This window comes from Rahnella sp. PAMC25617 (assembly GCF_050606005.1).
GTDB classification, from domain to species: domain Bacteria; phylum Pseudomonadota; class Gammaproteobacteria; order Enterobacterales; family Enterobacteriaceae; genus Rahnella; species Rahnella variigena.
This window is the reverse complement of record NZ_JBOCUM010000006.1, coordinates 992,558-1,046,062: the sequence shown is the minus strand read 5'-3', so window position 1 is coordinate 1,046,062 and position 53,505 is coordinate 992,558. Positions and strand designations below refer to the sequence as shown.

Below are 53,505 nucleotides of genomic sequence, written 5' to 3'. Positions count from 1 at the left end.
AATATGGTGCCCGGACTCGGAATCGAACCAAGGACACAGGGATTTTCAATCCCTTGCTCTACCGACTGAGCTATCCGGGCAACGGGGCGCATTAAACCGTATTGGGCATGTGTCGTCAACGGCTTTTTGTGACAACGGTGGTGTTCGTCACCTGAATGATGCTTTTTACGACGATTTGTCGATTTAACTGCCAGAATCTGCGGTTTGCCTGACATTCCCGTGAAAAATCCCATGCCGGGCGGTGTCGTATTTTGTAAGAAATTCGCGCAATTTACAGGGTTGAACGGGGGTCTAAAAGATGCCATTATTGCGCCGATTTATTAAACAACTCTGTTCCCGTTTTCACGCGACAGCTCAAGAGGGTTGCGGCATGGCTGGTTTATCACATCGCGCTTTTTATAAGTGCATAAAAAATCTGATGATGATCTCCGGGTGCTGTAAACACCACGATTTCAGCTTTTCTCCTTTTGCAGTCTCTTTCATGCGGTAAGGCTACCGTTTGTCCGTTGTTAGGCATTATTAAAAACAGAGCGTCATCCACAGGGCAATTCTCTGATTTTACTGTTGTCTATCAGACGTGGCCGGGCCTGAAACTCGATTTGTCACCACTTTGCCTCACCGGCATTGTCCTGTCGCACTCGATATCTCGCTTAGCTAACGTCATTTGCCGGGCCGGACTCTGCGCGCAATTGCTTTATGACGTAAGAACCTGCTCATTGCCGTGCCATCTGGCACACCCTCTTACTTAACCGTTTGAGAGTCTGAATGAAACACTTAAAACTTGCAGCAAGCGCTTCTGTCGCCCCTTATCTCCAGACTGCTCGTCTGGTCGTTGACCTGCGCCGCGCCGATTACGCGGACGTAGCGGCCATCATCATTTCCGTGGGTGACCTGAACCACGGCAGGCTGGCGGAGATTGAAACGCTGGGATTCGGTATTCCCGCGTTTGTTGCAGTGCAGGGAACGGAGCAGGTGTCGCCGGAATTTTTGCCTTTGCTGAAAGGCGTGATCACGCTGTCGGACGCCAACCAGGCGTTTTACGCGGCACAAATCGAATCTGCCGCACAGGCCTATGAAGAGGCGCTCTTCCCGCCGTTTTTCGACACGCTGAAAAAGTATGTCGAGATGGAGAACGCCACGTTCGCTTGTCCGGGCCATCAGGGCGGCGAGTTTTTCCGTCGTCATCCGGCAGGGCGTCAGTTTTATGATTTCTACGGCCCGAATATCTTCCGCTCTGACATGTGTAATGCGGACGTCAAACTTGGCGATTTGCTGATCCACGAAGGCTCGGCGAAAGATGCTCAAAAGTATGCCGCTAAAGTCTTCAGTGCAGATAAAACCTATTTCGTGCTTAACGGGACATCTGCCGCCAATAAAGTCGTGACTAACGCGCTGCTGACCCGTGACGATCTGGTGCTGTTCGACCGTAATAACCACAAATCAAATCATCATGGCGCGCTGTTGCAAGCGGGTGCGACGCCGGTGTATCTCGAAACAGCACGTAACCCGTTTGGGTTTATTGGCGGCATCGATGCGGCCTGTTTCGACGAAACTTATCTGCGTAAACAGATCAAAGAAGTGGCACCGGTTCGCGCTAACGAGAAACGCCCGTTCCGCCTGGCCATCATCCAGCTCGGCACCTACGACGGCACAGTTTATAACGCGCGCCAGGTGGTCGATAAAATCGGTCATCTGTGCGATTACATTCTGTTTGATTCCGCATGGGTCGGTTACGAGCAATTCATCCCGATGATGAAAGAATGTTCGCCGTTGCTGCTGGAGCTTAACGAAAACGATCCGGGGATTATCGTCACACAGTCGGTGCATAAGCAGCAGGCCGGATTCTCGCAAACTTCGCAGATCCATAAGAAAGACAATCACATTAAGGGCCAGAAGCGCCATTGCAGCCATAAAAAGCTCAACAATGCCTTTATGATGCACGCCTCAACCAGCCCGTTTTATCCGCTGTTTGCCGCACTGGACGTGAATGCGCGTATTCATGCCGGTGGCAGCGGAAAACACATGTGGATGGAGTGCGTGAAGCTGGGCATCGAAACCCGCAAAATGCTGCTGGATCAATGCTCGATGATTTTGCCGTTTGTGCCGCCAGTGGTCGGCGGAAAGCGCTGGCAGGATCACGAAACCAATGAGATGGCTAACGACGTTCGCTTCTTTGATTTTGTGCCGGGAGAACGCTGGCATGCCTTCGAGGGTTATGCCGAAAAGCAGTATTTCGTTGATCCGTGCAAGCTGCTGCTGACTACGCCGGGCATTGATGCGTCCAGCGGTAAATACACTGAGTTCGGCATTCCGGCGACCATTCTGGCCAACTATCTGCGCGAGAACGGCATCGTGCCGGAGAAATGCGACCTGAACTCGATCCTGTTCCTGCTGACGCCTGCCGAAACGCCGGCCAAAATGCAGTTGCTGGTGGAAGAACTGGTGCGTTTTGAGCAGTACATCGAAGAAGATGCGCCGCTCAGCGAAGTGCTGCCGACGGTGTATCGTAAAAACGAAGACCGTTACCGCAATTACACCATCCGGCAGCTGTGTCAGGAAATGCATAACCTGTACGTCAGTTTTGATGTGAAAGAGCTGCAAAAAGAGATGTTCCGCGAGAAGAGCTTCCCGAAAGTGGTGATGAATCCACAGGACGCGCATAACGAGTTTATCCGCGATAACATCGAGCTGGTGGCGATTGGTGATGCGGAAGGGCGCATCGCCGCAGAAGGCGCGCTGCCGTATCCTCCGGGCGTGCTGTGCGTGGTGCCCGGCGAATTGTGGGGCGGGGCAGTTCAGCGTTACTTTATGGCGCTGGAAGAAGGGATCAATCTGTTACCGGGCTTCTCGCCGGAATTGCAGGGCGTATATATCGAGAAAAAACCGGTCGGCTGGAAACGCGTGATGGGGTATGTTCTCGCGCAATAGCCCGCATAAAAACCCATCTCCGGATGGGTTTTTTATTGGATCGTTTTATTGATCAATCGCGACAATCACCCTGCATTCGGATATGTGATGCAGGTCGAAAATAATCCTCTTATTCAGCCAGGGTATAGATACCTGCGTCACAGTTGATTAAAAGCATAAAACGTAAATGAGAAATCACAATACTCAGAGTGATTTTCTGGAATTATAACTAATGCAGAATTCCATCTTAATAAAGGTGACTGCATGTCAGCATTAACTGAAAGGATCAGTGCGAAAGAAAAGCTGGGTTTTGGATTAGGTGATGCGGCAAGCCACATTGTTTTTGATTCCTCTATCGCTATTCTTGCCTATTTCTATACGAATATTTATGGTTTGCCGCCAGCGGTAATGGGAACCCTATTCTTAGTGGTCAGGGTACTTGATGCGATCACTGATCCTATTATGGGCGCGATTGCCGATCAGACCAAAAGTCGCTGGGGAAGATTTCGGCCCTGGCTACTGATTATTTGTGTTCCCTTTGCCGTTAGTTGTGTTCTGGTTTATTCCACGCCAGATTTTGAACAGACCGGTAAAATTGTTTATGCGGTTTTCGCTTATATATTTATGACCTTAATGTACACGGCGATTAATATTCCTTACTGTTCTTTAGGTGCCGCAATTACTGCCGACCCGCAGGATAATCTTTCCCTGCAATCGTGGCGTTTCGCTATTGCGCCCGTCGGGGGGGCGATGGGGACGGCGCTAATCCTGCCGTTAGCTGATTTTATCTCACCGGGAGACCGCGCAACTGGTATGCAGTGGGCGATGGGCATCTTTGGTGTCATTGGCTGCGTAATGTTCTTTGTCTGTTTCCTCACCACGCGTGAACGCATTACACCGGTAAAAGAAGAAAACATGAATATCCTTCGCGATGTGCGTGTGCTTATGCAAAACGATCAGTGGCGGATCCTCTCAGTTTATAACCTTGCCATGTTATGTGGCGTGGTGGTTCGCGGCAGTTTGCTGGTGTATTTCGTGCAATATGTTCTGCATCAGGGAAGCGGCATTATTTCCATTTTCATGATGGCGACTACCGTTGCGGCTGTTATCGGCAGTTTATTTGCGAAAAAACTGGGCTCGTGGATGTGTAAAATCCGCGCGTCCATCTGGGTTAATATATTAAGTGCATTCGCAGGATTACTTTTCTTTGTGTTGCCAACCGATTACTGGATCCCTGCCTTTATTGTTCATATTGCCCTTAATTTATTACAGGGGATAAATGCCCCGCTGCAATGGTCAATGATCACGGATGCCAATAATTATGGGGAGTGGAAAACCCAGCGCCGAATTACTGGGATGAACATCGCGGCGAATATCTTTGTGATTAAACTCGGCGTGGCGATTGGTGGCGCGCTGACAGGCTGGGGGCTGGCGTGGTTTGGTTATCAGGCGGGCGTGGAACAACAATCGGCGGAAGCGGTACGCGGTGTCCTGATTTTATTCACCGTCTTACCGGCTATTTTCTATCTGATTACGGCTTTCTCTATCCGTTACTATCAGCTGACGGAAGAGCGTATGAATCATATTGTCAGTGATCTGGGTGACGGAAAATTTCAGACACAAAGTCTGCAGACAGAGGGTTTACAGACTCACAGTTAAGATATTCGTCCCGGCGCCTCACGCCTGAGAAGCCGGGACGATAAACGTTAATCTACGCGGCGGTAACTGCGCTGAGTATTGTTCACTTTGTACAGATAGCGGCGGGATTCTGCCGACGGATGTTTGGTCGTCAGAGTGGTGTACACATCGCCCGGCGCCATATTGTTGATGATGTTAAACGCCTGTGTTTTGTTCTGTGAGAACACGCGCAGAACACTGCCTGCACCGCCGTTATAAGCAGTAATCACAGCATAGCGACGTGATGTCGGGTTGTTGATGTTCCCCAGATACACGTTTTGCAGCATCGCAAGATAAGCCGTGCCGGTATTGATATTATTCTGCGGATCAAACAGATAGCTGCGGCTTGGCTTGCCCCATTTTCCTTCAGATTTAAACACATCGACACCCGCGGTATGCTGCACAACCTGCATCAGGCCCAGCGCATCGGCATTACTCACCGCATACGGGTTAAAGGCTGATTCGGTTTGCATGATCGCCAGGATCAGAGACTGATCGACGCCATATTTAGCTGATGCTTCACGGATCATCGGCAGATATTTATGCGCACGTTTGTTCAGGTGGTTCGGCACCATCTGGATCGTCACGGAATAAATCACGTGCAGACCGGACTGACGGCGCATCAGTTTGTTCTGAATCAGATAATCAGCAAAGCTGGCTGCACGGCCTTCCCAGCGGATTGGCTGGCCGGTATTGTCGAGAACCTGACCGTACAACATCGGTTCACGGCTGATCTGGATATCATTGGCGTCGGAATAAAGGTCAACATTGCCCGGATCGTCGCCCACCAGCAAGGTACTGATAATGGCCTGACGCAGGCTGGCCGCCGGATCCGTGCCAGAAATAGTCTCAAGGGTGATGGTACCCGCATCAAAGTTGATGTGGCTGCGGGTGTAATACTGATCGCTATATTTCACGTAGTCTTTCGGACCCGCGATCAGCACTTCGTTCATACCCCAGATATTTTCGATGTTATGGGCGAACTGCCCCATCAAAATATCGAATCCGTTGGTGTCTTTCACATAAGCTTCGTTGAACTGGTCTTTCTTGCTGCCGGAGCAGGAGATCAACATGGGCGCGATAACCAGCAAAGCTAAAATTTTCTTCATCTTACAAACCGTTTCTGATGAAAGAAGCAGGCACCCGGAGTACCTGCCTTATGTTTTAACCATTGTTATAAATGATTATTTTGACGGCGGGGTATAGCCTTCGATATGCACGTCCTGACCTTCGAACAGGAAGTTGACCATTTCCTGTTCCAGCAGTTTGCGGTCTTCCGGATTCATCATGCTGAGTTTCTTTTCGTTGATCAGCATGGTTTGTTTGGCCATCCACTGCGACCAGGCTTCTTTCGAAATCTCATTGAAGATACGTTTGCCAATCTCGCCAGGGTACAGCTGGAAGTCTTGTCCTTCAGCATCGCGCTTGAGAAAAGTACAAAAAATCGTTCTGCTCATGCTAATTCCTTATCGATCGTTCTTTTGGGTCGGTTCTTTAGCCAGTTGCGTCAACAGACGCTCTACCGGCGCGGCCAGCCCGACGGATTGTGGTTGCGCTAAGTTATACCAGAGACCCGCACCTTCATCCATGCAACCCGCGGAAGAACGCAGATTTAACCACATCGGGACGATATCCAGATGGAAATGGCTGAAAGTGTGACGAAAAGCGGTCTGCTGCTGCAACTGATTTTGCGTAACACCGTATTTTTTCAGACCAATAGCCAGTTCATCTTCGGTGGTAAATTGCGGGAAGCAGAACAATCCGCCCCACAAGCCGACCGGCGGACGCTGTTCCAGCCAGACTTTATCTTCCTGCTGGATCATCAGCATAAACGCGGTCTTTTCCGGCAGGGTTTTCTTAGGTTTTTTACCGGGATAATTCGCCCAGCTGTGATGCGCATAAGCTTCACAGCCGGATTTCACCGGGCACAGCTCGCATTTTGGCTTACTGCGGGTGCACACCATCGCGCCTAAATCCATCATTGCCTGATTAAACTGAGCAACACCTTCGGCGGGCGTGACGTCTTCGCTTATCGTCCACAGTTTGTTTTCGGTTTTCTTCTCGCCCGGCCAGCCGTTAACAGCATAGCAGCGGGCCAGCACGCGCTTCACATTCCCGTCTAAAATAGGGAAGTGCTGATTCAATGCCAGCGACAAAACCGCGCCGGCGGTGGAACGGCCAATGCCCGGCAACGCGAGAATTTCATCAAAGGTAGTCGGAAATACGCCGCCGTGCTGGCTGGCGATGGTCTGCGCCGCTTTATGCAGGTTACGCGCACGGGCGTAATAACCCAGCCCGGTCCACAGATGAAGAACTTCATCGAGCGGCGCAGCAGCGAGATCAGACACCGTCGGGAAGCGTTGCATAAAACGTTCAAAATACGGGATAACAGTCGTTACCTGCGTTTGCTGCAACATCACTTCTGAAAGCCAGACTTTATAAGGTGTTTTTGCGATTTGCCACGGCAGCGTTTTGCGGCCATAGCGCTGATACCAGTCGAGCACCAGAGGTGAGAAACGTTGGGCTTCCATCATGGGTGAATTACAGTCCGGCAGGGTTAAAAGACGGGGCTGATCACATCACAGTTCCCGTCTGGCTGTAAACCGGAACTTTCCGCACTGTATTGACGGATTTCCTGCCCGCAAGCCTTGCTAATCGGGAGTAAGTTTGGATAATGCGCCTTTCCTTATATTTAGTGACCAAAGCACAGGCATCCGCGCGCGGGTACCGCGTCTTGCCAATCGGAGTGGAAACACCATGAAAAACGACGTCATTTCACCGGAGTTCGACGAGAACGGTCGCGCAATGCGCCGTATCCGTAGTTTTGTCCGCCGTCAGGGCCGTCTGACTAAAGGTCAGCAATTCGCGCTGGACAACTTCTGGCCGGTGATGGGCGTGGAGTTTCAGGCCGAATCCCTGGATATTGATGCCTTATTTGGTCGCTCTACACCTGTGGTACTGGAAATCGGTTTCGGCATGGGCACATCGCTCGTCACCATGGCGCAACAGAATCCTGACCAGAACTTTATCGGGATTGAAGTACACTCACCGGGTGTTGGCGCGTGTCTGGCAACGGCGCACGAAGAGGGCGTCAGCAACCTGCGCGTGATGTGTCACGATGCGGTTGAAGTGCTGGAAAAAATGATTCCGGATGGCTCGCTCGATATGGTGCAGCTATTCTTTCCTGACCCGTGGCACAAAGCGCGCCATAATAAGCGCCGTATCGTGCAGCCTGAGTTCGTCGAGAAGCTGCGCAAGAAACTAAAAGTGGGCGGTGTATTCCACATGGCAACCGACTGGGAGCCGTATGCGGAGCACATGCTCGAAGTGATGACCCGTTTAGAAAGCTGGGCGAATCTGTCGCAGGAAGGTAATTATGTCCCGCGTCCTGAATCGCGCCCGGTGACCAAGTTCGAAATGCGTGGCCAGCGTTTAGGCCACGGCGTGTGGGATCTGATGTTTGAGAGGAAGCAATAATGGCTACAAATCGCAGTCGTCGTTTACGTAAGAAGTTACACATTGCCGAGTTCCAGGAACTGGGCTTCTCTGTAAAATGGCGTTTCCCGGAAGGTACCGCGGTAGAAACCATTGATGAATCCCTGGATAAATTCATCGACGGTGTGATCGAGCCAAACAAACTGGCTTTCGATGGCAGTGGCTATCTGCAATGGGAAGGTCTGGTTTGCCGTCAGGACATCGGTCACTGCACTGATGAACAGCGCGCGCAGGTCAAAAAATGGTTAGAAGACCAGAAAATGGAAGACGTGGAAGTTTCTGAGTTATTCGATATCTGGTGGGACTGATTCCACCGGTCAGATAAATTCTGAATCTTTGAAAGGTGCCTTCCGGCACCTTTGTTACATCTGGAGGCAGGACGTTGGGTACCGAACTCGATAACAGTTTGCTGGAAGATATTCTGGCGCAGGTCAGGCCGCTGATTGGCCGTGGCAACGTTGCCGATTATATTCCTGCGCTGGCGGAAGTCAGCCCCGATCATTTAGGGATTGCCGTGTGTACCACGAAAGGGGAGATCTTTCGTGCCGGTGATGCCGATATGCGTTTCTCGATCCAGTCGATCTCAAAAGTGCTCAGCCTGACGCTGGCGCTGACCCGTTATCAGGAAAGCGAAATCTGGCAGCGCGTCGGCAAAGAGCCGTCCGGTCAGCCGTTCAATTCGCTGGTTCAGCTTGAGCTTGAACAGGGAAAACCGCGTAATCCGTTCATCAATCCGGGCGCGCTGGTGGTCTGCGATATGCTGCAAACCCGGCTCTCCGCACCGAAACAGAGAATGCTCGAAGTGGTGCGTCAGCTGGCCGGATCGGCAGATCTCAACTACGATCGGCACGTTGCCCGTTCAGAGTTCGAGCATTCTGACCGCAACGCGGCGATTGCTTATCTGATGAAGTCTTTCGGTAATTTCGACAACGACGTCATCACCGTTTTGCATACCTACTTTCACTACTGTGCATTGCGCATGAGCTGTGAAGAACTGGCACGGACGTTTGTTTATCTTGCCAATAAAGGGCATCCGCTGGGCAGCGAGACACCGCTCATCGATGCCCGTCAGGCGCGGCAGATTAATGCGATGATGGTCACCAGCGGCATGTACGACGGCGCGGGTGAATTCGCTTACCGCGTCGGTATGCCGGGTAAATCTGGCGTCGGCGGCGGCATCATTGCCGTGGTGCCTGGCGAGATGTGCATTGCGGTTTGGTCACCGGAACTTGATGCGGCAGGGAACTCTTTGGCAGGTATTGCTGCCTTAGAATTACTGGCGCAACGTATTGGCCGTTCAATTTTTTGAGTTTGCTGTCTTAAGGGAGAGTACATGTTAGTAAAAAGTGGAGTGGTAAAAACCGGACTTGCTGCGTTACTGGCGCTGAGCGCGTGGAGCGCACAGGCTGATTATCAGTGTGCCGTCCAGCCTAAGGATGACGTGATCATCAAGCCGCAGACCGTTCAGGTTGTCGGTAACAGCGGTGATCTGCTGATCACACCAAACGGTAACGTGACCCTCAACGGAAAAGACATGACCCTGAGCGCCAGACAGCGTCAGGAAGCCATCGACTATCAGGCCGGTTTACGCCGCGACCTGCCGTGGATTGACCAGGGCGCGACGGCGCATCTTGAAAAAGGCCGGGTTGCGGTTGACCGTGTGATCGTCGAAAAACTGGGCAGTGACAGCAACGTGCGTAACCGCCTGGTTAAGCTCGATAAGCAGCTGAAAGAGCAGATGAACCTGATTATCGAACACCGCACTGATGGCCTGACTTTCCATCATAAAGCAGTGGATCAGGTGAAGCAAAATGGCCAGAAGCTGATGGAACAAACCATGGGCGGCGTCATGCAGGACAGCATCAACGAGATGGGACTCAAACAGGCTGCGAGTGGCGGAAATCCACTGCAGGCGATGATGGGTAATCTCGGCGGGTTACAACAGGCAGTTCAGGAAGAGTGGAACAAGCAGGAAAAAGAGTTTAAAGCTTTTGGCGATGACGTCTGTAAGCGCGTGACCAATCTGGATACTCAGCACAAAACCTTGCTGGCAGATTTGAAACAGTAAGCTGCCAAATGACAGATACAAAAAAACCGCGATTACGCGGTTTTTTTTTGCCCCTAAACCTTACTCCGCCAAAAACAGCTCCAGCAGCGAATTCAGGAACAGCTTTCCTTTGCTGGTGATCTGCCAGTGCGTGTCGGTTTCGACCAGATATTCTTTGGCGATCGCTTCGTCTAACTGTGCGCGGATCACCGATTCATCCAGCCCGGTATACAGACCAAACTCTTCACGCGGCGCGGCTTCCAGCAGGCGGAAGCGGTTCATGAAGAATTCAAACGGCAAATCTTCGGTTTCCACCGGATGCTGTTTATCCATATAACGACCCTGCATGTAACCGCGGGGGTGTTTGGTTTTGACGGTACGCAGGATTTGCCCGTCGGGCTGCGTCAGTTTGCCGTGCGCGCCACAACCGATGCCGAGGTAATCCCCGAAGCGCCAGTAGTTCAGGTTGTGCTGACACTGGTAGCCCGGTTTGGCATACGCCGAGGTTTCGTATTGCTGGTATCCGGCTGCGGTCAGCAACTGATCGCCTTGCTCGAAAATATCCCACAGCGCGTCATCATCCGGCAGTTTAGGCGGACGCGAGGCATACATCGTATTTGGTTCGATAGTCAGCTGATACCAGGACAAATGCGGCGGATTGAGTGCGATTGCCTGACGCAAATCGTCCAGTGCTTCTTCCAGTGTCTGATCCGGCAAACCATGCATCAGATCCAGATTGAAGCTGCGCAGGTTCAGGCCAGTCGCCAGATGTGCCGCACGTTTGGCTTCGTCAGGGCCGTGAATACGCCCCAGACGCTCCAGTTTCTGTGCATCAAAACTTTGCACGCCGATGGAAATACGGTTTACCCCCGCGCGCTGGTAGCCGCTGAAGCGGTCTGCTTCGACGGTACCGGGGTTGGCTTCCATGGTAATTTCAGCGTGAGCATCGAGCGGCAACCGCGCACGCACGCCATCGAGCAGATTCTGCATTGCGTCGCTGCTCAGCAGGCTTGGGGTTCCGCCGCCGATAAAAATGGTCCCTACGCTGCGTCCGCCCACCAGATGCAGATCCGCATCTAAATCTGCCAGCAGATGTGCGACATAATCGTCATGCGGCACTTCGCCCTTTAACGCGTGCGAGTTGAAATCGCAGTAAGGGCATTTTTGCACGCACCACGGAATATGAATGTAGAGACTCAGCGGCGGTAACTTACGCATTCTTCTGTACTGCCTCTTTCATCGCGGCAAACAACAGTTTCAATGCCTGACCCCGGTGCGACACCGCACTTTTTTCTTCACGGCTCAGTTCTGCGGCGGTTTTACTCAGCTCAGGAACATAGAAAATCGGGTCATAACCAAAGCCGCCTTCACCTGCCTGGGCAAAGGTGATTTCACCCGCCCAGCTGCCGTGGCACACCAGCGGCGTCGGGTCTTCAGCATGGCGCATATAGACCAGCACGCAGTGGAACTGTGCATTACGCTGGCCCTGTGGAACGTCTTTCAGCGCGACCAGAAGTTTATCGAGATTCTGCTGATCAGAGGCATCAACGCCTGCGTAGCGCGCGGAGTAAATCCCCGGCGCACCCCCGAGGAAATCAACCGCCAGACCGGAGTCATCTGCCACAGCAGGTAAACCGGTGACAGCCGCCGCGTGGCGGGCTTTAAGGATGGCATTCTCAATGAACGTCAGGCCGGTTTCTTCGGCGGATTCAACGCCGAGTTCGGTTTGTGCCACCACGTCCAGCCCGAATTCGGCCAGAAGATGTGCGAGTTCACGCACTTTACCGGCGTTGCCGGTAGCTAATACGACTTTCTGCATGGGAGAGTCCTGACTTAACGTTATTCTGCGAGCAGTACCGCGACCTCAGTCGGGATATTTTGCGGATGGATAATGCGGACTTGTTTATGGCGGCCCAGCTCGCCCTTTTCGATGCTTATCTGACTTTTGGCGACTTTAAACTGTTTTGAGAGAAATTTCACCAGATGTGTGTTGGCCTGTCCGTCTACCGGCGGGGCGGTGATGGCGACTTTCAGTTCGTCGCCATGCAAACCGACAAGGCTGTCACGGCTGGCTTTGGGCTGGATAACCAGCCGCAAAACCAGCGCGTCAGATTGCCAGTACGCCGGGCTTAAAGCTGGAACCACAGCGCACCCAACAGATCCATTCCGAGATAATTCAGCATATACAGGATCAGGATTACGACCATCGCTGAGAAATCAATGCCGCCCATTGCCGGGAGTATGCGGCGGATTGGCGCCATCAGCGGCTCAGTCAGCTGCATCAGCAGATAATCCATTGGTCCGCGGCCCTGACTCACCCAACTCATCAGCGAGCGGATAATGACCAGCCAGAACACCAGATAACCCGCGGCTTTGACCAGCCCTATCAGGCCTATCAGCAGACTGCTCAGACCAAAGAAGATAGCGCCGCTTTGGATAAGTAACAGCAGCGGGAATTTAATGGTGCAAAGAATGAAAGCCAGCAGCAGGCTTGCGCTGTCAATCGGGCCCAGCGGCGGAATAATCCGGCGAAGTGGTCCGATAATCGGCTGAGTAATCTTCACCACGAACTGTGAAAACGGGTTATAAAAATCTGTACGTGCCCATTGCATCCAGATGCGCAGCAGCAGAACCATCACGTAGAGATCTATGAGGGTTTTAACCAGAAAAGTCAGCGTTAACATAATTCTCCTATGCCCTTCATCCTTCGCGCTGCTTCTGCGTTGGCTGCCTTCGCAAACCCCGGTCACATACTGATGTATGCTCCCGGCGATTTGACTCAGTTGCCGCCTTGACGCAACACGAATGATTTTGGGCAGTGTTATTTTATTATTTGCTCTTATTAGAACAGTTTTTCCATTTCCTGCGCGCGGGTAATGGCGGCCTGCATGGCCTCGGAAACGATCTCCGGTAATTGTCGGTCGGTGAACACTTTCAGAGCTTCAAAGGTCGTGCCGCCTTTGGACGTCACATTCTCACGAAGTTGTGACAATGGCGTGTCCGGGCTGGCCGCAACCAGTGCGCTGGCACCGCTGGCGGCTTGTTCAACCAGCATCCGCGCGGTTTCAGCACTGAAACCCAGACGCTGCGCTTCGGCCTGCATTGCTTCCATAAACAGGAAGAAATACGCCGGTGCGCTGCCTGCGGCGGCAATCACGTGGTTGATACCTTCTTCGGTATCAACCCAGCAGATTTTGCCCACGGCAGTCATCAGTTTGCCGCTGTAATCACGATCTGTCTGCGAAACCTGATCAGGTGCATACAAGCCGCTCATGCCCTGGCCGACCAGCGAAGGCGTGTTAGGCATGATGCGCACGATGTTGAGATTATCGCCCAGCAACTCGCAGAAGCGCGCCACGCTGACGCCTGCGGCAATCGACAGTACCAGCTTGTCGCTAAAATCCACGTCTTTTTGCAGTGCTTTACATACATCCGCCATCATCTGCGGTTTTACAGACAATACAACGACATCTGCCGCTTTCGCACAGGCGTTGTTATCACTGCTGCTCTGTACGCCATATTTTGCGGCCAGCGCATCGCGATGGGTGGTGGAAGGGGCACAAACGCTGATCATATTGGCCGGATAACCACTTTCAACCAGGCCTGAAATGATGGCGCCCGCCATGTTACCGGCACCGATAAAACATATTTTGCGATGTTGCATTCATGCTCCTTGCTTTTAATGGGGGCTGAACTGAGCCAATCAATAGTAAAACAGTATACCGGCAGAGAGCGGTTACTGTTTTGCGCTGTAATCACGGGCACCGAAAATAGCGGTACCGATACGAACCATGGTGCTTCCGGCGGCAATCGCAGCGGGCATATCATCGGTCATGCCCATCGATAACGTATCTGCCTGCGGACAAATGCTCTGTAAAGCTTTCAGGGCTTCACGCATCTGACCGAAGACTTCCAGCTGGCGCGCATAGTCGGTTTCTGCGGCCGGAATGGCCATCAGACCGCGCAGCGTCAGGTTAGACATCGCCATAATCTGCGTCGCCAGTTCGTTAACTTCAGCCACAGCAATGCCGGATTTACTGGCTTCATCGCTGATATTCACCTGAATCAGCACCTGCAACGGCGCTAAACCCGCCGGACGTTGCTCGTTCAGGCGCTGGGCGATTTTCAGGCGGTCAATGGTATGACACCAGTCGAAGTTCTCCGCCACCAGACGGCTTTTATTCGACTGCAACGGCCCGATGAAATGCCAGGTCAGCGCAGGCTGATGTCCGGCAAAGTGGGCAATTTTATCCACGCCTTCCTGCACGTAGTTTTCGCCAAATGCTAATTGCCCGGCGGCAATCGCTTCTTCGACAGCGCTCGCAGGTTTAGTTTTACTCACTGCAAGCAAGGTAATTTCTTCTGAATGCCTGCCGCAAAGGTGTGCAGCGGCTGCGATTTTCTCGCGGACATTGTGTAAGTTCTGCTCAATAGCGTTTTGCTGACTAATGCTCATAGGGACTCAGGAGGATTTCAACATGGATATTGATGGATTAGTGGGGCGTAGTGTAAAGCAAAATGCCTCCGATCTGCACCTTTGTACCGGCAATCGACCTGTGCTGCGTATCGGAGGGGAATTATGCCGCTGTGAGGACCTGCCGCTGATCGACGCATCGCAGATGCAAAAGCTCGTCAGCCAGTGGCTGAATGTCGCAGAACAGACGACTTTGCAACTGGCCGGGCAATTCGATAAAGCGCTGACGCTGGCGGAAGGCGTGCGGATGCGCCTTAACGTGTTTCAGCAACTGCATGGTTTGTCTGCGGCGCTGAGGCCAGTTCCCGCCCGTTGTCCTGAACTGGCAACGCTGCTGGCACCGGATATCTTGCAGCAAATCATTACGCTGGAAGACGGCCTGATCCTGGTCACCGGAGCAACGGGGAGCGGGAAGTCCACCACGCTGGCGGCAATGATTGATTACCTCAACCGCCATACGACGCGGCACATTATTACGCTGGAAGATCCGATTGAGCTTATCCACATCAGCAGGCATTGCCTTATCCAGCAGCGAGAACTGGGGCTGCATACCCGTTCATTCAGTGAAGCGGTACGCGGCGCGTTGCGTGAGGATCCTGACGTGTTACTGCTGGGAGAATTGCGCGACACCGATAGTATCAGGCTGGCGCTGACGGCGGCAGAAACCGGGCATCTGGTGCTGGCGACGCTGCATACGCGCAATGCCACACAGGCTATCGACCGGCTGATTGATGTCTTTCCGGCAGAAGAAAAAGCCTTTGTACGGGCACAGCTGGCGGGCAGTCTCAGGGCTGTCGTCGCGCAGAAACTGGTGGCGCAAAAACCGAAAGGAGGGGAGGAAAAGGATGATGACAAAGCGGTAAGAGTGGCGCTGTTCGAAGTGCTGACGTCAACACCGGCGGTGTGCAATATGATCCGCGAAGGAAAAACGCATCAGCTGGTGGATATCCTGCAAACCGGCGCACAGGCCGGAATGCAGACGTTTGCCCAAAGTCGCCAGCAGCGGCAAAGCGCAGGATTACTGGCGGCAGATCAGGACTGACTCCATTGCTTTTCAAACCAGCTTTCCAGAATGATCACCGCAGAAGCGGCATCCACGCTGCCTTTGTCCAGCGCGCGGAAGCCGCCGCGATCGAACAAATCAGCACGGGCTTCAACGGTGCTCAGACGTTCGTCGTGCAGTTCAACCTGCACGCCAAAACGGCCATGCAGACGGTTGGCAAATTTGCGCGCACGGGCGGTCAGCGGTTGCTCTGTGCCGTCCATGTTCAGCGGCAGACCTACAACCACCAGATCCGGCAGCCATTCTTTCAGCAGCTTTTCGATTTTCTGCCAGTCCGGCGTCCCGTCCTGCGCTTTAAACGACGTCAGCGGGCGGGCGGTGCCGGTGACTTCCTGACCGATGGCCAGACCGATGCTTTTGGTACCGAAATCGAAAGCAAAAACCGTGCGGTTAGCCATTATGCATGCCCTGCATGGGTGGCAAGCTGGCCGACGTCAACGCCGATCATTTTCGCAGCTTCACGCCAGCGGTCAGCAATCGGGGTGCGGAATAAAATGTCATTGCTGGCTTCAATGGTCAACCAGGAATTTTCCAGCAGCTCTTTTTCCAGCTGGCCTTGTTCCCATGCGGCGTACCCGAGCGCCACCAGCACATCTTTCGGCTGGTCGGGTGTGCCCAGCGTTTCCAGCACGTCTTTAGACGTGGTGATCATGGTGCTGTCCGAAATACGGATACTGGAGCCAAACCCTTCACGCGGCGTGTGGAGAATAAAACCACGGTCGTCAGCCAGCGGACCACCTGAAAACACCGGGCGGTCGAGGCGGATGTTCGGGTCGCGAGGCTCGGGTGTGATGTCCAGTTTGTCGAGGACGTTTTCAACGGTGAAATCTTCGACCAGTTTGTTGATCACCAGACCCATAGCGCCGTCTTCATTGTGTTCGCAGATATAGACGACCGAACGTTTGAACTGGGGTTCATCCAGGCCAGGCATCGCAATTAGAAAGTGATGTTGTAGATTCATGGTAAGCAGGATGTTTAACCTCAGAAAATTGAAATGCAGCTAAGAGGGCAGTGTAGTACGTCATCCGCAGCAAAAAAAGTGGGTTATCCAGCATTGCTGAACAACCCATCAGATTATGCGGCCAGGTAGTTTATCGGGCAGCCAGACGCTTTTCGATAGCATCCATCAGCATGCCGGTGACGGAAATCGGGAATGCTGCTTCGATTTCACGCGCACAGGTCGGGCTGGTGACGTTAATTTCAGTCAGGCGGTCGCCGATAATATCCAGACCGACAAAAATCAGGCCTTTTTGCTTCAGGATTGGCGCGACAGTGCGGGCAATCGCCCAGTCGCTTTCGCTCAGCGGACGGGCTTCGCCACGGCCACCGGCGGCCAGATTACCACGGGTTTCGCCCTGCGCCGGAATACGCGCCAGGCAGTAAGGCACAGGCTCGCCGTCGACCACCAGAACGCGTTTGTCGCCGTCCTTAATGGCGGGCAGATAATTTTGCGCCATACAGAAACGGCTGCCGTGTTCGGTCAGGGTTTCAATCACCACCGAAACGTTCGCGTCTTCTGGTTTCAGACGGAAGATTGAAGCGCCACCCATGCCGTCGAGCGGCTTGAGGATCACGTCAGTGTGTTCTTTATGGAACGCTTTCAGCTGAGCCGCATTGCGGGTCACCAGCGTATCCGGCGTCAGTTCCGGGAACCACGCGGTGAAAAGCTTTTCGTTACAGTCGCGCAGGCTCTGCGGTTTGTTAACGATCAGCGTGCCTTTTTCTTCCGCGCGTTCAAGGATGTAAGTGGCGTAAATGAATTCGGTATCGAACGGAGGATCCTTACGCATCAGGATGACATCCAGTTCCTGCAGGGCGATATCCTGCTCAGTGCCGAACTCATACCAGCCGTCGTAATCCTGCTTCACGCTGAGTTTTTTGGTGGTCGCACGGCCTTCGCCGCCGCGCAGATACAGGGAATTCATTTCCATGTAGTGCAGCTCGTAGCCACGACTCTGCGCTTCCAGCAGCATAGCGAAACTGGTGTCTTTTTTGATGTTGATGGAAGAAATCGGGTCCATCACGATGCCAAGCTTGATCATTTGGTCTCCTCTTAACCCAGATCGCCGAAACGAACCTGTAAGGCCGTTATCGCGGTGAGTGCTGTGGTTTCTGTACGCAGAACACGGGGTCCCAGCAGGATATCAGTAAATCCGTAGCCGGAGGTCATTGCAATTTCATCAGCGGATAAACCGCCTTCCGGGCCGATCAGTAAGCGGACGTGGCTCACCGGTAGCGGCAGGGTGTTAATACTGTGGCTGGCGCGCGGATGCAGGTTCAGCTTCAGGCTGTCATCCTGTTCGGCACACCAGGCTTCGAGCTGCATCACCGGGCGAATTTCAGGAATGCGGTTACGTCCGCACTGTTCGCAGGCTGCGATGGCAATTTTCTGCCATTGCTGCAATTTTTTCTCCAGGCGTTCGCCGTCAAGTTTGACGCCGCAACGCTCAGAGAACAGCGGAGTAATGGTGTTCACGCCCAGTTCGATAGATTTCTGAATGGTGAATTCCATCTTCTCGCCGCGTGAAATCACCTGGCCGAGATGCAGATTCAGCGGGGATTCGTTGTCTGACAGCACGCCTTCGCTCAGGCTGACACGCACACTTTTCTTATCAACCTGCGTGATGCTGGCGTCGAAAACCTGATTGCTGCCATCAAATAACTGGATCGCCTGACCGGGCTGCATCCGCAGAACGCGTCCGACATGGTTGGCGGCATCTTCGCTCAGCGCAATTTCGCTGTGAGCGGTCAGGGTTTCCGGATGATAAATGCGGGGTATGCGCATGTGTGGCTGCTGTCCTTAAAGTCTTTTCTGGAGGGCTATTTTGGCGTGATTAGCCCGCGTTGTCGCGAGCTAATGTGCTCTGATGACATGCTAATACTAAGTTAGCTTTTTCGTTGCGCGCAAGCTTGCTGAACGTAAGGGTTGTGATTGCCCTGTACGCTGGCGATGCGGTTATCACGCTCACATTCCCATGAAGTGACCGGATACTGGCGATCCCAGGCGGTAAAGAGCTGGGTTTGCTGACGGGACAGATTCAGTTTGTACTGATCGCGCATGTAGAAATAGGTGCGTGCGATGGCACCGCGGGCACGGGCTGGCGGCTCAGCGGCCTTGGCCTTGAAGTCGACTTTCATTTCGCAGCGGCCATACTGGCCTTCACCACCATTCCATTGGCTGTACATAAAATTATTACGGTCGCCATTCACTTCGCCAATCGCGGGCTGCAGGTTGTGCAGGTCGGTTTCTACCTGACGATAATCCGCGTTTTTCGCACAATTTTTACGTCCGCCATCCTGCCAGCACTGCATCTGATGACCAAACTGCCACGCAGGAACCACATGTTCCCACTCAATCCGGCTGGCGCGCTGTTCACTTTTACGAACCTGATAGCCGCAGGATTGCAGATCCGGCTTGCCTTTCTTGCCCTGCCAGCTGATGTTACAGCCGCAATAGAAGGTCGGCGCACCCTGATTAATTTTTACCGCTGCGGCTTTGGCCTGAGAGAAATTATTGATGGCATGACCAGACTGGCTCAAGGCGCTCAGCGGTGCCAGCGCACCGATAAACAGAAAAGATAAGAACGTTTTACGAAACATGTTTCTGAAAGACCTGAGACTAAAAGGCCGGAAGGGTAACGGATACCACGGGCTGTGACAATGAGACTTTGCCGTGATGAGTGATTGAAAAATCAGCAGTTAGTGGTGCCTTTAGCATTGAACCGTAACAGCTCGCCACAATGGCGGCAGCGGTATTCTGACTCTTTGCGCATCACTTTATTATGACGACGCACGGTCAGCTGATGGTCACGGCAGGCGCATAAATACGGATAGGTTTTGCTTTGCACGGAGGCGACTTCGAACTTGTGCGTTCTGCTCGCTGAAACGCCCAGAACATGTTCCATCATCCAGCGCCACTCTTTGCCGTGCGGCGCAGGTGCCCGGCCAAACCTGCGATATACCAGCAGGTGCGCCAGTTCGTGCGGTACCACTTCATCGATAAACGGCTGCTGGTTTTCCATCAGCAATACCGGGTTCAGCCGGATTTGCCAGTGTTGCAGGTACGCGCTGCCCGCGCTGGTGCCGCGTTGCTGATAAGTGATTTCCGGCTCCGTGTAATCGGTGCCAAAAAACTGATTTGCCATCCGGAGTTTTTCCCGCAGACAGCGCATAACGGCTTGTTGCAGGGCGATGGGGAGACGTGAGGTTTTCATCTGGCGAAGGATAAATCTGGTGGGGGAGAGATGCAATATGGAATTCCTCCCCTTTGCAGGGGAGGAATGGCGAACTTATTTATTGCTAACTTACTTACCGATGTCGCGCAGGGCTTCGCCTTTCATCAGATTGCGTTCGATGTGTTCCAGAGAGACGTTTTTAGTCTCAGGGATCAGCGCAATGGTGATGAAGATGAACACCACGTTCAGCGCGGCGTACACCCAGAAGGTGTTGGCGTTGCCGAGGCTGTCGAGCATGGTCAGGAAGGTCGCACCGACGATCATGTTAGCGATCCAGTTGGTCGCAGTGGACACAGTGATACCAAAATCGCGGCCTTTCAGCGGCTGAATTTCAGAACACAGTACCCAGATCAGCGGACCGGCACTCATGGCAAAACCGACGATAAACATCAGCAGCATAGCGATAGAGAAGTATTTCGCTGCATCGGATTCAACACCGATATGCAGCATGGTACCCAGCACGCCCATACCCACGGCCATCACCAGGAAGCCCAGTTTCAGCGTTGGTTTACGGCCCCAGCGGTCAACCAGACCGATGGCAATGAAGGTCGCCAGAACGTTGACCAGACCGACAATAACCGTGCCCCACATCTGCTGAGAGGTGCTGGCGAAACCGGCGATACCGAAGATTTTTGGTGCGTAATACATGATGACGTTCATACCGGTGAACTGCTGCATCACCTGCAACAGAATGCCGAGGTAAACCGCACGACGGAAGTTTTTGTTGTTAACAAACAGTCCCCAGCCGCTTTGTTTAACTTTCAGGCTTTCACGGATTTCATCCAGTTCATGTTTTGCCTGCTCGCTGGAATCACGCAGTTTTTCCAGGACGCGGCGCGCTTTGCCATCATCGCCACGTGCGGCCAGCCAGCGCGGGCTGTCCGGCAGGAAGAAGACACCAATCAGCAGCAGCAGCGCAGGAATGGTGATGATACCCAGCATCCAGCGCCATGCGCCGGTATAGCTGAACGCGGTATCAGACAGATACGCCGCCAGAATACCGATGGTGATCATCAGCTGATACATGGAAATCATGCTGCCACGAATTTTTTCCGGTGCGATTTCTGACAGGTAAATCGGTGCGGTGTAAGACGCGATACCGACTGCCAGACCCAGCAAAACGCGGGCAACAATCAGGATTTCTGCATTGGGTGCAAAGGCGGAACACAGGGAACCGATAACGAACAAAACCGCGCCGATCATCAGGCTGTATTTACGTCCCAGGCGGAAGTTCAGCCAGCCACTGCCGACAGCACCGACGGCGGCACCAAACATCATGGAACTGACAACCCATTCCTGTTGATGGTTTGTGATCTGGAAGTCATGGCTGATAAAGGGCAGGGCACCAGCGATAACGCCGATATCTAAGCCGAACAGCAGTCCGGCAAGTGCAGCGAGAAAACAGACAAAGAAAGTGACGCTTTTATTCGAGCGTTTTCCTTTGGTCGAAGTTGAGTTGTTCATCCGGTCTCCAAAATAATGCAATCGTTTTGAGTTTGTAATAATGCTTAGGCTGTTATGTTATTTACCCTGCGCACAGCTTAACGTGAACCCGCTCACAGTGTTGTAATCGTTTACACTTATAGGTGTGATTGGGTGTCTTGTTTTTGAAGGGTTTCAAACGGATAGCGTAACAGGAAGGGGATGTGCCGCAGAGTAATAGCCCGAAAATTGATTTATATCAATCAATACAGTGTTTCAAACTTTTACATATACAAATAACCAATTAATTTATAACAAGTTATGTCCTGTAACCGTTTTCATTATGGCAATTACTTAAACGGAAAATTCTCCACTTCCTGCTTTTGAGTGTAATCGTTGAAATACTCGATTCGAACTTTTTCAGACGATGCTGAAGCAGAAAATGTTAAGGCCGGAGGGTATGGCTTGCCCGGATAGACGTTTTTTTTCAGGGTTTTCCACTGACAGCTCGCCGCCGGTTTGTCGCTGTCACACAGTCCGATACGATTCACTAACAGATGAATATTTCCCGTATTGGTGATTTGCTGAGCGGAAGCATCCCAGCCCAATCTGGCGACCGGTTTTGCGGGCGGCACCATCACTACCACGCCCCAGACAATGGTCAGGCTCAGTTCGCTGGTGAAGTTTTTATTACTCTCCGTATTTTTAAATTCTTCCGGTGTCATCGACTGAAAATGAACGCGATAGATTTTTTCTTCATTGCTTTCACCCAGACCGACGATCCTCACCTGCTGGCTGTTACCGGCAGGCAAGCCAAACTTCAGCGGTGAAACCACCAGGCTATTTTGCGCGCCTTGCGGTGCGGGCGTTTCGTTTTCTTCAGCAGTGCCCGGATTGTGAACTTCGGTGATTTTTCCCTGAATATATTGCGTCGTTTCGCTTTTCGAACTGATGACCAGCGTCGTTGCATGTCTCTCATTAAGCGTCACTTTCATCGGTGAAACGGTGATATTGGCAAAACACAAGGCAGGCATCGCCAGCATCATTAGCGGGAGTATTTTCAGACCGGAGACCGGCCATTGTGTCTGTGACCTGCGCATAAAAATCCTTACGTGGAGACGTTGATGAGGTGCAATCCGTTGTCCTGAGAATCGTCTAAAGTTGCGGAGTAAAGTTCACGATCAGGTGTCCGGTATAATGCCCTGCTTGTTTGCTGTTGATATCAATGGTTTTGGTGCTGAGTTCCAGCGGCGCCGGGATACATAAAACCGCCTGCGGGATCCCGGGCAGATGCACCGGCCTGATGTGTGCTGTCTGAATATCCGGTATCACCACATCCTCACCGCGTATCATACTCATGTATTTACCGTCGGGTGCCTGCATCCGCACATAATAATCAATCCTGCCTGAGTCCTGATTGACGTCACCGTGGTCAGAATAAATGGAAAAATAGGCGTTATTGCGTTCCTTCGTACCCTGCTGTTGATCGTCAAATTTCAGGGTGAAACTGGTACTGTTCGAACCATAACCGTCGTATAAACACATATCTATCGTTACCGCGCCATTCATTTGCGTCTGATTACCGCCAGTGCCGGGCAGCGGACGCATGTTAAGGTCCACGCGCGGTGCGGCTTCGCCAAATTCTGGTAAGTAGATTTGCTGATTATTGGTATCGGTGACATTGAGGGTGATATGGGCGTTCCAGTCTGCGAGCTTAATCGTCGGGCTCCATTGCATCAGGCTCATTTTTAAATCCGCTTTCCATATGCCCCCGAAAGGGAGTTTTTGCATCTCCTGACTGGTCACGTAAACGGTTAATAACGATTCATCGTTATGAACGGTGCTGTAACAATTTTTCTCCATGGCCGCATAAACCTGGTAAGGGCCACCGATCACACCTGTTCCCCAACAGCCGTTTGAGACTGACACACTGATATTGTGATATCCCGTGAGGTTAATGACTTGTGTCAGATGACTCCTTTGCTCAGTAAAGACAATAGGGATAGTAGTATTGCCATCTTGCACCCCTGTGACCGATGTCCTGCACTGCCCGGTGGCAGGGTCTGAGGAGGACAAACATACCCAGGTGTTCCTGCCCCATAACGAATCATTATCAGAATCGATGCCCCCACTTTCATCTTTCCAGATGTCAATTTGCGAAGGCGCGCTGGATTTATCAAATGTAGCCGTAACCGGAGTTTCACGACCAGTGGGTTCAATCCGTTGAGCCTTCGCTGACGTTATTGTCAGGGCGCTAAACAGGAGTAACAGGATGACGAAAAAGAACGTTTCTTTTCTATCCATTTAGAGAGCGCTCTAAAGTTGCGGAGTAAAGTTCACGATCAGGTGTCCGGTATAATGTCCGGCTTGTTTGCTGTTGATATCCATAGTTTTAGTACTTAACTGCAACGGTGCCGGGACGCACAATACGGCCTGCGGGATCCCAGGCAGATGGACCGGCCGGATGTGCGCTGTCTGAATATCCGGTATCACCACATCCTCACCGCGTATCATACTCATGTATTTACCGTCGGGTGCCTGCATTCGTACATAATAATCAATCCTGCCTGAGTCCTGATTGACGTCACCCTGGTCAGAATAAATGGAAAAATAGGCGTTATTGCGTTCCTTCGTACCCTGTTGTTGATCGTCAAATTTCAGGGTGAAACTGGTACTGTTCGAGCCATAACCGTCGTATAAACACATATCTATAGTAGCAGCCCCATTCATTTGCGTCTGATTACCGCCAGTGCCGGGCAGCGGACGCATGTTAAGGTCAACGCGTGGTGCGGCTTCGCCAAATTCAGGTAAATAGATTTGCTGGTTATTCGGATCGTTGACGTCAACGGTAATATTTGAATCCCAGTGATAGACCTCGGTTCCGCTGCTGTTATGCAGGAGGATTTTGAGTTGGGCAGTCCATATTCCTCCCGTAGGTAACATATTGAGCTGAGCTGCCGGGATCTTCAGGGTCAGATCAACACCGTCTGTTAAATCACTGCCGCAGGAGTTCTGGGCGCTTTGGTTCATTGGTTTAGGGTCGCCATACTTAGCACAACTTCCGTTATACCAGTAGGCTTCGCGGGTTCCCTGTAACTCAAGAGTCTGGGTCGCTCCACTGCGTTTTTCAGTGAATTTCAGATAGACCGGCAGGTTGGCCGCATATCCGCCTTTACCAGTTGGACATTTTCCATTTTCATCTATTGTGCTCGACGTGCAGGCCCAGTAGTTAAGCCCCCATCGTCCGGCGTTAGTTGAATCATAGCCTCCGCTTTCTCTTGACCAAATATTGACGGTCGATGCAGTGCCTTTGGTTATGCTCATATTGACATCAATGCTGTGATCAGTGGGGGCGACGGTATCCGCAAGGGCATCCGGCAGCATCAGCAACTGAACGCTGAATAAAAACAATAAAGAGGTCAGGAGACGGGTTATGTTCATTTTACTTTCCGAATATTTACAGGTAAATCAGCTGGCTGTACCGGTTTGCACAATGTTTTACCCACATAGCGCACCACATCGCGGCTTGATTGTACGGTGACCGCACACTGGTAATTTTGCTCGCCGTTTTTGACATACAGCGTTTTCGCTAATGAGGTCATCTCTGCAGTAAAGCCGCCATCTTCCGAACTGCTGAAGGCATTGGCATTGAGCATCGTGCCGGTATTCAAGGGTTCACCTGTCGCCGTCACCAACTGGCCGACGTAGGTGTAATGCGATTCCATCGTCACTTCACGCAGTTTCATTTTCCCAGGCAGGAGGAATAAATTCTGACTCCCTGCGCCCTGAGTAATGCTGGCCTGGCTGCCGGTGCTGACATCACGGCTTTCATTGACCGAGACTTTGCCTTCTTCAAAACCGGTGACCGGGAACAGTGCTTTGCTGTTCTGTTTCATGTGGGCCGCGCCGCCGCCCTGTACTGAAACGTCGATCAGCGCGTCATCCGCTGCATCCGGATCTTCTTCTTCGCTGCCTTTGACTTTTACTGCCACGGCTGCGCCCGGTGAACCCGTACCGCCCGGCCCCCAGAAGAAGCCGGATTTGGAGACGGCAACGGAAGAGCTGTAGCTGCCGGTCACCGCGCCCTGATGCGTTTTTTGCTCATTGTCATAGCTGTCGGAAACGGTCAGTTCGCCATTGCCATACTGGCCATTGAGACGGCCGTGAACCGACGCGTTAGCGTTATCGGTATCCGTGCCACCCACATCAATACCCAGTTCACGATCGTTATTGCTGCCCCAGTCCCAGTTCTGGCTGGCGTTGTACGTCATCTGTGCATCGCCATTCTGGCTGCCCTGATAATCCGTGCTAAGGGAGGTAGTGCTGCTGTGAAGCTGCGCATCTTTTGGCGTATTGCGTGACAGGGAGAAGCCCACGTAAACACCTTTGTCGCTATCGCTGTCGCTGCTGCTCTGACGGCGGTAACCGCCGAATCGCGTGGTGATGTTCATTTGCTTCCAGTTGAAACTTTTGTTCAGGCTGAGTTGCAAGGTGTTGGAGGTGCTCTGCGATTCGGTGTTATTGATCATATTGTCTTCAAAAGGCTTTGAAGGATCGTATGACGACGAGTCCGGCGAGAGGCTGGTATTTTTGTTGTACGTGTAGCCGAGTGAGGCCGACCAGCCTTTGACCGGCACGGAAAGTGTGGCGTTAACGGATTCGTAGCAGCCAATATCCGCGTAATCATTTTCCACGACATCGGCACTGGTACAGCTTTTACCGTAGGCGGCATTGCGATAGACACTCATGGAAAAGCCGTCGTTGTAGCTGATTTGCTCCACGTTACCTTTCGAACCGTCGGTGCCGCTGAAAACGTTGGCCTGCATATCCAGTACGCCGTCGATCAGTTTGCCGTTAAAACCGTGCGTCCATTGCAGACCCGCTTCACCGTAATTCTCATTATCAGTATTCGCGACGCCCGCGGTGGCCATCAGTTCGGCAAATACCGGCAGACGCGCCCCGGCTTGCATCACAGGTTTACGTGACGTGCTGTCATTGTCTTCGTCATCAGTAGAGCTGATGACTTTGTTATCTGCTGTTTCACCGGCCTGTATAAACCATTGCATGTGCCCGTCATTGATCCCGCCGGTTTTGGTAAACGGCTGAGTCTCTGTGCGCACGAGCTGGTTATTCTCATAAATTCGCAGGGTGACGGCATAACTTCCGCTCGGGAAGTTGCCGGTATCCAGCGTATTTGAACCGTTATTGAGGTAGAACGTGCCGAGCAACTGATTGCCACGATAAGCATCCACGCGGGATTTACTGGAAAGCAGTACCACCAGCGGGGAACCCTTGCTGGCTTCATCAAGATTCAGGTAGCTCAGGGAGCTCCCGGCACGCACACCATCGATCGCATTGAGCGGCAACAGCGAGAAACTGATATTGCCGCCAAGATTGCTGGAGAGATCACGTGAGTCCATCCGTCCGGCCTGCACATAATGGCGTTTGCCTAAACTCTGGCGGAAATAGAGGTCATCGACGGAAACCGTCTGGCTGTCGCTGTCGTCACTTTTGTATGAATCGAGTGACCAGTCAAAACCGACATAGCCATTGGTCAGCACGCCGAGTGCACCGGAGCCCTGTAATGACAGGCTCTGATATTCATCCTGCGCCGCGATGTTCAGGGTTTGCTGATGAATTAACGCATTTTCAGTCTGTGCGGTCGGGGTGTAATAAAGGGTCTTACCGCCGGATTCCGGCACCAGTTTTTTACTGACGAAAACGTCCGCTGCGCTGTTATTTTCATCATAAATCAGAGCCAGAGAATCAGTTTCCAGATAACCGCAACCTTTGGCATTGGCGTTGCTGCCACATGCCAGGTTGCCGTGTCGTGGAAGCGGGGCGGATAATGCCGCCAGCATCTGCTGATATTCCGGCGTACCGGCTTTCAGTGGCAGATTTAAGGCTTTAAGCACCGACTGCGGGTCTTTGAACTGGACGGTTTCCAGCGTAACGTTGGCTTCAAATAATCCGGCCGACTGACCCAGCAGGTTGACGTTAAGCCAGACGTTCTGACCTGAGACCAGCTCTTCAAAGCCGGGAGGTACGTCAGAGCCAGCTAAAGCAAGATTGCTGAATAAAGCAAAATGAATTGCCAGAAAGCAAAGGGACACTTTCAGATTGGGTTTCATTATTTTTCCTTTATTCAAAAATCTGATAGGGGGAAAAGAATCGGCCTGATTTACAGGCCGATGAGGAGTCATTTTGGCGGGGTGAACGCTTATGGCGTTTCAGTTGCCTGAGTCAGTACAACGCTGACAACGCCGCTGTAGCTACCGGAAGCAACGGGCACCTGAGTGGACTGGCTGATCTTCAGTGGCTGAATGATGGAACCATTGGTCGTGTCACCCGTAGGGAACAAATGAGAGGCTGTCATAACTTTCGGTGCCTGAGACAGAATCAGATCACCGTATTTTACGGTTAATGCGATATTTTGATTCACGCCGACGGTATCCATTAATTGAGGATCACCCGCAAGGCTGATATTCACATCTTTCTCTGCATCGTTAGAATAGATTTTGGTCATCTGGGTAACAGGTTCCAGACCCACGCCAGGCATATAACCCATTTCCATCGTAGAGGGTAATACATCACCCGTGTCAGTGGTCATATCCAGAGTGGCATCCACGTTTGCAGTAACAGTAATATCTTTCTGAACAGCATAAGCGTTAATAGCCAGGCCCATAATTGCAGTAGCCATCAATGGTTTGATAAATGATTTCATTTTACTTCCTTAATAGAGAGGTGCATATCAATATGCAGGGTTTATAACGAGAGTTATTCTTTATTACTTGTGAAAAATAGAATGTCTATTTTGCACTGAATTCTTTTACGCCAGCGGATTTATCTGTCCAGTTGGAATACTTCACCTTCACCACGCTATAGTCATCCCCCTTAAACAGGGCAGGATCTAATGTGGCGTGCTGATTTGGGTAAATGCTATTTTTAACCGGTTTGCTCCATTTACATCCATCATCAGTAAGTTGCTGAGGGCATAAACCGATACTGTTAATCTTCAGATGTATATTGCCGGTATTGTTGACCACGCGGCTCACCGGGTCCAGCGTGAAGTCCAGTCGCGGTACAGCTGGCGGGACGGTAACCAGTACGCCCCAGATCATGCTGATGCCGAGCTTAGCCGGTTGTTTCTGATCCTTTTTATCGCTGTTATTATTCAGCCCCGGCACACCCTCAAAATAAACACGGTATGCCTCTTCTGTTTGCGGTGGCTGAATATTTATCATACGTATAATTCGGGTGGTGCCGGGAGCAAGTCCGAATTTCTCCGGGGTAACAACAATACCGTTTCCTGAGGACTGACTGATTGTCGTTTCATTTTCCTGTGGCGTTGCCGGGTTATTAATTTTCTTTACGGTCGTTTTTACATATTCCGTGGTAGCGGAGTTTGTCGTTACGCTAATTTGTGCGCCACCACTTTTTTGCATCGGGACCGAAATAGGATAGACGCTTATTCCTGCAAATGATGATGCTGATAAAAGTAATGGGGAGACCGCTAAAATCATTATTAATGATTTTAATTTTGTTGATGGCATTGTCATTTTCTCAATGTGTAAGAAGTCGCTATCCTGAAGAAGATTTCGTTAATTCCCTTTGAGTAAATATTTGTCTGGACGCTTTCGATGGGGTGAATAATAGATTCAATGAATGTTCAGGTCAATGGTATGCAAATTAGCTATTTGTGTTATTCGTTTGAATATAAATGACAGTCAACATAAATATAACATTTAGCGTAATTCTCACCCTGCTGATTAAGAAGGTTTTTTATCAGAAGTTTTGTTTTTATTATCGTGGATGTTAAATAAAAGAGGGCGATAACATTCAATGTGACGCAAATCTACATGATGTATTAAGTAAAATGCATATAAAGGGGGGATGAAAATTAATCATTAAAATCATTGAGATATAACATCTTACTTTACTTGTTGTTGTAAGACGTTTGGGGGTCAGAATGATAAAAGAGAAAGGAATGAGAAATTAAAGGGAAACGCAGGGCAATAAAAAACCCCGCTTGCGGCGGGGTTTGAGAGGTTTTATGTCGCGTGGGCTTCTTATAAACCCGCGGCTTCGCGCAACTGAGCGGCTCTGTCGGTTTTTTCCCAAGGGAAATGTTCGCGACCAAAGTGACCGTAGGCTGCGGTTTCTTTATAGATAGGGTGCAGCAGGTCCATCATCTGGATCAAACCGTATGGACGCAGGTCGAAGAACTCGCGCACCAGCAAGGTCAGTTGTTCGTTGGAAACTTTACCGGTACCGAAAGTTTCCACCATGATGGAAGTCGGTTCAGCCACGCCGATTGCGTAAGACACCTGGATTTCACAACGGTCAGCCAGACCGGCAGCGACGATGTTTTTCGCCACATAACGTGCCGCGTAGGCCGCTGAACGGTCAACTTTAGACGGATCTTTACCGGAGAACGCACCGCCACCGTGACGGGCCATACCGCCGTAGGTGTCCACGATGATTTTACGACCGGTCAGACCGCAGTCACCCATCGGGCCACCGATAACGAAACGGCCAGTCGGGTTGATGTGGTATTTGGTACCGGCGTTCAGCCATTCTGCCGGCAACACAGGTTTGATGATTTCTTCCATCACCGCTTCCTGCAGATCTTTCAGCGAGATGTCTTCAGAATGCTGAGTAGACAACACCACTGCATCGATGCCGACGATTTTACCTTCGTCATACTGGAAAGTGACCTGGCTTTTCGCATCCGGACGCAACCATGGCAGGGTGCCTGATTTGCGCACTTCTGCCTGACGCTGCACCAGACGGTGTGCGTAAGTTACCGGTGCTGGCATGAGCACGTCGGTTTCGTTGGTCGCATAACCAAACATCAGACCCTGGTCGCCCGCACCTTGTTCCAGCGGATCAGTACGGTCAACGCCCTGATTGATGTCCGGCGATTGTTTGCCGATAGCGCTCAGCACTGCGCAGGAATTGGCATCGAAACCCATGTCAGAATGGATATAGCCAATTTCGCGAACAGTCTGACGCGTGATTTCTTCAACGTCGACCCATGCGCTGGTGGTGATTTCACCGCCAACCAGGACCATGCCGGTTTTGACATAAGTTTCACATGCAACACGTGCTTTTGGGTCTTGCTCTAAGATTGCGTCCAGGACAGCATCGGAAATCTGGTCAGCAATTTTGTCTGGATGTCCTTCCGAAACGGATTCGGACGTGAAGAGGTGTTTAGCCATTATGTTCTTTACCTTACATACGACGGGTTAGATATCACTGCATAGCACTGGGGTGACGGGCAGATGAGGAGCTGAGCTCGACATTGTCGCAATGCGTCCTGCATGTCCCCATTAGGCAAAGCCTTGAAGCAGTTTGCGCGTTAAACCACCCATGCGTGCGGACGGATTAACATCTGGACGGCTATTTTAGGATAGCAGACGTTCTGAATGCCAGTCATTTTTGTGACAGAGTGGGCGTTATTGTGCGGGTTTGCAGTGATATTCACGGTCTGAAACTATTTACACCTTATTTTCATTTTGCAATTACAGCGGGTTGCCGGTATAAACGGCGCGCGCTATGCATTTTTCTGCAGGCCCTGCAGAAGCAGCGTATTCCAGTAATTACTGTTTTCTCAGCTCGAATGCCCGCGGGTGATGCGTGGCACGTGTGGAGGTGGTTAGTTTAATGACCCACTTTTTACCGCTTGTAACATTTCAACAGCATCCCCTGCAGCCTTCATTGCGTTCTGCAGCACTTCTTTCAGACTTTCATTCAGAAAAGCGTCTGTCTTCTCTGCGATGTTTCAGAAAGCCTGACGACAGACAGGTCAGTCGCCGACATCGGTACGCTACTCAGTAACCTCAGGCCTGCGTGAACATCGCAATCCCGACACAATACTGATGTAGCCTGCAATCTCCCGGGGCATCCATCCCTGATTTCTCCCGACTCGTTACACGGAGTCTAAAAACGTGTTTTACAATGATATAAGTGGAAAACAGTCTCGTGGCTGTGGCTCGCAGGGTTTTATCCTGTCTGAAAGCCAGCCTTGCGGGTTGTTCTCACCTGTTGTTACTGCGATAGTGGCTGGCCATGTTGTCAGTATAGAAAGAGGATTTACCTATGTCTGATGACATCCAGTCTCACCGTCCGTCACATGCGGGCGATACTGTTTCTTTGCGCTCCATGCAGGAGGTTGCCGTGAACGATCGTGATGCCAGCAAGATGCTGCGCACTTACAACGTTGCCTATTGGGGTAACAATTATTATGACGTCAACGAACTGGGCCACATCAGTGTCTGCCCGGATCCTGACGTGCCTTCTGCCCGTGTTGATTTGGCACAACTGGTGAAAGACATGCGTGAGCAGGACGGTCAGCGTCTGCCGGCACTGTTCTGTTTCCCACAAATTTTGCAGCACCGTCTGCGTTCGATCAACGCCGCGTTCAAACGCGCGCGCGAATCGTTCGGCTACGAGGGTGACTACTTCCTGGTTTACCCGATTAAGGTTAACCAGCACCGCCGCGTGATCGAATCGCTGGTGGAATCCGGTGAACCGCTGGGTCTGGAAGCGGGCTCAAAAGCTGAGCTGATGGCCGTTCTGGCGCACGCCGGGATGACCCGTTCCGTGATCGTCTGTAACGGCTACAAAGACCGCGAATATATCCGTCTGGCGCTGATCGGCGAAAAGCTCGGTCACAAGGTGTATCTGGTTATCGAGAAGATGACTGAGATCAAACTGGTGCTGGAAGAAGCCGAACGCCTGAACGTGATCCCGCGTCTGGGCGTGCGCGCACGTCTGTCTTCGCAGGGCTCCGGCAAATGGCAGTCCAGCGGCGGCGAGAAATCCAAATTCGGTCTGGCGGCGTCTCAGGTTCTGCAACTGGTCGAAATGCTGCGTGAAGCAGGGCGTCTGGAAAGCCTGCAATTGCTGCATTTCCATCTGGGTTCACAGCTGGCGAATATCCGCGATATTTCCACCGGTGTGCGTGAGTCCGCGCGTTTCTACGTTGAACTGCACAAGCTGGGCGTCAACATTCAGTGTTTCGACGTCGGCGGCGGTTTGGGTGTGGATTATGAAGGCACCCGTTCGCAGTCCGACTGCTCGGTGAACTACGGCCTGAACGAATACGCCAACAACGTCATCTGGGGTATCGGCGACGCCTGTAATGAGCATGGCCTGCCGCACCCGACGGTGATCACCGAGTCTGGCCGCGCCGTAACCGCGCACCATACCGTGCTGGTCTCCAACGTGATTGGCGTTGAGCGCAACGAATTCAAAGAGCCGGTTGCCCCGGAAAATGATGCGCCGCGCGCACTGGGCAGCATGTGGGATACCTGGAATGAAATGCACGATCCGGAAAACCGTCGCTCATTGCGTGAATGGCTGCACGACAGCCAGATGGATTTGCACGACGTCCATTCGCAATATGCGCACGGGATTTTGGATCTGACGCAGCGCGCCTGGGCGGAAGACATCTACCTGAATATCTGTAACAAAATTCAGGATCAGCTGGATCCAAGCAACCGCGCACACCGTCCGATCATCGACGAATTGCAGGAACGTATGGCGGACAAACTGTACGTCAACTTCTCGCTGTTCCAGTCTATGCCGGATGCGTGGGGTATCGATCAGCTGTTCCCGGTTCTGCCGCTGGAAGGTCTGGATAAGCCGCCGGTAGGCCGTGCGGTGCTGCTGGACATTACCTGTGATTCCGACGGCACTATCGATCACTACATCGACGGTGACGGCGTAGCCACGACCATGCCAATGCCGCCGTACGATCCAGAGAATCCGCCGGTGCTGGGCTTCTTTATGGTCGGCGCTTATCAGGAAATTCTCGGCAACATGCACAACCTGTTCGGTGATACCGCAGCGGTAGATGTATTTGTCTTCCCTGACGGCAGCATTGAAGTGCAGCAGTCCGACGAAGGCGATACCGTGGCGGACATGCTGGAGTACGTGCAGCTGGATCCGAATGTGTTGCTGGCTCGTTTCCGCGATCAGGTCAAAGAAACCGATCTGGATGCAGAACTGCAGGCGCAGTTCGTCGAAGAGTTTGAATCCGGTTTATACGGTTATACGTATCTGGAAGAAGATGAATAAGCATTTATAAAGTGTAATAAATGACTATGCAACGCCCGAGTTTATTCGGGCGTTTTTATAATTACATGTTTTTAATCCCTGTAATTACTCGTAGTTAACAACAAAAGTGCCGGTAGCCGAGAAACTTCCCACCGAAACAGCAATGGAATACTGAAAGCAGTCGCAGCGGGGAATGGCAATACCATTAACAATCCTGGCGTACAGCTAAAAAGCCCGCAAAATAGTAATAACGCCATTTAAGCATTAAAAGGGCATCAGAGCGTTCATCTGAAAGTACATGTTCTATTAATCAGCGTTATTACCGAAATCAGGAGAGAGGCAACGTCAGGTGCATCTCTCCTTTGATGAATTACTTCCCGGCAGCAATACGCTCGCGGATATGTTTAGCACGTGCTTCTGAAGAAGGGTGATCGTCAAACCAGCCGATGCTGCTTCCCTGATCGAGTTTTGCCAGCTTCTCGAAACTGGTTGCCAGACCTGTCGGGTCGATCCCGCGTTTTTTCAGCAAATCAAACGAGTAATCGTCCGCTTCTGATTCCTGTTTTTGCGAGAACTGCGCGTTGACGTATTTCTCTCCTAAATCAGCCAGCTGTGATTGTGACAGGGTGGCGCTGACACCGCCGAGTGACGAAATCGCAGAGCGCGCCGCGGTCGCGCTGTAAGCCACCTGCATGGCTTTGCGGGTATGGCCGAGTGCCACGTGTCCCATTTCATGGCCGAGCACGCCTTCCACTTCATTGTCGTTCATCATATCCATCAGGCCGCTGTAAACGCGGATACAGCCGTTGGCCATCGCCCAGGCATTGACGTCTTTGGTCAGATACACCTTGTAGTTGGCGGGTGTGCCGTTGATGTTATCGCCCAGTGCTGCCGAGATTTTTTTCAGGCGCTGTGCGTATTCACTGTCGTCGGGAGCAATCTGTGCTTTTTTATCCATCTCTTCACAAGACTGCACGCTCAGCGTTTTGACGTCGGCATCGCTCAGCGTATACGCCTGATAAGCCTGCGCGCCGGACTGCATTAAGGTATCGGTATTGACGGTTGCACAGCCACTGACCAGTGACGCGGCAAAAAGACTCAACATAACAGGACGAAATTTCATCAGTTCAGATTCCCAGAGAAGATAAGCAAAGGTTGAAAAGCAGTCACAAAAAGACCCTGACTGTAAGGATAGCGTTAAGGTAGGTTTTTAGCAGCACCCGATCTATAGTGTAAGTCCGAAAAAACGCACTGATTTAAAAGCGGATTTTGTGAACTTAATCACGAGAGTGATTAGAGATTGCCGTTTTAATGCCGAGTCTGAGAAAATGAATTTCTTGACTGCTTTTTTAATCCGACCTGGAGTAGAACATGTCCTCTCGTAAAGAGCTTGCGAACGCTATTCGCGCACTTAGTATGGATGCCGTGCAGAAAGCGAATTCCGGCCACCCTGGCGCCCCTATGGGCATGGCAGATATTGCCGAAGTGCTGTGGCGCGATTACCTGAACCATAACCCGACAAACCCGCACTGGGCTGACCGCGACCGCTTCGTACTGTCCAATGGTCATGGCTCTATGCTGATTTACAGCCTGTTGCACCTCACTGGCTATGATCTGCCGATGAGCGAACTGGCAAACTTCCGTCAGCTGCACTCTAAAACCCCGGGCCACCCGGAATACGGTTATACCGCTGGCGTTGAAACCACCACCGGTCCGCTGGGGCAGGGCATCGCTAACGCCGTCGGTTTTGCTATCGCAGAACGCACGCTGGCAGCACAGTTCAACAAACCAGGCCACGACATCGTCGATCACCAGACTTATACATTCCTGGGCGATGGCTGCATGATGGAAGGCATTTCTCACGAAGTGTGTTCTCTGGCCGGTACCATGAAACTCGGCAAACTGACCGCGTTTTATGATGACAACGGTATCTCCATCGACGGCCACGTAGAAGGCTGGTTCACCGATGATACGGCTAAACGTTTCGAAGCTTACGGCTGGCACGTAGTCCGCGGTGTTGATGGTCACAATCCTGACGCCATCAAAGCCGCTATCGAAGAAGCACATAAAGTGACTGATAAGCCATCCCTGCTGATGTGCAAAACCGTGATCGGTTTCGGTTCACCGAACAAAGCCGGTACACACGATGTACACGGTGCTGCGCTGGGTGCTGCTGAAGTCGCTGCAACCCGCGAAGCGCTGGGCTGGAAATACGCTGCGTTTGAAATCCCGCAAGATATCTATGCACAGTGGGATGCGAAAGAAGCCGGTAAAGCGAAAGAAGCCGCATGGAACGACAAGTTTGATGCTTACGCTAAAGCGCATCCGGAACTGGCAAAAGAGTTCAAACGTCGTGTGAACGGCGAGCTGCCAGCGAACTGGGAAACCGAAGCACAGAAATTCATCGAACAGCTGCAGGCAAACCCTGCAAACATCGCCAGCCGTAAAGCATCCCAGAACGCGCTGGAAGCCTTCGGTAAAGTGTTGCCAGAATTCCTGGGCGGCTCTGCTGACCTGGCACCAAGCAACCTGACAATGTGGTCTGGTTCTAAGTCTATCGGCGACGATCAGGCGGGTAACTACATCCATTACGGCGTGCGTGAATTCGGTATGACCGCCATCACCAACGGTATCGCGCTGCACGGCGGTTTCCTGCCGTACTCTGCGACCTTCCTGATGTTTGTGGAATATGCGCGTAACGCCGTGCGTATGGCTGCGCTGATGAAAATCCGCAACGTGTTCGTGTACACCCATGACTCCATCGGTCTGGGCGAAGACGGCCCGACGCACCAGCCGGTTGAGCAAATCGCCAGCCTGCGTGTTACGCCGAACATGAGCACCTGGCGTCCTGCGGATCAGGTTGAATCTGCTGTGGCATGGAAATACGCGATTGAGCGTAACGACGGCCCGGTTACCCTGATCTTCTCCCGTCAGAACCTGACCCAGCAACCACGTACCGCTGAGCAATTAGCAAACGTGGCGCGCGGCGGTTATGTGCTGAAAGATTGCGACGGCACACCAGAAGTGATCCTGATCGCGACCGGTTCTGAAGTCGGTATCACCGTGGAAGCGGCTGATAAACTGGCGGCTGCGGGCACCAAAGTGCGTGTGGTTTCCATGCCTTCAACTGACGCCTTCGACAAACAAGACGCGGCTTACCGTGAATCTGTGTTGCCGAAAGCCGTGACAGCCCGTGTTGCTGTTGAAGCGGGTATTGCGGATTACTGGTTCAAATATGTTGGCCTGAACGGTGCTATCGTCGGTATGCATAGCTTTGGCGAATCAGCTCCGGCAGATCTGCTGTTCAAAGAGTTCGGTTTCACTGTTGATAACGTTGTTGCTCAGGCACAGGCGTTACTGAAGTAATTCCGCTTTCTTAAAAGCTTCTTAAAAGCACCTTCGGGTGCTTTTTTTTCGCCTGCAATTTCATGCGCCGGTTCTCAGTTTCGCGCGAAATGACGCAGGTCAAACCCTTCCGCTGCGGACTCAGCTAAACTCCCTGCATTCTGACGCTGTTTCAATCCGTCGGTTTTTGAGAATAATCACTGTCGAAAAGGTGATGAAAAAGTAAATTCACTGTGAATACACGGAATTGGCTGATGTTTTTTTAAGCGTTCGGCGCGATTAATGCCTCTGCGGCTGACGAATTATTCCTTTTATTCATGGTTTGGTTTATTCTCAGCTGAACCGTTTCAGTCGGGCTATTTGAGCTTAACATCGTCACCAGGTTGTTATCGTGCCGGAAACTGAAATTTTTCTGCTGCACGCATCGTGCTGACAGATGACGATGGTGATTCACCGTAAACGCACGCTGCATTACTATAGGTGTTACTGAAATTGAGTAACAACCGTGTAACAGGGAGATGTATGCCAATACGTATTGCAATTAATGGCTTTGGTCGCATTGGCCGTAGCGTATTGCGCGCGTTATACGAATCCGGGCGTCGGGCGGAAATCTCCGTCATTGCCATCAATGAAATCGCCAGCCCTGAAGGCATGGCGCATCTGCTCAAATACGACTCCAGCCACGGGCGCTTCGCCTGGGATGTCCGCCAGGAAGGTGAAAACCTTTACGTCGGCGATGACTCCATCCGTTTACTTCACCAGCCTGATGCCAGCCAGTTGCCCTGGGGCGAACTGAGTATTGACGTGGTGCTCGATTGCACCGGCGTGTACGGCAGTCGCGAAGACGGTGAAGCCCAGCTTGCGGCCGGCGCCAAAAAAATTCTGTTCGCGCATCCCGGCGGTCATGATCTTGACGCCACAGTGGTTTATGGTGTGAACCACGATTTGCTCGAACGTCAGCACCGCATTGTGTCCAATGCGTCCTGCACCACCAACTGTATTATCCCTGTGATCAAGCTGCTCGACGATGCTTTCGGCATTGAGTCGGGCACGGTAACGACCATCCATTCTTCGATGAATGACCAGCCGGTCATCGACGCGTACCACGCGGATTTACGCCGTACGCGCGCTGCCAGCCAGTCCATCATTCCTGTCGATACCAAACTGGCCGCAGGGATCACACGCATCATGCCTAAATTCTGCGATCGCTTTGAGGCGATCTCGGTGCGCGTGCCGACAATCAATGTCACAGCCATTGATCTGAGCGTATTTGTCGAGGGTTCTGTGACGGTAGACGAGGTGAACCAGCTGCTGCAAAAGGCCGCAACAGGTGCTTTTCGTGGTATAGTTGACTATACCGAACTACCATTAGTCTCGACAGATTTTAACCACGATCCCCACAGCGCCATCGTAGATGGAACGCAGACGCGGGTAAGTGGACAGCACCTGATTAAGACACTTGTCTGGTGCGATAACGAGTGGGGTTTTGCCAACCGAATGTTGGATACAACATTGGCAATGTCCGCTAGCGGTTTCTAGTGCGGCTGTTCCGGCCTTCTGGCCGAAATTGCCTTCAAGCAACTTTAAAGAGAATCAACGAGAGGATTCACCATGTCTGTTATTAAGATGAGCGATCTGGATTTAGCGGGTAAACGCGTACTGATCCGTGCCGATCTGAACGTGCCAGTTAAAGATGGCAAAGTAACGTCAGATGCACGTATCCGCGCTTCTTTACCAACCATCGAAATTGCCCTGAAACAAGGCGCACGCGTGATGGTTACCTCGCATCTGGGTCGTCCGACTGAAGGCGAATATAACGAAGAGTTTTCTCTGCTGCCGGTTGTTAACTACCTGAAAGAACATCTGAAATCTCCAGTGCGTCTGGCCAAAGATTACCTTGATGGCGTTGAAGTTGCAGAAGGCGAGCTGGTTGTTCTGGAAAACGTTCGCTTCAACAAAGGCGAAAAGAAAGACGACGAAGCACTGTCCAAAAAATATGCTGCCCTGTGTGACATCTATGTGATGGACGCATTCGGTACTGCGCACCGCGCGCAAGCTTCTACTCACGGCGTGGGCAAATTTGCGCCTATCGCGTGTGCCGGTCCGCTGCTGTCTGCAGAACTGGAAGCACTGGGTAAAGCACTGGGTAACCCGGCTCGTCCGATGGTAGCTATCGTTGGCGGTTCTAAAGTTTCTACCAAACTGACCGTTCTGGATTCCCTGTCCAAAATCGCTGACCAGCTGATCGTTGGCGGTGGTATCGCGAACACCTTCGTGGCTGCTCAAGGCAACAACGTCGGTAAATCCCTGTACGAAGCAGATCTGGTCGGTACCGCAAGCAAATTGCTGGAAACCTGCGACATTCCTGTTCCTACAGATGTTCGCGTGGCAACTGAGTTCTCTGAAACAGCCGTTGCAACTGTGAAGTCTGTTAAAGACATCAAAGATGACGAACAAATTCTCGACATGGGCGATGAGTCTGCATACCGCCTGGCTGAGATCATTAAAAACGCTAAAACCATTCTTTGGAATGGTCCTGTAGGCGTGTTCGAGTTCCCTAACTTCCGTAAAGGGACCGAGATTGTGGCGCAGGCCATTGCTGACAGCGAAGCATTCTCTATCGCAGGCGGCGGCGACACTCTGGCGGCTATCGACCTGTTCGGTATCGCTGACAAAATTTCCTATATCTCCACTGGCGGTGGCGCATTCCTGGAATTCGTTGAAGGGAAAGCACTGCCAGCGGTTGTGATGCTGGAAGAGCGTGCTAAGAAGTAATGAACCCTGAGCGGGAAGCTTACGGCTTCCTGTTCTTCTTTGCCGCGCGAGGGGCTGCACAGTGGAACTCGCGCGACATAGCAAACCGATTCAATCCATCTACGGCCGACGAATACAGGACAAAGAACTATGTCTAAAATTTTTGATTTCGTAAAACCAGGCGTTATCACTGGTGATGATGTACAGAAAGTTTTCGCTATTGCTAAAGAAAACAAATTTGCTCTGCCAGCGGTTAACTGCGTAGGCACCGACTCTATCAACGCCGTTCTCGAAGCTGCTGCGAAAGTCCGTTCACCGGTTATCGTTCAGTTCTCTAACGGTGGCGCTGCGTTCATCGCAGGTAAAGGCCTGAAAACTGACGTGCCACAAGGCGCGGCAATCCTGGGTGCAATCTCTGGCGCACACCACGTACATCAGATGGCAGAACATTACGGCGTGCCAGTCATCCTGCACACCGACCACTGCGCGAAGAAACTGCTGCCATGGATCGACGGTCTGCTGGACGCGGGTGAAGCTCACTTCGCTAAAACCGGTAAACCACTGTTCTCTTCACACATGATCGACCTGTCTGAAGAATCCCTGGAAGAAAACATCGAAATTTGCAGCAAGTACTTAGCTCGCATGGCAAAAATCGACATGACTCTGGAAATCGAACTGGGTTGCACCGGCGGTGAAGAAGATGGCGTGGACAACAGCCATATGGACGCATCTGCACTGTACACTCAGCCGCAAGACGTTGATTACGCATACGAAAAACTGAACGCTATCAGCCCGCGTTTCACTATCGCTGCGTCATTCGGTAACGTACACGGGGTTTACAAACCAGGTAACGTCAAACTGACTCCAACGATCCTGCGTGATTCTCAGGAATACGTGTGCAAGAAACACAACCTGCCACACAACAGCCTGAACTTCGTCTTCCACGGCGGTTCCGGTTCTACTGCAGCAGAAATCAAAGAATCTGTAGGCTACGGTGTTATCAAAATGAACATCGACACCGACACCCAGTGGGCTAACTGGGACGGTATCCTGCAGTTCTACAAGAAAAACGAAGCTTACCTGCAAGGTCAGTTGGGTAACCCGGAAGGCGCGGACAAACCTAACAAGAAATTCTATGACCCGCGCGTATGGCTGCGTGCTGCACAGTCTTCCATGGTGACTCGCCTGGAACTGGCATTCAAAGAACTGAACGCAATCGACGTACTGTAATTCTTACGCTTCCGGTGCTTGACCACCGGAATGTGAGGATAATCGTCAAAGGGGCTTCGGCCCCTTTTTTATTGCCCGTTTTATCTTCACAATGTCAGTCCTGTTAACGGAAACGCCCCTGGCGGAGAAAATTATGCGCATAGCGTTGTTCGCGTTATTTGCCCTGACTTCTTTTGTTCATGCTGCTGAAACCGACTGTAAAAATGCCACGACGCAGATGGATATGAACATCTGTGCCGGACAGGATTTCAAACGCAGTGATGCGTTGTTAAATCAGGCCTACAAACAAAAAATGGCGCAGCTTTCACCGGAGCAGCAAACCAAATTCAAAGCAGCCCAGCGCAGCTGGATTGCATTTCGTGACAACGACTGCGCGTTTATGTCTTCCGGCGTTGACGGGGGTTCTGTTCAGCCGATGATCTATTCCGGCTGTCTGCAACAGAAAACCGAGCAGCGCACCAAAGAAATTAATGACATTCTGCACTGCGAAGAAGGCGATTTAAGCTGTCCTTAACATGAAGTCTGAAGGTAGAAAGCCATGAAGCCAAAATCTGTCACCCTTGATGATGTCGCGCGCCACGCGGGTGTGTCCTATCAGACCGTTTCGCGCGTACTGAATCAGGCAGCGCACGTGTCGGTAAGAACGCGCAACAAAGTCGAACAGGCGATGGCTGCGCTCAATTACGTTCCGAACCGCGTTGCCCAGCAACTGGCGGGTAAACAAAGCTTCACCCTCGGACTGGCGACCACCGAACTGGCGCTGCATGCCCCATCACAAATCGCATCGGCGATGAAAACCCGCGCAAACCAGTTAGGTTTCAACGTCGTGATTTCGATGATTGATAACCTGAGTCTGGCCGCCTGTCGCACGGCGGTGAACGAACTGATGTCGCAGCGGGTGGACGGCGTGCTGATTAATGTGCCGCTGTCGAATGACGATGCGGCTGCAATCGCACAGCTTTGTGGCAATTTACCTGCGCTGTTTCTGGATGTGGATCCAGAAGCTGACGTCTTCAAAATTTTGTTCGATCCGCACTGCGGGGCGAAGCAGGGCGTAGAGCATTTGCTGGCGCTCGGCCATCAGCAGATCGCGGTGCTGACTGGCCCGCTTGAATCCATCTCAGCGCGCCTGCGTTATGAAGGCTGGCTGAATACGCTGGCGACGCACGATATTACGCCCTGTGTGGTTCAGCACGGCGACTGGAGCGCAGCGTCGGGTTATCAGCAGGCGTTATTACTGCTCAATCAGCCGGTGCGCCCGACGGCGATTCTGGTCGCCAATGACCAGATGGCGCTCGGCGTCTTGCGCGCTGTGCACGAGTTTGGCCTGCGGGTGCCGGAACAAATCTCGGTAATTGGCTATGACGATACCGAAGACAGCGCCTTTTTCTTCCCGCCGCTGACCACCATTAAACAGGATTTCCGTCTGCTCGGTCACGAGAGCGTCAACCGGCTGGTGGATCATCTGCATAATCACGGCGATCACCACAGCGACTCGCTGTTGCTGCCCACGTCCCTGGTTGAGCGCCACACCACCGCCCGACCTGGCGCAGAAAATGTGTCACAGGAAGCGTTGTCGCAGGAACTGATCCGCATCGCCCGTCAGCTCAGCGCGCTCTGATCTTCTTTTAGTCCGTTCCTCATTTAATTGTCCATGGCGCGGATTTTGTGATCCGCGTCCCTTTCCCGCATCCCTGCGCTTTACTTACTCTCTTCGGTTACGCATGTTTATATTATTGTGAGCGCATAACAATTTACCGGGGAGAAATTATGAATTCATCAGCGGAAGATAAGTTATCATCGCTGGCCACTGTTCTGGCCCGCCGTGACTGGGAAAAACCTGCCTCGACGCAGTGCAACAGATTACCTGCGCATCCGCCATTCAGCAGCTGGCGTAATGCTCAGGAAGCCAGAGAAAATCAGCCATCAGAAAAAGTACGCAGCCTGAACGGCGAATGGGCATTCAGCTATTTCACTCGTCCGGAAGCGGTCCCGGAGCAATGGCTAAAGCAGGATCTGGCGGATGCAGATCCCGTACAGGTGCCATCCAACTGGCAACTGGCAGGTTATGACGCACCGATTTATACCAACGTACAGTATCCGATCCCTGTCAATCCGCCGTTTGTGCCTGAAGAAAATCCTACGGGTTGTTACTCGCTCACAGTTTCTGTGGATAAAGACTGGCTGAGCAACGGACAGACGCGCATCGTGTTTAACGGCGTCAATTCAGCGTTCTATTTGTGGTGCAACGGTCAGTGGATCGGCTATTCGCAGGACAGCCGTTTACCGGCGGAATTCGATCTCAGTCATGTGCTGCACTCGGGTGAAAACCGTCTGGCGGTGATGGTGCTGCGCTGGAGCGATGGCAGCTATCTGGAAGATCAGGATATGTGGCGCATGAGCGGCATCTTCCGTGATGTCACGTTGATGCATAAACCGGTGGAGCAGATTACGGATTACCAGGTGCGCACGCATCTGTTCCATGGCTTCACGCAGGCCGAGCTGGAAGTGCAGGTCAGTGCCGCCGTGCCGCAGGAAAATGCAGCTGATTATCAGGTGCGCGTCCAGTTATGGCAGGGCGATAAACCGGTCGCAGAACATCAGCAACCGCTAGGCAGCGACATTATCGATGAGCGCGGGGCGGCATATGACCGCACTACGCTGCGCCTGCCGGTCAGCCAGCCGGTTTTATGGAGCGCAGAACAACCGGCGCTGTATCGTGCCGTGATTTCCCTTATTTCTCCGCAAGGCCAGCTTATAGAAGCCGAAGCCTGTGACGTCGGTTTCCGTCAGGTGGAAATCAGCAACGGGCTGCTGAAAGTGAACGGTCAGCCGGTATTGATCCGCGGCACCAACCGCCACGAACATCATCCTGAAAACGGTCAGGTGATGGATGAAGCCACCATGCGCCGTGACATTGTGCTGATGAAACAGCACAACTTTAACGCCGTGCGCTGCTCGCATTATCCGAACCATCCGCTGTGGTACAAGCTGTGTGACGAATACGGTCTGTATGTGGTCGATGAAGCCAATATTGAAACCCACGGCATGCAACCGATGAACCGTTTGTCGGACGATCCGGTATGGTTCAACGCTTTCAGCGAACGCGTTACACGTATGGTTCAGCGCGACCGCAATCATCCGTGCATCATCATCTGGTCACTGGGCAACGAATCCGGGCATGGCGCAAACCACGACGCGCTGTACCGCTGGATCAAATCTGTCGATCCGACCCGTCCTGTGCAGTACGAAGGCGGCGGCGCTAACAGTGCTGCAACTGACATTATCTGCCCGATGTATTCCCGCGTTGAGCAAGATCAGCCGTTCCCGGCGGTACCAAAATGGTCGATTAAAAAGTGGATCAGCATGCCGGATGAAACACGTCCGCTGATCCTCTGCGAATACGCTCATGCGATGGGTAACAGCTTCGGCGGTTTCGATAAATACTGGAAAGCCTTCCGTCAGTTCCCGCGCTTGCAGGGCGGTTTTGTCTGGGACTGGGTCGATCAGAGTCTGCTGCGTACCGGCGAAGACGGCGAACGTTATATGGCTTACGGCGGCGATTTTGGCGATACGCCAAACGATCGTCAGTTCTGCATGAATGGTCTGGTATTTGCCGACCGGACGCCGCATCCGTCCTTGTTCGAAGCGCAGCGCGCCCAGCAATTCTTCCAGTTCTCCCTGACCGGCACCTCGCCGCTGACGCTGGAAATTCACAGTGAATACCTGTTCCGTCACAGTGATAACGAACAGTTAGTCTGGCGCATTGAATGTGACGGCGAAGTCATCTCGCAGGGCGAAACGGTACTGAATATCGCGCCATGCGGTAAACAAACGTTAGAGCTGGGCGATATCCCGCAGGCAGAAGGTGATTTGTGGCTGAACGTCGCAGTACACCAGCCGCAGGCAACTGCGTGGTCAGAAGCGGGGCATCGCAGCGCATGGGATCAATGGCAACTGCCGCAGCCGCTGACCTTGCCGGTGCCGGAGAAAATCTCCGCCGCTGCGCCGGTTCTGGATCAGCAGGGCGACCTGATTTCCGTAGTACACGGCGCGCAACGCTGGCATTTCAGTCAGCAAACCGGCCAGCTGGAACAGTGGTTTGATGGCAAAACGCCGCGCCTGCTTAGCGCACTGCGCGACCAGTTTGTCCGTGCGCCGGTAGATAACGATATCGGCGTCAGTGAGGTCACGCGTATCGATCCGAATGCCTGGGTGGAGCGCTGGAAAGCCGCCGGCATGTATCAGCTGGAATCGCGTCTGCTGAATATCTCCGCCGATCAGTTGCAGGACGGCGTGGTGATTATTACCACGCACGCGTTTATGGCGGGCGAGGAAATGCGCCTGCTGAGCCGCAAAATTTTCCGCATCGATAATCAGGGCGAGTTACATATCAGTGCCGATGTTCGCGTGGCATCAAACGTCCCGTCGCCGGGGCGCATTGGCCTGACCTGTCAGCTGGCAGAAACAGCAGAAAACGTCAGCTGGCTGGGGCTGGGGCCACACGAAAACTACCCGGATCGCCGTCTGGCCGCACAACATGGGCGATGGACTTTGCCACTTGGCGAACTCTATACCCCATACGTTTTTCCGACCGAAAATGGCCTGCGCGGAGATACCCGTGAGCTGGAATATGCCGGATGGAAACTGCGCGGTAATTTCCACTTTGGTCTTAGCCGCTACAGCCTGCAACAGCTGATGGAGACCAGTCATCGTCATTTACTGCGTGAAGAAGAGGGCACCTGGCTGAACATCGACGGCTTCCATATGGGCGTCGGCGGCGATGATTCGTGGAGCCCGAGCGTCAGCCCGGATTTCCTGCTGACAGCCGGTCAGTATCATTATTCGTTCACCATGAAACGTGCCTGACAGCCTGCGCCGCCGTGTTAATCCCCGGCGGCGCAATATTCAGACGTAAGGAAAATGCTTATGTATTACCTGAAAAATACTAACTTTTGGATGTTCGGGCTGTTCTTCTTCTTTTACTTTTTCATCATGGGTGCCTACTTCCCGTTTTTCCCGATCTGGCTGCATGATATTAACCAGATCAGCAAAAGCGACACCGGCATTATCTTCGCCAGCATTTCGCTGTTCTCGCTGTTATTCCAGCCGGTGTTCGGTTTACTCGCCGATAAACTGGGGCTGAAAAAGCATCTGCTGTGGATCATCACCGGTATGCTGATCCTGTTCGCGCCATTCTTTATCTACGTGTTTGGCCCGTTACTGAAAATTAATATTTATCTCGGTTCGGTCGTTGGCGGGATTTACCTTGGCCTGATTTATAACGCCGGTGCGCCTGCCATTGAAGCCTATATTGAGAAAGTCAGCCGCCGCAGCAGCTTTGAATTTGGTCGTGCCCGCATGTTTGGCTGTGTCGGCTGGGCGCTGTGTGCGTCGGTAGTCGGTATCATGTTCACCATCAACAATGAGTTCGTGTTCTGGCTTGGTTCCGGCTGTGCGGTGATCCTCGCGATTCTGTTGCTGATCGCCAAACCTGAAGTCACCTCCAGCGCCCGCGTGGCTAACGAACTGGGCGCGAACAGCAAACCGTTCAATCTCAAACTGGCCGTCGAACTGCTGAAAGATAAAAAACTGTGGTTCCTGGCGTTGTACGTCATCGGCGTTTCCTGCACGTACGACGTGTTTGACCAGCAGTTTGCCAACTTCTTTACCTCGTTCTTCACATCATCTTCTGAAGGGACGCGCGTCTTTGGCTATGTGACCACCATGGGCGAACTGCTTAACGCCTGTATCATGTTCTTCGCGCCGCTGATTGTGAACCGCATTGGTGGCAAGAATGCGCTGCTGCTGGCCGGGACAATTATGTCTGTACGCATCATCGGCTCGTCTTTCGCGTCATCACCGCTGGAAGTGGTGGTACTGAAAACTCTGCATATGTTCGAGGTGCCGTTCCTGATTGTCGGTTGTTTTAAATACATTACGTCCGTATTTGAGGTGCGCTTCTCCGCGACGATTTATCTGGTGACGTTCTGCTTCTTCAAACAGGTGGCAATCATCTTTATGTCGGTGTTCGCGGGCAATATGTATGACCGTATCGGTTTCCACGGAACGTATCTGATCCTGGGCTTGGTCGCACTGACCTTCACGATAATCTCAGCCTTTACGCTGAGTGGTCGCGGGCCATTGCAGGCCTTCAAAACGCCCGAAGCGCTGAAAAACAGCCACGCAAATTCTTAATTTATCTGAAGTCTTTCCCACAGGATTGGCACTTCATCGCATTGTTAGTTAACCTTAAAGCACACTTGCTGCCCGCATCGTCGGGCAGCTTTGATTTCTTGCAGCCCGTCAGGGTGTAATTTTGGGGTACTTTAAATGGATGATTTGAACGTTGTAGGCAGCATTAATAATGCTGGCAACTGGTTGGTAAGAAACCAGGCCTTACTGCTTCATTACGCTGTGAATATTGTGGCCGCTATTTTCATTCTGATTGTCGGTATGATTATCGCCCGCATCGTTTCCGGTGCCGTCAGCCGGGTTTTAAAGGTTCGTGGCATTGATATTACGGTTTCCGACTTCCTTTCCGCCATGGTGCGTTACGCGATTATTGCGTTCACGCTGATTGCGGTTCTGGGACGGATCGGCGTGCAAACCACGTCCGTGATTGCGGTTATCGGTGCCGCCGGTCTCGCCGTCGGTCTGGCATTGCAGGGTTCACTGTCTAACTTTGCAGCCGGCGTTTTGCTGGTGATCTTCCGTCCGTTCCGTGCCGGTGAATATGTTGACCTTGGTGGTGTGGCGGGTACTGTCACTCAGGTACAAATTTTCTCCACCACCCTGCGTACGCCGGACAACAAAATCATTGTGGTGCCAAACGGTAAAATCATCGCTGGTAACATCATCAACAACTCCCGCGAACCGACCAGCCGTATCGACCTGACCATTGGCGTGGGTTATGACTCTGACATCGATCTGGTTAAGCAACTCCTGACCGAGATCGTCAGTGCCGATCCGCGTGTTTTGAAAGATAAAGACGTTGTGGTTCGTCTGAACGAAATGGCAGCCTCAACCCTGAATTTCATCGTGTACGCATGGACCAGCAACGGTGATGCGCAGAACCTGAAATGGGATTTGCTTGAGTCGTTCAAACGCGCACTGGATAAAAACAACATCAACATTGCCTATCCGCAGATGGATGTTCACCTTTATCAGGTCGCGAATGCGGCAGGCAACCAGCAGGAAGAACGTCGCTCGTTCGAATAACACATTCCTGCCAGATTCCGATTTTCTCAGGCGCCTGCGGGCGCCTTTTTCATGCCTGACGTTTCAGCCCGTCGCTGATAAGCCAGCCTAATGAGCGATTAGAAATATCCATTTCCTCTTATGCCAGCAAAGCCCTTACACTGCGCGCAATCTTTGTTATTAACACTTTGTCATCAACCCTCTGTTATCAACTCTCGAAGGAGTTCTCCGTGCTGGCTATTTTCCTGCAAGGACTGGCGATGAGCGCCGCAATGATTTTACCGATTGGCCCGCAGAATGCGTTTGTAATGAATCAGGGCATCCGCCGTCAGTATCACCTGATGATTGCCGGATTGTGCGCGCTGAGCGATATCGCGCTGATCTGCGGCGGCATCTTTGGCGGCAGCGCACTGCTGAGTCAATCTCCGACATTACTGTTACTGGTGAGCTGGGGCGGTGTGGCTTTTTTACTGTGGTATGGCTGGGGCGCATTTCGTACCGCATTCAGCAAAAATCCTGAACTGGCGCAGGCCGAAGTCGCGAAGCAAAGCCGCTGGAAAATTGTCGTCAGCATGCTGGCGGTCACCTGGCTGAATCCGCACGTATATCTCGATACTTTCGTGGTACTCGGCAGTCTGGGTGGCAGCCTGAGCCCCGATGAGCGTTCGTGGTTTGCGCTCGGTGCGGTCAGTGCATCGGTGATGTGGTTCTTCGGGCTGGCTATCCTCGCCGCGATGCTGGCGCCGTGGCTGAATACCGGCAAAGTGCAGCGGGTCATTAATTTTATCGTTGGCGTGATCATGTGGGGCATTGCCGTACAACTGGCTCGCCAGACCGGTGTGCTTTAAGTTTTTAGCCTTAAATCAGCTTTTGTCACTAATCTTAGTTTCAGTTGTAACGGATTATGCTACGGTTTCGCAGATTGTTTTGACCTATCTATTGCCAGATCTTTGATGATTAATGGAGGCACTGTGAAACTGAAAGCATTAGCTGTAGCAGCGATGTTGGGATTAGGGACATTACCTTTGGCGTTGCAGGCGGCGGAATTACCTGCCGGACCGCACGTGGTGACGTCAGGCACGGCGAGTGTTGATGCGACGCCGGATATCGCGACGCTGGCGATTGAAGTCAGCGTGTCGGCGAATGATTCAGCCAGCGCCAAGAAACAGGCTGATGAACGCGTAGCGGCCTATTATGCGTTCCTGCAAAAAAACGACATTGAGAAAAAAGATATCAATGCGGCCAACCTGCGTACTCAGCCGGAATACAATTACCTGAAAGACGGCACCTCACAGCTGAAAGGCTACCGTGCTGTGCGTCAGGTGCAGGTGACTTTGCGTCAGCTGGATAAACTGAACGAACTGCTGGATGGCGCACTGAAATCAGGTCTGAATGAAGTGCGTGCGGTTGAACTGGGCGTGGCTAATCCGGATAAATTCCGTGATGAAGCGCGTCAGAAAGCCATCGAAAACGCTACTCAGCAGGCGAAATCACTGGCTGAAGGCTTCAATACCAAACTGGGGCCGGTTTACAGCATTCGTTATCACGTGGCTAACTACCAGCCAATGCCGGTGGCGCGTATGTATAAAACCGCCGAAGCCGCAGGGCAGAGCGATGTCGCGCAGACCTATGAGCAGCAGAGTATTCACTTCGACGATCAGGTCGATGTGGTGTTCGAATTGCAGCCGCAAGCACCAGCACCAGCACCAGCACCAGCACCAGCACCGGCTCAGTAAACCTGACGCCGTGAAAATGAAAAACCCGCTCCGGCGGGTTTTTTGTTTTCTGAATTTAATGCCACCGGTTACGGCTATTTATCTGCTGAAAACGTTACGTCTTTTTGTGCCTCCAGTACCCGTAATCTTTCTGTCAGTGCCTGACTGACCGACACATAAGCCGTGCTGCCGAGCGCGAGACGCAGCGGCGGATTCACTTCATCGGCAGCGGCGATCATCGCCCTGACGGTGTTCAGCGCGTCGCCTTTAATGGCGAAATCACCGGATGCAATCGCACGGCGTACTTCACCGGCAGGCGTGGTTTCATAGCAGTCCATCGGCTCGGCGTGATCCAGACCTGCGCCAAATTCCGTACTGGTCGGGCCCGGTTCAATAATCAGGAAGTCGATACCAAACGGTTTCACCTCTTGCGCCACCGATTCGACAAATCCTTCAATTCCCCATTTTGTTGCATGATATAGGCTGAAATTCGGATAAGCGATCTGCCCGCCTTCTGATGAAACCTGCACAATCCGGCCGCCTCCTTGTGCGCGCAGGTGTGGCAAAACGGCGCGGATAAGCTGGATAGAACCCACCAGATTGGTGGCGATCTGTCTTTCGATTTGCCCGTCACTGACTTCTTCACCTGCGCCAAACAGGCCGTAACCGGCATTACTGACCACCACATCTATACGTCCGGCTTTGGCAAATGCAGCGCCGACGGCGGTTCGGATAGCCGATGTATCGGTGATATCGAGCATGAGGATTTGCAGCCGATCTCCATAACTTGCCAGCAAGTCGTCAAGCGCGCCCGGTTTGCGTAATGTGGCGATCACCCTGTCGCCGCGCAGAAGCAGCTGCCCGGTGAGCAGGCGTCCGAGGCCGGTGGATGTTCCGGTAATAAACCATGTCTTTGTCATTCTCAAATTCCTCAATTACAGACGTTGCCAGACATTCAGGGTAGGGCAATACTATTGGTGCGTTAATACCCAATAAACTGCATGAACAGGTGAACATTAACCACCAATGAACACGCCATCCATGAACAAACCGACTCTGGCAGAACTCCGGGCCTTTATGGCTATCGCCGAACACGGGAGTTTCCGCCGCGCCGCCGATCTTTTGGGCATCACGCGATCGTCGCTCAGCCACGTTATGCGCGGGCTGGAAGATCGCCTTGGCGCACGCCTTTTGCACCGCACTACGCGCAGTGTGTCGCTGACTGAAACGGGCGAACGCTTGCTGAAACGCATCGATCCGCTAATGAGCGGGCTGGATGCCGCGCTGGAGGATGTCGCGGGTGAGCAGGGGCGACTGACCGGTGAACTGCGCATTAACGGCAGCGAAGGCGCTATCCGCCTGTTGTTGCGGAATATTGTGCCAGAGTTCATGACGCGTTATCCCGGTGTGACGCTGGATCTGGTGGCGGAAGGAAAGCTGGTGGATATTGTCGGGCAGGGTTTTGATGCGGGGATCCGGCTGGGAGAAGCGGTTCCACGGGACATGATCGCTGTGCGGCTCAGCCCCGATTTACGATTTCTGGCCGTAGCATCACCGGATTATCTTGCTGTGTATCCGGCCCCTGAAACGCCGGATGACCTTGCTCGTCATCAGTGTTTGCGGCAGCGTCTGCCCAGCGGCAAACGCTATCGTTGGGAATTTCAAAAACGCGCAGAGGAAGTGGCAATTGATGTGCCCGGAAATCTGACGCTGGACAATACACAACTGATGGTTGAGGCCGCAGAGGACGGGCTGGGGATTGCGTATGTTCCGGAAGATTATGCGCGGGTAGCGCTGAAAGAGGGGCGCTTAATCGCGGTGCTGGAAGACTGGTGTCCGCCTGTCCCTGGTTTGTTTCTGTATTTCTCGGGAAACCGTCATGTACCTGCGGCTTTGCGGGCATTGATCGAAATGGTCCGGGAGAAAAGCGGTTAAGCACCGCTTTCCATACCGGATATTTTCATCAGTCCTGACGCAACACCTGATGACCGTGGGCGATCAGCGCGTCAGTGACTTTACGCATCATGCGGCTTTCGGGCGCAAAACGGTGCCAGTAAAGCATACGGCGCTGGAACAGGCCGGGTGTCAGGTCGATCAGTTCGCCGCTTTCCAGTTCTTTCTCGATTTGCAGATGCGGGATCATGCAGCAGGTGGTGCCCTGACGGGCCAGCTGCACGAAGGCTTCCGACGAGTTAACGATGTGGCACGGCACGCTGCCCGGCGACAAATCGAAGTTCTGTTGCAGGAACGCCTGATGCATATCGTCCAGATGGTCAAACGCCACTGCAGGCGCTTTCAGCAAAGCAGAGCGTGTCACGCCGTTCGGGAAGTAGCGATCCGCAAAGGGCCTGGAGCCGACAAACAGATAGTCGAGCGCACCCAGCTGATCCACCAGACAACTCGGCAGCGGCTGTGGCTGAATACTCACCGCACCGACCACTTCGCCGCGACGCAGACGTTCCTGCGTGCGAGTTTCATCTTCCACCTGCAAATTTAGACGGATAGGTGAATCGACCAGCACCGATTTCAGCGCCGGTAACAACCATGTCGCCAGACTGTCGGCGTTCACCGCCAGCGAAAGCAGCAGCGGCGTATCATTGCTTTCATTATTGCTGTCACTGCCCAGCCACTCTTCTTCCAGCAATTCCACCTGATGCAGTAATGCCAGTAATTTCTGACCCTGCTCGGTCGGACGAGGCGGCACGGTACGCACCAGCAAAGGCTGGCCGAACAAATTTTCCAGTTGTTTAATGCGCTGAGAGACCGCCGATTGAGTGATGCAAAGCTTCTGTGCGGCGCGCTCAAAACCGCGCTCGCGGATCACCGCGTCCAGTGCCTGCAGCGTTCTATAGTCCGGGCGTTTCATCGGAGTTCTGTCCCTTAGATTTAATTTTATCCGAACACTATGCCACAGATTGTCAGGATTTGTGGTGAGGAAAATCTTTGTGTTTGCTGCACAATTGCACTTAATAAGTGTGATCTGGCTGCGGTGATGTTTATCCATATTGGCGGGACATGCTTTATAATCACCGGCACTATTCGTTACATCGAATCATTCACGCCACTTTCGTGTTATCAGACAGAGAAGCCATTATGACGCAGGAAGAATTGAAAAAAGCAGTTGGCTGGGCCGCACTGGATTACGTCACGCCGGGCACCATTGTCGGTGTCGGTACCGGATCTACCGCCGCACATTTCATTGACGCACTGGGTTCCATCAAAGGCCAGATTGAAGGCGCGGTTTCCAGCTCAGACGCCTCTACCGCAAAACTGAAAAGCTTAGGCATCCACGTTTTCGACAGCAACGAAGTGGACTCGCTGGATGTGTATGTTGATGGCGCGGATGAAATCAACGGCGCAATGCAGATGATCAAAGGCGGCGGTGCAGCGCTGACCCGCGAAAAAATCATTGCGGCGATTGCCAAAAAATTCATCTGTATCGTGGATGCTTCCAAGCAGGTTGATGTGCTGGGTAAATTCCCGCTGCCGGTAGAAGTGATCCCGATGGCCCGCTCTTATGTCGCGCGTGAACTGGTGAAACTCGGTGGCCTGCCGGAGTACCGTCAGAATGTCCTGACCGACAACGGCAACGTGATCCTCGACGTGCATAACCTGAGCATTATGGATGCCATCGCGCTGGAAAATAAGATCAACGGGATCGCCGGTGTCGTGACCGTCGGCCTGTTTGCTAACCGTGGTGCTGACGTGGCGCTGGTCGGGACTTCTGAAGGCGTTAAAACTGTTAAGCTGAAATAATCCAGCGATAAGCAGAAGATCTGGCTGCTCAGATAAAAGCAGCCAGACACACTCCTGTCATAACACAATGTTATGAAGATGATAATTTTCTGGCTGAATCATCTTTTCTTCAAAAGCCTTAA

At 52.3% G+C, this 53,505-nt stretch carries 47 protein-coding genes and 1 tRNA gene; 21 read left to right on the top strand and 27 right to left on the bottom strand.

Annotated features, from left to right (window positions below; genetic code table 11):
* Nucleotides 1–4: 4 nt before the first annotated feature.
* Nucleotides 5–80: transfer RNA gene (locus tag ACM615_RS10950), tRNA-Phe, on the bottom strand.
* A gap of 685 nt (nucleotides 81–765) precedes the next feature.
* On the opposite strand from ACM615_RS10950, the gene speF reads away from it, so the two are divergent.
* On the top strand, nucleotides 766–2,928 hold the full coding sequence (speF, locus tag ACM615_RS10945; protein ID WP_132964946.1) for an ornithine decarboxylase SpeF: 2,163 nt from the start codon (nucleotides 766–768) through the stop codon (nucleotides 2,926–2,928).
* Between the two features lie 243 nt (nucleotides 2,929–3,171).
* The gene (locus tag ACM615_RS10940; RefSeq protein ID WP_431011874.1) at nucleotides 3,172–4,566 is read left to right on the top strand and encodes a glycoside-pentoside-hexuronide (GPH):cation symporter; all 1,395 of its coding nucleotides are present in this window, start codon (nucleotides 3,172–3,174) and stop codon (nucleotides 4,564–4,566) included.
* A 47-nt stretch (nucleotides 4,567–4,613) separates the two neighbouring features.
* On the opposite strand, the gene mltC is transcribed toward ACM615_RS10940, so the two are convergent.
* The 3 genes from mltC to mutY all read right to left on the bottom strand — a co-directional run bounded on the left by mltC (nucleotide 4,614) and on the right by mutY (nucleotide 7,118).
* Nucleotides 4,614–5,693: a membrane-bound lytic murein transglycosylase MltC gene (gene mltC / locus ACM615_RS10935; RefSeq protein WP_112289020.1), complete on the bottom strand. Its 1,080-nt coding sequence runs from the start codon at nucleotides 5,691–5,693 to the stop codon at nucleotides 4,614–4,616.
* 75 nt (nucleotides 5,694–5,768) lie between these two features.
* Nucleotides 5,769–6,041 carry an oxidative damage protection protein gene (locus ACM615_RS10930; RefSeq protein WP_112289019.1) on the bottom strand — a complete coding sequence of 91 codons (273 nt, stop codon included), beginning with the start codon at nucleotides 6,039–6,041 and terminating at the stop codon, nucleotides 5,769–5,771.
* Nucleotides 6,042–6,050: 9 nt separating this feature from the next.
* A complete protein-coding gene (mutY, locus tag ACM615_RS10925; RefSeq protein WP_132964948.1) occupies nucleotides 6,051–7,118 on the bottom strand; it encodes an A/G-specific adenine glycosylase in 1,068 nt (355 codons plus the stop codon).
* Between the two features lie 223 nt (nucleotides 7,119–7,341).
* Here mutY and trmB point away from each other — a divergent pair, with 223 nt between their 5' ends.
* From trmB to ACM615_RS10905, 4 genes are all read left to right on the top strand, one after another.
* Entirely contained in the window at nucleotides 7,342–8,061 is a 720-nt protein-coding gene (trmB, locus tag ACM615_RS10920) for a tRNA (guanosine(46)-N7)-methyltransferase TrmB (RefSeq protein ID WP_431011873.1), read from the top strand.
* Nucleotides 8,061–8,387 carry a YggL family protein gene (locus tag ACM615_RS10915; RefSeq protein ID WP_095924788.1) on the top strand — a complete coding sequence of 109 codons (327 nt, stop codon included), beginning with the start codon at nucleotides 8,061–8,063 and terminating at the stop codon, nucleotides 8,385–8,387. Before trmB ends, ACM615_RS10915 begins: the two co-directional genes overlap by 1 nt.
* Nucleotides 8,388–8,461: 74 nt before the next feature.
* Nucleotides 8,462–9,388 carry a glutaminase B gene (gene glsB, locus ACM615_RS10910; RefSeq protein ID WP_112289016.1) on the top strand — a complete coding sequence of 309 codons (927 nt, stop codon included), beginning with the start codon at nucleotides 8,462–8,464 and terminating at the stop codon, nucleotides 9,386–9,388.
* A 24-nt stretch (nucleotides 9,389–9,412) separates the two neighbouring features.
* The gene (locus ACM615_RS10905) at nucleotides 9,413–10,147 is read left to right on the top strand and encodes a DUF2884 domain-containing protein (protein ID WP_120161018.1); all 735 of its coding nucleotides are present in this window, start codon (nucleotides 9,413–9,415) and stop codon (nucleotides 10,145–10,147) included.
* Nucleotides 10,148–10,207: 60 nt separating this feature from the next.
* Here the strand turns inward: ACM615_RS10905 and hemW are convergent, their stop codons facing one another.
* The 6 genes from hemW to ACM615_RS10875 form a co-directional block, all read right to left on the bottom strand.
* The gene (gene hemW, locus ACM615_RS10900; protein ID WP_112289014.1) at nucleotides 10,208–11,344 is read right to left on the bottom strand and encodes a radical SAM family heme chaperone HemW; all 1,137 of its coding nucleotides are present in this window, start codon (nucleotides 11,342–11,344) and stop codon (nucleotides 10,208–10,210) included.
* Nucleotides 11,337–11,945, bottom strand: coding sequence for an XTP/dITP diphosphatase (locus ACM615_RS10895; RefSeq protein ID WP_129637916.1), 609 nt, complete (start codon nucleotides 11,943–11,945; stop codon nucleotides 11,337–11,339). The genes hemW and ACM615_RS10895 overlap by 8 nt, the downstream gene beginning before the upstream one ends.
* Nucleotides 11,946–11,965: 20 nt before the next feature.
* Nucleotides 11,966–12,271: a DUF167 family protein YggU gene (gene yggU / locus ACM615_RS10890; RefSeq protein WP_112289012.1), complete on the bottom strand. Its 306-nt coding sequence runs from the start codon at nucleotides 12,269–12,271 to the stop codon at nucleotides 11,966–11,968.
* Nucleotides 12,256–12,810 (bottom strand): YggT family protein, encoded by a 555-nt coding sequence (locus ACM615_RS10885; RefSeq protein ID WP_013576832.1) that lies wholly within the window; start codon nucleotides 12,808–12,810, stop codon nucleotides 12,256–12,258. The genes yggU and ACM615_RS10885 overlap by 16 nt, the downstream gene beginning before the upstream one ends.
* 158 nt (nucleotides 12,811–12,968) lie before the next feature.
* Complete coding sequence (gene proC, locus ACM615_RS10880) at nucleotides 12,969–13,790, bottom strand: pyrroline-5-carboxylate reductase (RefSeq protein ID WP_431011872.1); 822 nt, start codon at nucleotides 13,788–13,790, stop codon at nucleotides 12,969–12,971.
* Nucleotides 13,791–13,862: 72 nt separating this feature from the next.
* A complete protein-coding gene (locus ACM615_RS10875) occupies nucleotides 13,863–14,582 on the bottom strand; it encodes a YggS family pyridoxal phosphate-dependent enzyme (RefSeq protein WP_431011871.1) in 720 nt (239 codons plus the stop codon).
* A gap of 22 nt (nucleotides 14,583–14,604) precedes the next feature.
* Here ACM615_RS10875 and ACM615_RS10870 point away from each other — a divergent pair, with 22 nt between their 5' ends.
* A complete protein-coding gene (locus ACM615_RS10870; protein ID WP_431011870.1) occupies nucleotides 14,605–15,642 on the top strand; it encodes a type IV pilus twitching motility protein PilT in 1,038 nt (345 codons plus the stop codon).
* On the opposite strand, the gene ruvX is transcribed toward ACM615_RS10870, so the two are convergent.
* The 14 genes from ruvX to metK all read right to left on the bottom strand — a co-directional run bounded on the left by ruvX (nucleotide 15,633) and on the right by metK (nucleotide 30,541).
* Entirely contained in the window at nucleotides 15,633–16,061 is a 429-nt protein-coding gene (gene ruvX / locus ACM615_RS10865) for a Holliday junction resolvase RuvX (protein WP_013576828.1), read from the bottom strand. The genes ACM615_RS10870 and ruvX overlap by 10 nt on opposite strands.
* Entirely contained in the window at nucleotides 16,061–16,624 is a 564-nt protein-coding gene (locus tag ACM615_RS10860; RefSeq protein ID WP_112289008.1) for a YqgE/AlgH family protein, read from the bottom strand. Before ACM615_RS10860 ends, ruvX begins: the two co-directional genes overlap by 1 nt.
* Before the next feature lie 130 nt (nucleotides 16,625–16,754).
* Nucleotides 16,755–17,705, bottom strand: coding sequence for a glutathione synthase (gene gshB, locus ACM615_RS10855; protein WP_112289007.1), 951 nt, complete (start codon nucleotides 17,703–17,705; stop codon nucleotides 16,755–16,757).
* Between the two features lie 11 nt (nucleotides 17,706–17,716).
* The gene (gene rsmE, locus ACM615_RS10850; protein ID WP_112289006.1) at nucleotides 17,717–18,448 is read right to left on the bottom strand and encodes a 16S rRNA (uracil(1498)-N(3))-methyltransferase; all 732 of its coding nucleotides are present in this window, start codon (nucleotides 18,446–18,448) and stop codon (nucleotides 17,717–17,719) included.
* Between the two features lie 101 nt (nucleotides 18,449–18,549).
* The gene (endA, locus tag ACM615_RS10845; protein WP_431011869.1) at nucleotides 18,550–19,263 is read right to left on the bottom strand and encodes a deoxyribonuclease I; all 714 of its coding nucleotides are present in this window, start codon (nucleotides 19,261–19,263) and stop codon (nucleotides 18,550–18,552) included.
* A gap of 92 nt (nucleotides 19,264–19,355) precedes the next feature.
* Nucleotides 19,356–19,877 carry a SprT family zinc-dependent metalloprotease gene (locus tag ACM615_RS10840; RefSeq protein ID WP_113878352.1) on the bottom strand — a complete coding sequence of 174 codons (522 nt, stop codon included), beginning with the start codon at nucleotides 19,875–19,877 and terminating at the stop codon, nucleotides 19,356–19,358.
* Between the two features lie 90 nt (nucleotides 19,878–19,967).
* Nucleotides 19,968–21,362, bottom strand: a complete 1,395-nt coding sequence (locus tag ACM615_RS10835; RefSeq protein ID WP_113878353.1) for a sugar porter family MFS transporter — start codon at nucleotides 21,360–21,362, stop codon at nucleotides 19,968–19,970.
* 308 nt (nucleotides 21,363–21,670) lie between these two features.
* Complete coding sequence (locus ACM615_RS10830; RefSeq protein WP_129637922.1) at nucleotides 21,671–22,420, bottom strand: fimbria/pilus periplasmic chaperone; 750 nt, start codon at nucleotides 22,418–22,420, stop codon at nucleotides 21,671–21,673.
* A gap of 55 nt (nucleotides 22,421–22,475) precedes the next feature.
* The gene (locus ACM615_RS10825) at nucleotides 22,476–23,624 is read right to left on the bottom strand and encodes a CfaE/CblD family pilus tip adhesin (RefSeq protein ID WP_431011868.1); all 1,149 of its coding nucleotides are present in this window, start codon (nucleotides 23,622–23,624) and stop codon (nucleotides 22,476–22,478) included.
* A gap of 12 nt (nucleotides 23,625–23,636) precedes the next feature.
* Nucleotides 23,637–24,761: a CfaE/CblD family pilus tip adhesin gene (locus ACM615_RS10820; RefSeq protein WP_431011867.1), complete on the bottom strand. Its 1,125-nt coding sequence runs from the start codon at nucleotides 24,759–24,761 to the stop codon at nucleotides 23,637–23,639.
* On the bottom strand, nucleotides 24,758–27,451 hold the full coding sequence (locus ACM615_RS10815) for a TcfC E-set like domain-containing protein (RefSeq protein ID WP_132964962.1): 2,694 nt from the start codon (nucleotides 27,449–27,451) through the stop codon (nucleotides 24,758–24,760). Before ACM615_RS10815 ends, ACM615_RS10820 begins: the two co-directional genes overlap by 4 nt.
* A gap of 89 nt (nucleotides 27,452–27,540) precedes the next feature.
* Nucleotides 27,541–28,044, bottom strand: coding sequence for a fimbrial protein (locus ACM615_RS10810; RefSeq protein ID WP_129637926.1), 504 nt, complete (start codon nucleotides 28,042–28,044; stop codon nucleotides 27,541–27,543).
* A gap of 85 nt (nucleotides 28,045–28,129) precedes the next feature.
* On the bottom strand, nucleotides 28,130–28,873 hold the full coding sequence (locus ACM615_RS10805) for a fimbria/pilus periplasmic chaperone (RefSeq protein WP_132964964.1): 744 nt from the start codon (nucleotides 28,871–28,873) through the stop codon (nucleotides 28,130–28,132).
* 516 nt (nucleotides 28,874–29,389) lie between these two features.
* Entirely contained in the window at nucleotides 29,390–30,541 is a 1,152-nt protein-coding gene (gene metK, locus ACM615_RS10800; protein ID WP_112288996.1) for a methionine adenosyltransferase, read from the bottom strand.
* A gap of 880 nt (nucleotides 30,542–31,421) precedes the next feature.
* On the opposite strand from metK, the gene speA reads away from it, so the two are divergent.
* Nucleotides 31,422–33,404 (top strand): biosynthetic arginine decarboxylase, encoded by a 1,983-nt coding sequence (gene speA, locus ACM615_RS10795; protein WP_113878236.1) that lies wholly within the window; start codon nucleotides 31,422–31,424, stop codon nucleotides 33,402–33,404.
* A gap of 349 nt (nucleotides 33,405–33,753) precedes the next feature.
* On the opposite strand, the gene ACM615_RS10790 is transcribed toward speA, so the two are convergent.
* The gene (locus ACM615_RS10790) at nucleotides 33,754–34,506 is read right to left on the bottom strand and encodes a M48 family metallopeptidase (RefSeq protein WP_113878237.1); all 753 of its coding nucleotides are present in this window, start codon (nucleotides 34,504–34,506) and stop codon (nucleotides 33,754–33,756) included.
* Between the two features lie 248 nt (nucleotides 34,507–34,754).
* On the opposite strand from ACM615_RS10790, the gene tkt reads away from it, so the two are divergent.
* The 11 genes from tkt (at nucleotide 34,755) to ACM615_RS10735 (ending at nucleotide 49,648) form a co-directional block, all read left to right on the top strand.
* Nucleotides 34,755–36,749 (top strand): transketolase, encoded by a 1,995-nt coding sequence (gene tkt, locus ACM615_RS10785; protein WP_431011866.1) that lies wholly within the window; start codon nucleotides 34,755–34,757, stop codon nucleotides 36,747–36,749.
* Nucleotides 36,750–37,250: 501 nt separating this feature from the next.
* Entirely contained in the window at nucleotides 37,251–38,267 is a 1,017-nt protein-coding gene (epd, locus tag ACM615_RS10780; RefSeq protein WP_112288986.1) for an erythrose-4-phosphate dehydrogenase, read from the top strand.
* Between the two features lie 72 nt (nucleotides 38,268–38,339).
* The gene (pgk, locus tag ACM615_RS10775; RefSeq protein WP_113878239.1) at nucleotides 38,340–39,503 is read left to right on the top strand and encodes a phosphoglycerate kinase; all 1,164 of its coding nucleotides are present in this window, start codon (nucleotides 38,340–38,342) and stop codon (nucleotides 39,501–39,503) included.
* 129 nt (nucleotides 39,504–39,632) lie between these two features.
* The gene (fbaA, locus tag ACM615_RS10770; RefSeq protein ID WP_112288984.1) at nucleotides 39,633–40,712 is read left to right on the top strand and encodes a class II fructose-bisphosphate aldolase; all 1,080 of its coding nucleotides are present in this window, start codon (nucleotides 39,633–39,635) and stop codon (nucleotides 40,710–40,712) included.
* A gap of 133 nt (nucleotides 40,713–40,845) precedes the next feature.
* Nucleotides 40,846–41,226: a lysozyme inhibitor LprI family protein gene (locus ACM615_RS10765; RefSeq protein WP_112288983.1), complete on the top strand. Its 381-nt coding sequence runs from the start codon at nucleotides 40,846–40,848 to the stop codon at nucleotides 41,224–41,226.
* Nucleotides 41,227–41,250: 24 nt separating this feature from the next.
* Entirely contained in the window at nucleotides 41,251–42,333 is a 1,083-nt protein-coding gene (locus tag ACM615_RS10760; protein WP_129637930.1) for a LacI family DNA-binding transcriptional regulator, read from the top strand.
* A 149-nt stretch (nucleotides 42,334–42,482) separates the two neighbouring features.
* Nucleotides 42,483–45,581: a beta-galactosidase gene (locus ACM615_RS10755; protein WP_431011865.1), complete on the top strand. Its 3,099-nt coding sequence runs from the start codon at nucleotides 42,483–42,485 to the stop codon at nucleotides 45,579–45,581.
* A gap of 60 nt (nucleotides 45,582–45,641) precedes the next feature.
* On the top strand, nucleotides 45,642–46,910 hold the full coding sequence (locus ACM615_RS10750) for an MFS transporter (RefSeq protein WP_129637932.1): 1,269 nt from the start codon (nucleotides 45,642–45,644) through the stop codon (nucleotides 46,908–46,910).
* Between the two features lie 135 nt (nucleotides 46,911–47,045).
* Complete coding sequence (gene mscS, locus ACM615_RS10745) at nucleotides 47,046–47,933, top strand: small-conductance mechanosensitive channel MscS (protein WP_159281282.1); 888 nt, start codon at nucleotides 47,046–47,048, stop codon at nucleotides 47,931–47,933.
* Nucleotides 47,934–48,142: 209 nt separating this feature from the next.
* Nucleotides 48,143–48,760: an arginine exporter ArgO gene (argO, locus tag ACM615_RS10740; protein ID WP_112288978.1), complete on the top strand. Its 618-nt coding sequence runs from the start codon at nucleotides 48,143–48,145 to the stop codon at nucleotides 48,758–48,760.
* Between the two features lie 123 nt (nucleotides 48,761–48,883).
* Entirely contained in the window at nucleotides 48,884–49,648 is a 765-nt protein-coding gene (locus tag ACM615_RS10735; RefSeq protein WP_431011864.1) for an oxidative stress defense protein, read from the top strand.
* 74 nt (nucleotides 49,649–49,722) lie between these two features.
* Here the strand turns inward: ACM615_RS10735 and ACM615_RS10730 are convergent, their stop codons facing one another.
* Nucleotides 49,723–50,547, bottom strand: a complete 825-nt coding sequence (locus tag ACM615_RS10730) for an SDR family oxidoreductase (protein ID WP_113878244.1) — start codon at nucleotides 50,545–50,547, stop codon at nucleotides 49,723–49,725.
* Nucleotides 50,548–50,668: 121 nt separating this feature from the next.
* On the opposite strand from ACM615_RS10730, the gene ACM615_RS10725 reads away from it, so the two are divergent.
* Entirely contained in the window at nucleotides 50,669–51,562 is an 894-nt protein-coding gene (locus ACM615_RS10725; RefSeq protein ID WP_129637934.1) for a LysR family transcriptional regulator, read from the top strand.
* A 28-nt stretch (nucleotides 51,563–51,590) separates the two neighbouring features.
* Here ACM615_RS10725 and ACM615_RS10720 read toward each other — a convergent pair whose 3' ends face one another.
* Nucleotides 51,591–52,493, bottom strand: coding sequence for a LysR family transcriptional regulator ArgP (locus ACM615_RS10720; protein WP_112288975.1), 903 nt, complete (start codon nucleotides 52,491–52,493; stop codon nucleotides 51,591–51,593).
* Nucleotides 52,494–52,720: 227 nt separating this feature from the next.
* On the opposite strand from ACM615_RS10720, the gene rpiA reads away from it, so the two are divergent.
* Nucleotides 52,721–53,383 (top strand): ribose-5-phosphate isomerase RpiA, encoded by a 663-nt coding sequence (gene rpiA / locus ACM615_RS10715; protein WP_112288974.1) that lies wholly within the window; start codon nucleotides 52,721–52,723, stop codon nucleotides 53,381–53,383.
* Nucleotides 53,384–53,505: the final 122 nt, after the last annotated feature.

Bases quoted from the DNA above. Each gene is read 5' to 3' on its own strand.
- speF (WP_132964946.1), top strand. From the start codon at position 766: ATGAAACACTTAAAACTTGCAGCAAGCGCTTCTGTCGCCCCTTATCTC.
- ACM615_RS10940 (WP_431011874.1), top strand. From the start codon at position 3,172: ATGTCAGCATTAACTGAAAGGATCAGTGCGAAAGAAAAGCTGGGTTTT.
- mltC (WP_112289020.1), bottom strand. From the start codon at position 5,693: ATGAAGAAAATTTTAGCTTTGCTGGTTATCGCGCCCATGTTGATCTCC.
- ACM615_RS10930 (WP_112289019.1), bottom strand. From the start codon at position 6,041: ATGAGCAGAACGATTTTTTGTACTTTTCTCAAGCGCGATGCTGAAGGA.
- mutY (WP_132964948.1), bottom strand. From the start codon at position 7,118: ATGATGGAAGCCCAACGTTTCTCACCTCTGGTGCTCGACTGGTATCAG.
- trmB (WP_431011873.1), top strand. From the start codon at position 7,342: ATGAAAAACGACGTCATTTCACCGGAGTTCGACGAGAACGGTCGCGCA.
- ACM615_RS10915 (WP_095924788.1), top strand. From the start codon at position 8,061: ATGGCTACAAATCGCAGTCGTCGTTTACGTAAGAAGTTACACATTGCC.
- ACM615_RS10905 (WP_120161018.1), top strand. From the start codon at position 9,413: ATGTTAGTAAAAAGTGGAGTGGTAAAAACCGGACTTGCTGCGTTACTG.
- hemW (WP_112289014.1), bottom strand. From the start codon at position 11,344: ATGCGTAAGTTACCGCCGCTGAGTCTCTACATTCATATTCCGTGGTGC.
- ACM615_RS10895 (WP_129637916.1), bottom strand. From the start codon at position 11,945: ATGCAGAAAGTCGTATTAGCTACCGGCAACGCCGGTAAAGTGCGTGAA.
- ACM615_RS10885 (WP_013576832.1), bottom strand. From the start codon at position 12,810: ATGTTAACGCTGACTTTTCTGGTTAAAACCCTCATAGATCTCTACGTG.
- proC (WP_431011872.1), bottom strand. From the start codon at position 13,790: ATGCAACATCGCAAAATATGTTTTATCGGTGCCGGTAACATGGCGGGC.
- ACM615_RS10875 (WP_431011871.1), bottom strand. From the start codon at position 14,582: ATGAGCATTAGTCAGCAAAACGCTATTGAGCAGAACTTACACAATGTC.
- ACM615_RS10870 (WP_431011870.1), top strand. From the start codon at position 14,605: ATGGATATTGATGGATTAGTGGGGCGTAGTGTAAAGCAAAATGCCTCC.
- ruvX (WP_013576828.1), bottom strand. From the start codon at position 16,061: ATGGCTAACCGCACGGTTTTTGCTTTCGATTTCGGTACCAAAAGCATC.
- ACM615_RS10860 (WP_112289008.1), bottom strand. From the start codon at position 16,624: ATGAATCTACAACATCACTTTCTAATTGCGATGCCTGGCCTGGATGAA.
- gshB (WP_112289007.1), bottom strand. From the start codon at position 17,705: ATGATCAAGCTTGGCATCGTGATGGACCCGATTTCTTCCATCAACATC.
- rsmE (WP_112289006.1), bottom strand. From the start codon at position 18,448: ATGCGCATACCCCGCATTTATCATCCGGAAACCCTGACCGCTCACAGC.
- endA (WP_431011869.1), bottom strand. From the start codon at position 19,263: ATGTTTCGTAAAACGTTCTTATCTTTTCTGTTTATCGGTGCGCTGGCA.
- ACM615_RS10840 (WP_113878352.1), bottom strand. From the start codon at position 19,877: ATGAAAACCTCACGTCTCCCCATCGCCCTGCAACAAGCCGTTATGCGC.
- ACM615_RS10835 (WP_113878353.1), bottom strand. From the start codon at position 21,362: ATGAACAACTCAACTTCGACCAAAGGAAAACGCTCGAATAAAAGCGTC.
- ACM615_RS10830 (WP_129637922.1), bottom strand. From the start codon at position 22,420: ATGCGCAGGTCACAGACACAATGGCCGGTCTCCGGTCTGAAAATACTC.
- ACM615_RS10825 (WP_431011868.1), bottom strand. From the start codon at position 23,624: ATGGATAGAAAAGAAACGTTCTTTTTCGTCATCCTGTTACTCCTGTTT.
- ACM615_RS10820 (WP_431011867.1), bottom strand. From the start codon at position 24,761: ATGAACATAACCCGTCTCCTGACCTCTTTATTGTTTTTATTCAGCGTT.
- ACM615_RS10815 (WP_132964962.1), bottom strand. From the start codon at position 27,451: ATGAAACCCAATCTGAAAGTGTCCCTTTGCTTTCTGGCAATTCATTTT.
- ACM615_RS10810 (WP_129637926.1), bottom strand. From the start codon at position 28,044: ATGAAATCATTTATCAAACCATTGATGGCTACTGCAATTATGGGCCTG.
- ACM615_RS10805 (WP_132964964.1), bottom strand. From the start codon at position 28,873: ATGCCATCAACAAAATTAAAATCATTAATAATGATTTTAGCGGTCTCC.
- metK (WP_112288996.1), bottom strand. From the start codon at position 30,541: ATGGCTAAACACCTCTTCACGTCCGAATCCGTTTCGGAAGGACATCCA.
- speA (WP_113878236.1), top strand. From the start codon at position 31,422: ATGTCTGATGACATCCAGTCTCACCGTCCGTCACATGCGGGCGATACT.
- ACM615_RS10790 (WP_113878237.1), bottom strand. From the start codon at position 34,506: ATGAAATTTCGTCCTGTTATGTTGAGTCTTTTTGCCGCGTCACTGGTC.
- tkt (WP_431011866.1), top strand. From the start codon at position 34,755: ATGTCCTCTCGTAAAGAGCTTGCGAACGCTATTCGCGCACTTAGTATG.
- epd (WP_112288986.1), top strand. From the start codon at position 37,251: ATGCCAATACGTATTGCAATTAATGGCTTTGGTCGCATTGGCCGTAGC.
- pgk (WP_113878239.1), top strand. From the start codon at position 38,340: ATGTCTGTTATTAAGATGAGCGATCTGGATTTAGCGGGTAAACGCGTA.
- fbaA (WP_112288984.1), top strand. From the start codon at position 39,633: ATGTCTAAAATTTTTGATTTCGTAAAACCAGGCGTTATCACTGGTGAT.
- ACM615_RS10765 (WP_112288983.1), top strand. From the start codon at position 40,846: ATGCGCATAGCGTTGTTCGCGTTATTTGCCCTGACTTCTTTTGTTCAT.
- ACM615_RS10760 (WP_129637930.1), top strand. From the start codon at position 41,251: ATGAAGCCAAAATCTGTCACCCTTGATGATGTCGCGCGCCACGCGGGT.
- ACM615_RS10755 (WP_431011865.1), top strand. From the start codon at position 42,483: ATGAATTCATCAGCGGAAGATAAGTTATCATCGCTGGCCACTGTTCTG.
- ACM615_RS10750 (WP_129637932.1), top strand. From the start codon at position 45,642: ATGTATTACCTGAAAAATACTAACTTTTGGATGTTCGGGCTGTTCTTC.
- mscS (WP_159281282.1), top strand. From the start codon at position 47,046: ATGGATGATTTGAACGTTGTAGGCAGCATTAATAATGCTGGCAACTGG.
- ACM615_RS10730 (WP_113878244.1), bottom strand. From the start codon at position 50,547: ATGACAAAGACATGGTTTATTACCGGAACATCCACCGGCCTCGGACGC.
- ACM615_RS10725 (WP_129637934.1), top strand. From the start codon at position 50,669: ATGAACAAACCGACTCTGGCAGAACTCCGGGCCTTTATGGCTATCGCC.
- ACM615_RS10720 (WP_112288975.1), bottom strand. From the start codon at position 52,493: ATGAAACGCCCGGACTATAGAACGCTGCAGGCACTGGACGCGGTGATC.
- rpiA (WP_112288974.1), top strand. From the start codon at position 52,721: ATGACGCAGGAAGAATTGAAAAAAGCAGTTGGCTGGGCCGCACTGGAT.